The organism is Tsuneonella sp. HG094 (assembly GCF_053819285.1).
This window is the reverse complement of sequence record NZ_JBSORA010000001.1, coordinates 2,855,029-2,910,086: the sequence shown is the minus strand read 5'-3', so window position 1 is coordinate 2,910,086 and position 55,058 is coordinate 2,855,029. Positions and strand designations below refer to the sequence as shown.

Below are 55,058 nucleotides of genomic sequence, written 5' to 3'. Positions count from 1 at the left end.
CATGCCGGTCACGCGCCTGCGTCATCTGCAACGGACCGCGAGGCTGAGCTACCTCGATCCATCGATCATCCGGACGATCCTCGGCGGAACCCAGCCGAAGAGGATGCAGGCCCGCGAACTATGGCGGATGGCTGACCTTCCGCTGGACTGGGCAGAGCAGCGCCTGCAGCTTGGTATAGCCGCAGATTAGAGTCCGGTTGCCGGGGCCGTGCGATCCGGCCCCGACGCCGCGTGACTGGCACAGCACTGGACGCGCTACAACTCCGCATAAACAGCTACGCGGACGGCGTCCGCAGTGCACGCGGCGCCAAGCTTCATGAGCAGTGTCCTGCGGTAGGCGCCCACCGTTGCCTCGGCGATCCCGAGCCGCTCGGCGATCCCCCTGGGGCCTTCCCCGCCGACCAGCAGTTCCAGTATCCGCCGTTCGGCGGGCGCAAGCCCGGCGACCAGCTTACGGCAGCGCGATCGCTCCTGATCGAGACCGTGAAAGGGGGATGCTTCATCGGAAGGGATGTCTCGCACGTCGATCTCCCGTCAGTCCAGCAAAGGAGTCGCCCGAAGCGACAACTCCCTCGTCGGCCCGTTCGAGCCTGGTGCGATCACGGGTCTTCTACACCGGTTCAGAACGGAACTGTATCCCTCATTCGTAGAGAAAATTTGCACTGCGGTAAGCATATCGAGACACCATTTAGTGCCAGCGCTGTTGCGTGGCGGAACTGGCCGGGATACCCCTCGTTCGGGTCGCAACAACAGTGCTCCTCTCCGATAGCGCTGCGGCCCCGGACTTATCCCACTCCCGCTTCGGCGGGAGTTTTTTAATCTCATATCCGTCTGCCGTTCATCAATCTGGGGCGGCGATTGCGGACCAGTACGGTGCCGAGCGCAGCGATGACCACCACGATCCAGGCGATCAGGGCGCAGGCGATGACCAGGCGCGGCTCCATTTCCGGGACAAGCAACCGGCCCCTGCATCATTTCCTCGAGCCCGCAAGTACGGGTATTCGGCCCGCCTCCTGAAAGACGAGTGATCGTTGCCGCTAGATTATCGGCCATCGCGTGCCGTAATAAGGCGCGTAGTAACTACCCATGGCTTCGGTGAAAGCCGCGTAGCCGGGTCCGCCCAACGCACGAAGCTCCTCGGCGTCGTAGTGCGGAGCACCTTCCAGCACGGCTTTGTCGAGCGGGACAACATAGCCACCGCGCTTGGGGTCATAATCCAGGACGGTCCATGGGAGAGGGTGGAACCTCTTGCCGATCCCGAGAAAGCCCCCGAATGACATTATGGCCCAGACGACGGTGCCTTCCTGACGGTCGATGGAAAGATCGTCGATATGTCCGATGCGCTCGCCATTGTTGTTGAACACCGGAGTGTCCTCCACACGACTTGCCAGAATCAGCTGGTGCTCGGATGTGGTGCCGGTAGCTGAATTGTCCTGGGCCATGGCCTCTCTCCAGTTGGACCGCTGTATCAAGCGGATCCCCGTCCAAGAGCATGCGTCTGTATCTTCAACACCCGGCGCATGTGCCCGTTCCAGCCAATTCCAGAGCGGCCGCGCCCCGGAGTGAAAGGATGGGTTCAGGCGGCCAGGCTGGAACTGCTTTTCAATGTATGTTCCTTTGCGCCCCGTTCGACCGTTTCGTGCGGTGGGACCCCCATCCCTCTTTGCGCACGCAGCCAATTGAGAAGAAGACGCACGCCTCCTTTGCTTGGAGCAAAATGCCAACGCCTTTGGGAATGGAAAGGTCTCGGCCGGCGCGCAGATATGACTTGAAAGGGCGCGTGTGAGGAGCAGTGTGCTCCTGCCGGGTTCCCTGATCCCATGGTCAGGTTGCTGCCCGTCACATCATGCACCGTCGAGAATAGCGGCCAGTAGGTCGGTTTTTTGCCCAGAGAGAATCTCGGCCAAAATCCTCGCGATTGAGTAGGTCGCTGCGTCTCTGACAGGGGACACGGATCTACCACAGGTCGGCAAAGTCCCGGAAAGACGGGGACAATTCAGAGCATGATGCTTGAACATCTTATCGTTCCAGAACCACGGCTTCTGCGTGGTGAACCACGCAGTCTCGGCCTAACCCGTCTCGCCGCGGATCTTCCCTGATAAGCGGGGAATTACAGGGAGAAAGGTGAGAAAACCGGCTTCTTACCGATTTATTGGGCTCGGAAACCCGCAGAAAACCGAGCTTTAGCGGGCGAATTCCCTACGATCGATAACAGGGAAACATCTCTGGCAGTTCAGGGAGCCGACACCGCGTTAACAGGGAAACGCTGACGGTATCAGGGAATGCGCTCAGTCAGTGGCTTCAAGGCCCCAACCAGTTGCAGACAAAGGCGATCGAGGAGCTGCTTGGACCCAGGATCCGGGGAGAATGGTGACATGCGCCAGCGGCGATGCTGAAGAAATAGTGTGACCCAAAGGACAGCAGCCCCCCCTGACCAGCGACCGCTTTCCATCGCGCGGCGGAGTTGCAATTCCTCGAATGCGAACGGGTCTGTGATCCCGACCACCCTCGCGAACGCATAGCCATCGATGAGATGCGCAAGGTGGACCGAGCTCTGCCAGTCAAGATCGTCCGGAATGGCATGGAACTGTCCATTCGCGACCGCGTGGACCCAATAGGGTGAAGTGGGATCGGGCGCTTGGCAGATTGCCTCTTCGAGCAGGCCTATTTCCTCGCGCGGCAAGCGGCCGAACAGCAGGGCGGCAATCTGTTGGATCGTGTCTATTGTCACGAAACGCGACTTTGTCAGGACCCGGTGCGCCGGCCTGCCTTTCTTGGTGCCGGTCGCATCGGCCTTCGAATGCCGGGCGATCCTCTCCCCTAGATCAGGTAGCGGCAGACCCGGCGGATGGCCGAACCAGCGAAACGGACCGAGTTCGAGCGTGGCGGGATCGTAGTCGAACCAGATTACGCAGCCCGAAGGCTTGAATGAAAGTCGCCGGTTGACTGAGACGGACGATTTGCGACCACCCATCGCCATCGACTTGAGCTGCACGTGCCGCTGGATTCCGCGGGCCTCGACCACGATGTCATACCCGCTGTCGTCGACCTCCGATCGAAGCACCTCCAGGTCGCGGCAGCCTTCCAGCCACAGGGTGGTGGTGAGCGAGGCGACGAAGCGGTGCTCGAGGATTTTCTCTAGGCTCGAAGAGTGATGGTTTGCTGTGTTGGGCTCGGCCATTCCTGGACACGTTGCTTGTGGCCGCGCCAAAGTCGAGCACAATTGTGACTGATTGTCCGTAGACCGATTGGCCTAATCACGGCCCTGTCGGGCGATGGACGCCCGGAAGGTCTTCGGCACGAATGTGCGCCGGCTGCGGCTGGAGAAGGGCCTGTCTCAGGAGGAGTTCGGGTTCGCCGCGGGGATTGATCGTACATACGTATCGGGCGTCGAGCGCGGTATTCGCAATCCGTCGCTGTTGCTCGCAGACAAGTTCGCCAATGCTTTGGGCGTAGAGCTCAGCGAACTGCTGCGTCAGGCGGCACCATCCTGATGACGCGTAGTTCAGGGAACGGCTTCTACCACGAATGGTCGTCGGACAGTGTCGAATGGCTGCACCGCCGCGACAGAGCGAAAGAACAGGTCGTCAACGCCGATCTCGTCCGAATCCTGATCGTAAATCCCGACCTGATCGCTGATCCGATCCTGCGGAATTACCTGATTCTCGGGCTGGAAGGTCAGTTGAAAGGGCGACGGGGGAGGAAGCGCCTCGCATCAAAGCGATTGCGCGACCTTCACATCATGACAGCCTATGAGACGCTGTTGCCCTACTTGCAGCTTAGATTTGCACGCGAGCGGAAGGGCGCGAGGAAGGAGCGCGGTGCGAGCGGGCCAGCCGAGTATCTCTGCGAGATCATCGGCAAGCGATACGGCGTGGAACCGGAAGGCATACGCAACCTAGTGTCCTCACTTAAAAAGCGACGGAATTAGCGGGAGGGAACGGCCTATCGCTTGCTGACATGGGGGGCTTCCCATCAACCAGGGAAGCTCTTTGACATGAATGACATTTCGATAATCGCGCCAGACCGGCTCGAACACATCGCGTTGGTCGATCTTGTGCCCCATGATCGCAACCCGCGTACGCACTCGAAGAAACAGCTCAAGCAGATTGCCGACAGCATCCGCAAGTTCGGGTTCACCAACCCCGTTTTGATAGATGCAGCCAACTCGATTATCGCCGGCCATGGCCGGATCGAGGAAGCGCGCTTGCTGGGAATGAGCGAGGTTCCCGTGCTGCGGCTGGAACACATGAGCGAAGCCGAGAAGCGGGCCTACGTCATTGCCGACAACCGGCTGGCGGAGCTGGCCGGTTGGGATAACGACCTGCTCGCATTGGAGTTCGGGGCCATTGCCGAGCTGGACGACGCATTCGAGCTTGCGCTGACCGGATTCGACGCGGCCGAGATCGAGGCTTTGCTCAACGGACTCGATGAGACGCCCCCCACGGAAGAACCCGTCGAGGTCGATCTGTCGGCGTCGATCGTCACCCATGCGGAGAACATCTGGTTACTCGGCGATCACGCCATTGCATGCGGGGATGCGACCGATCCGGAAGTCTACGCTCGTCTTCTCGGTAATGAGAAGGCGCAGATGGTGTTCACCGATCCGCCCTACAATGTACCGGTCAATGGCCACATCTGCGGCCTCGGCAAGGTGAAGCACGACGAGTTTGTGATGGCTGCCGGCGAGATGAGCGAGGCTGAGTTCACGCGGTTCCTGACTTGCGTTACCGGCAACCTTGCCGCGTACAGCAGCGATGGCTCGATCCACTACGTCTGCATCGACTGGCGCCATATGACCGAACTGCTGGCGGCGGGGCGCGCTTCTTACACCGAGCTCAAGAACCTCGTTGTGTGGAACAAGGACAACGGGGGGATGGGCGCGTTCTATCGTTCGAAGCACGAGCTGGTGTTCGTTTTCAAGAATGGTACCGGCTCCCACATCAACAACTTCGGGCTCGGCGAGCACGGCCGTTACCGGACAAACGTTTGGGATTATGCCGGGATCAACTCGTTGAGGGCAGGCCGGGCAGAGGAGCTGGCGATGCACCCCACCGTCAAGCCGGTCGAGATGGTGGCTGATGCCATGCGCGACTGTTCGCTGAGGGGCGGGATCGTACTGGACGCGTTTTCGGGTTCTGGCACGACGATCATGGCCGCTGAACAGACTGGCCGGAGGGCGCGCGCCATTGAACTCGACCCGCGCTACGTCGATGTCGCGGTGAGGCGCTGGCAGAAGTCAACCGGACGCAAGGCAGTACTGGCCGGCTCAGACGCGACCTTTGATGAACTTGCGGATCTGGCCGCCGAACTCGAGGGCTGAGTGTTGGGCGAGCGGCGCGGGCGAGGCACGCGCCGCTCACATCAATTGTGCCGGAAATACCGGGAGTGATGGAACCCGCGCCGTGCGCCAAAGCCGGTCCGATCACTCGCGGAAGGCACAACTGATGGAAGATGATGACGAAGATTACACGGTGGGTTACGGCAAGCCGCCCAGGCATTCGCGATTCGCTAAAGGTCGGTCTGGAAACCCCGCGGGCCGGCCGCGCAAGGACAAGCCGCCCGCCGATTTGCGCTCGATGCTGGAGCGCGTTGCCAACGAAACCATTGAGATCGGCGGCGAAACCCTGACACTGCAGGAACTGGAGCTAAAAGCGATTCAGCGCAAGGCCGCCAAGGGTGACATTGCGGCCAGCAAGTACCTTGCAGCACTGAGGGAGAAAGCGGGCTTCAACCAGCCAGTACGGCAGGGCGGAGTTCTGGTCGTGCCAGGTATGGAGAGTCTTGAGAAGTGGTCGGCAGCGGCCGCCATCCAACAGGCGAAATACCGCTGCAGCATCACCGACGAAACTCATCAAGAAGACCAGCCTTGAATCGTTGAGGCGGGCAAGTGCCGGTTCTCATATTCGACAAGCTCGCCGCAAAGCTGACTCCGCCTGAATCCGAAGAGGACCGGGCAACCGCGCGCCGAAATGCCGAAGCGCTGACATCCCAGTGTCCCTTTATTGCCGACGTACTGGATCAGCACAGGCAGATCGAGGCATGTTTTGCTGACGCTCGGTCAGCGCACGACGCCAACTCGCGGACAAATGCGCCGAAGAAATTGGGCGCCTTGCTGACTGCGCATGCCAACGCCGAAGAGGCCGTGCTATACCCCGCGATGGCGGACAACGGAGAGAAGTCGCACGCAGCGATGGCCTATCAGGAACAGGCCATGACGAAGGTCGAAATGGCCCAGATCGAAATGCTGCCGCCGATGAGCCAGGAATGGCTCGACAAGCTTGACCATATCCAGGGCGCAGTCGCGCATCATATGTATGAAGAGGAAGGCACCTGGTTTCCCGAACTCGTGGAACGGATTCCAACTGCCCAGCATCGCCACGTGGTGGAGCGCTTTCGGGAGGAATTCGGACGCTACTCGAAAACCTCGGCTCCCAAACCGCAGGCTGCCGGGATCACTCAGCTCGCGTAAAAAGTGCGCTGATCTGGGCGCGGGAGCGAAACAACCGGGCTTCTTGATGCGTTGGCTTTCCGAAACCTCGTAGCAGGAGCGAACCCACATGACCGACAGTCAGGAACGGAATGCCGCTCAGCTCGGTATCATCGGGAAGTACGCCTACGCCTGGATCAAACTGGCGTTCTTCCTGATATCGCTTCTTCTGCACTGGTATTTCGGGTGGAAAGCGTACTTGGACGAGGCGGCCGAGCATGGTGCCACTCCGCAGATGATGGAATATCTCAACGAGATGGTCCGCGACACCTTCGAGAACTGGCAGTCCGAGTTTCTTCAACTCCTAAGGCAGGTCGTCGGCCTTGCCTATTTCCTCTATCTCGGTTCGCCATCGTCGAAGGAAAACGACGACCGGGTGGAAGCCAAGATCGATGCACTGCTGCGGTTGCAGGGCAAGGACGGCGAAGCGATCATCGCGGATCTCGACGACAAGTTCCTGCGGCACCACGGTCATGCCAAGCCGCACAATCACGGCCAATGAACGCTTCAGCATCCCTTGCGCTGCGTGAGAGCGACCGGGCGAGCGACATCGGCAAGCAGGTGGCGGCCGTTCGGCACGGCGAGATGTCACTCGATGTGCGGAGCTCTGAAGATGACTTGTGGATTTTCGTCAGGCGCGGAAAGGAAAGCGGTGGACTTGGCTGGCGCGTGCCGTTGTTCACCGCCGAAGCCGATATCAGGCAGGACAGCTCGACCTCACTTCTGACGCTCTCGGTCGAAAGCCAGCTCGGTCAGCATCGTATCGTCCTGGAAGCGGGCGAGAACGAGGTGTCGCTCTTTACGCTCACCGTGTCCTTCAAACCGACCGCCGACCTGCACATCCCCTTCTTGCCACGCGACTTGGTCGCCCTCGGGCCTTCGCGTCGTCCGGACAGACCCAAAGGGAGAATCGAAGCACGCCAGCGGCGGCTCAATACGGGCCTATGCTATTTCTCGCTCGAGGAACCCGACTTCGGCAAGGTTCTTTACGTTCAGGACTTGACCGCGCTCAATCCCTACTTCGAGGCGACCGGAACCAAGCCCGAAAACGCCGTCGGTGGCGAATGGCCCGAGGTCGGCTACCTGCCCCCCACGCAGCCGCAGGATGTCTCCAAGACGCTGCCCGGCGGCCGCGAGACGGTGCTCAGCCGCGCCCACCTCTTGATCCGCCGCTTTCCGCAAAACGAGGAGGGGGATTCTGCTTGGCAGTTTCTCGACATGCTCGGTGCAATCTACCGCCGGATTGAACGACCATCGTGTGATTACCGCGACTGGATTGCGCGATCGGAGCAAACGCTTGGCGACCTGGCGTCGAGCAGGAAGGCACGAACGCGCCATCAGGGTCACATCTATTTCCATCCCTACACTGCGTCCGAGAACCCGGATTCGATGGTGCAACTGTCGCTACTGTCGGCCGTTCACGACTGGAGTCATTGGACCACGAAGAAGCACCCGCTCGAGCGCGAGATTTCGGCGGGCCTGCGAGGATTCTACGACCCCAAACTTAAGACGCTTCGCCGCTATCTGCCCGACGTCTCGGCGGACAAGGACCCGGATGCAGTCGACAGCTGGTATCTTTACCACCCGATGGCGATGCTCGCGCATCTCGCGCAAGGGGGCGATGACGATGCCCGCGACCTCTTTTTCGACTGCGTAGACTACGGCATCGAGGCGGCGCGTCATTTCCTGTATGGCTGGCCGATCCAGTACAAGATCGACACATTCGAAATCATCACAGCTGTCGCTGCCGATGAACGCGGACAAACCGACGTCGGGGGCATGTACGCGTGGGTAATGCTCCAGGCATTTCAGCTCTCGGGCGAACAGCGCTTTCTCGAGGAAGCGCGCGCCGCGATCGACGCCGCCGAGGGCATGCGATTCGATCTGAACTACCAGGCCAACCTGACCGCGTGGGGCGCCGCCGCCTGCATCCTGTTGTGGCGCATCACGGGCGATCTCCACTATCTCAAGCAAAGCTACGTCTATCTCGCCAGCTTTTTCCACAACACGCAGATGTGGGAGAGCGAGATCGAGCACGCCGCGCATTACAGCAATTTCCTGGCGGCCACTTGCCTGGAGGACGCGCCCTACATGGCGATCTACGAATGCTTCGACAGCTTCGCGGCGTTCGAGCAGTACCTCGATCTGGGCGGACCGGACCTCATCCCCTCGGTGAAGCTGCTGGTCAGCGAATACTGCCGATACGCTCTCAGCCGGGCATGGTTCTACTATCCCGACGCGCTTCCGCCCGAGGCACTCGCCAAGGACGATATTCGAAACGGCCACATCGATCGTGCCCTCAGTTTTCCGGTCGAGGATCTGTATCCTGATGGCCAGCCCGCAGGCCAGGTCGGGCAGGAGATTTATGGCGCGGGTGCGGCGATGGTCTTCGCCACGCGCTCGTTCCACCGCATCGCCGCTGCGCCTTTCCTGATCCATTGCGATCACTTCGTTCGCGCTTTCACTCGTACTGACGAGCGAGCGGTGAGCTTCTCTTTGGATGGCTCGGCTGCATTGCCAGCCACTATTTCGATCATCCGCGATGGCCGGAGCAAGAGGCGCGTCTCTCCCGTGCTCCGCGGGAGTGACGGCGAGGTGATTCAACCATTGCCAGATCCGCAAGATGTCCTTGCCCGCTACAGCGTGCCGGCCGGGGGTATTTATGCACTGCGTTGGTGAGAACCTACTGGGCGAACGAACAAAGGTTACGTGTGATGAGCGACAATGAAAACAAGCGTATCGGCGACGGCGGGGCCAAGGAAAATCGCACCAGCCTCAAGCCGGGCGAGAACCCGGCATTGCAAAAGGAAAACCGTCAGGCGGTCAAAAACCAAAGCGTTGTCACGCCTGACGATTATCCCGATCGAGGCGAGACAGTCGCCAGGAAATGAGCAGTGACCGTATAAAGGGTCTGGTCCAAAATCTGGGAGCCATCCTCCTTCCCAACCAATGGCTGATCGCTTGCGCGGAAAGTTGCACAGGGGGAATGCTCGCGTCGAGGATCGTCGCTGATACTGAGGTCAGCAGCGCCCTCGATCGGGGGTTCGTCGTGTATTCCGTCGATGCGAAATGCGAACTGCTGGGTCTCGAGCGGAAGCGGGTCGAAGAGTGCAAGGGAGTAGCCGAGGATATTGCCCGAGCGATGGCACGCGCTGCCTTGAGAGACAGCCATGCCGACCTCGCGGTCGCCATAACGGGTTTTGCCGGCCCACCGGAAGGTGACGAGGAGGTAGGCCTCGTGCATCTCGCAACCGCTGCGTCGCACGGGACCGGCTACCGCGTGCTTCACCTGGGCGACATCGGACGGGAAGTGGTCTGCGAGAAAGCAGTCGAAGTGGCCTTAGAGATGCTGATCGAGGCTGCGACGAGCAAGGCAAGCTCGAACGGGTAGGCACAACCTTACGATTGGCCGGTCATTTCGAACCGCGTTTTCGGAATATGCGTGATGCGGCACGCGAGGTCCGCTTCGCCCGACGCGACCACGTAAACCTCACCATGTTCGGCGATGCCGGTGGTGAAGACGACGTCCCGAACGTACATCTTGTCTTCGAGCGGAGCGGTCAGTTCGGCCGATGCCTCCAGCACGGGGTGGTGATCGGTCCGCAGGGCGATCGAGGGATCGTTCCGATCGAGAATGGAAAAGTAGGTCCGATAAATCCCGACGATTTCGCGCGGCTCCACCCCGTGCCACAAGGTGAGCCAACCTTCATCGGTTCGGATTGGAGGGGTTCCCCCGCCCATGCGCGCGGTCGCGACGGTGTCGACATGGGGCCGGATACCTGGTCGAATATAGGGCTTCCAATGGTGCGCGTCCGGCGATGTCGCGAGATTGATCGACGGACCCGCGCGCCATTCGCTGCCGGGAGGGTAGGCGAAATAGAGATCGCCAAGTGGGCGAGTCTGTGCCCAGTACCGGTCCCCGATCAGACCCTCGAAGATCAGCATATCCTTGTTCTGGTGATCGAGGACGATATCCTCGAAAACGTAGTTCAGTCCATCGGTCGAACTATACAATGTCGTCGAATGGCGCTCCGGACTAACTGAGCAGGTCGTCATCAGCCAGCGGTCGCCTACTTTCGAAACACGCGCGTCCTCGATTCCATAGCACTGGAAGCTGGCCTGAGGTGCAATCGCCTTGGCGTAGTGTACCTCGACGACATCTCTACCGTCCGCCGTCAATTCGACGGGGAGAATCCATGAGAGCGAAGTCAACGCCATGACGCGCCATTTACCGCCGCGCACAAGGAATTTGCGCGGGTCGGCGGTGTCGCACAGTTCGACCGGCCACGCGTCGAGAACATACCGGCCATCATCCCAACGAATGGCATGAATCTTTCCGCCTTGGATGGGCTGTCGCAGCGCTTCCGCCACGCGAACGAACATCGCCAGATTGCCGTTAGGCAGGCGCGTCATGCCAGGATTGAAGGCACCCAAAACATAGGATTCTAGCTCAAAGTGCCCCGCAAGCGGCGACCGCGAAAGATCGACGTCGTCCGGACCGAAGATTATTCGGTCATGGGCAAATTCGCTCATTCGTCTTCAATCCGGGGTACGACGGTAACCTGCTGCACCACCGCCCGGCGGGGCTGGGTCAGCATGAACTGGACCGCAACCGCGATATCTTCCGCTCTCAGCATCTTTTCCTGATTGATCTGCTTTGCCTGCTCCTCGGCGGTAAATTCATCGTACTGGAAGTCGGCCCCGGTCTTGCCCGGCTCCACCAAACCGACTTTTATTCCTTTTCCGCTGAGCTCTTTGCGGAGGGCCTCGGCGAACCCGGCAATCCCGGCCTTCATACCTGCATAGACGCTCGAGCCGCCGCCAAGGCTGTGCGCGCTGGTCGACCCGACCAGAACGATGTCGCCGAAGTCCTTCATCACTGTTGCCGCCGCATCAGCCGTGGTGAGGTAGGCTGTGAAATCCACCGCCACCGCATATTGCAACTCGTTCGCGGTCATTTTCGTCACGCCTTCGGCCGGAATGGCCGCGTTGATGACGGCGATATCGAAGCGCCCGCTGAAATAGGCTTGGGCAGCATCGACGAAGCGCTCCACTCCGTCCCGTTCGCCGAGATCGACGGCGATTCCGTCGCCTGTGCCCACTTCACGGATACGTTGGAGTCCGTCGGCGAGATGCTGTTCGTTGCGTCCGCAGATGAAAACGTCGACGCCTTCGGAAGCCAAAAGTACCGCGACTGCGCGGCCAATACCCGTGGTTCCACCGCTCACGATGGCCTTGCGGCCGGATAAGCCAGGCATTTCGGTATGGGCGTCGGCCACGTCACGGCTCGTCGCGGCTCGTGAGTCGGACATATCAGTCTCCACATCAGGGTATTGAATGGACCAGCGAGCAGTGGCTTTGTTCCGGCCCTAGTCCGCTCGACGACCTTATTTGAACCCTGACTGACGTAGTCGTGCTGAGAAACGGAATCCGGTTCGGGCGGTTTCGATTGGCAAGGAGAGCGCGATGTCGGATCGTCCGAGCGAGAATATCGAAAGCAGTGGGGGACGGTCCTGTTCCTCGGCGCCGAAGCCAGCGATCGGAGAAGCCGCCGCGGAGGGCAGCGCTGCGCCCATATCCTTTTCGACCACGGCGCCAGACAGGTCCACTTCCGCTCGTCGATGGCCAAGCGTGCTCTGGGTCGTGCGCCACGGACAGAGTGCGGGTAACGTAGCGCGCGATGCAGCTGACGAAGCGGGTCATTCGCGCATCGAGCTGTCCCACCGCGATGTCGACATACCGCTATCGGAACTCGGCCGGAGCCAGGCAGCTTCCCTCGGCAGATGGTTTGCATCTAACCACGAGGATGGCCGGCCTCAGGTAATGCTAGCCTCTCCCTACTTGCGGGCGCTCGAGACGGCACAGATTTTTCGCGAACACTGCGGCTGCCGACCCGACGAGCGCATTTGCAGCGACGAGCGGTTGCGCGAAAAGGAATTCGGAATCCTGGATGGTCTGACGCGCAAAGGCATCATTGAATTTGAGCCGGAGCAAGCCGGGTTTCGCGACCTGTTGGGGAAATTCTACCATCGGCCGCCCGGCGGCGAGTCCTGGGTCGATGTGATATTCCGTCTGCGCGCGCTAATGGACACGGTCTCACTCCACTATGCCGGAAAAAGGGTGATGATCGTCGCCCACCAGGTCGTCGTTCTGTGCATGCGGTATGTGATCGAAAATCTCTCCGAGGCAGAGATCCTTGCCATCGACCGCGAAGGCGACGTCGCGAATTGTGCGATCACCGAATATCGGTTCGATCCGTCCGCTGGCCGGGACGGCAATCTCGTATTGGCCCGCTATAATGTCACTGCGCCCATGGAAGTGGAGGCTACTCCGATCACCAAGGCGCCCGACAAGATGGTTGCGGCTCGCGGATGAACGCTTTGGCGACCGCTCTCGACTCTCAATGGGTGCGCGCGCATCCGCTTCCCCAGCCAGACGATGGCGCCGACAAGAATGATCGCGGCCGGGTTCTTGCCATCGGAGGCAGTCGATCGGTACCGGGCGGCATCAGACTCACAGCCGAAGCGGCTTTGCGCGCAGGCGCAGGCAAAGTCCGTGTTGGGACCGTTGAAAGCGCGGCAATTGCCTTGGGTGTTGCGATGCCCGAAATCGGTGTCCTGGGCTTGCCCGAGGACGCCGGAGGCGAGATTGCGGACGGAGGGGGCCCTGCCATGGCATCTCTCTTGCCGCATAATGACGCTATCGTGGTGGGACCAGCAATTGCCGGTCGCGACGCAGCTGGGCGTTTGGTCGATCGTTTACTTAGCGAAGCTCCAAATGCTCCGATCGTACTTGATGCGGCCGCGCTTACCTGCCTTTTCCCCGATAGACTGGATCGGCTCCGACGCCACCGATCCCCGGTGCTGTTAACCCCCCATGTCGGCGAAATGGCAGGGCTGCTCGGCTGCGAGCTGTCCGCAGTCGAGCGTGATAGGCCCGGCGCCACCCTCGAAGCAGCGGAGAGAACAGGTGCGGTTTGTGTTCTCAAATCCGCGACCAGCTTCATCGCAGATCGAGCGGGGCATCTGTACACTTATGAGGGCGGCAGCGTAGGTTTGGCGACAGGCGGATCGGGAGATGTCCTCGCCGGAATCGCCTCTGGCCTGCTCGCGCGCGGCACTGACCCCCTTCAGGCAATGTTATGGGCGGTCTGGCTCCATGGCGGGGCCGGGCGTAATTGTGCCAGGGACATCGGCGAAGTTGGATTTCTTGCACGCGAACTGCTATCTCACATCCCCGGATTGATGAGTAAGATTTAAATATCAGTACACATCTCAACTGATGATAACATAAACGGATTTTGACGTCTGAATATATCTGATCTGGGATAATTTTCATTATATTGAATATTTCTAATACAAAACTGTGATAGTATTTCACTAAATCGCGAACGTGAGCATGTGCACGCGCCTAGTAATCGAAAGCGCTCCATGTTCACACTATGTGCGATGTAGGAAAGTGTTTCTCAGTGAAGCGAAGTTCGCTCGCGCAGTTTGTCGTAGCGCTCGGCGACCAAGCGCCACATGGCGATGCCCTCCGCGTCGCCTGACTCCGCCAGCCGCGTGACCTGGCTGACAATATGGTCGGCGCCCCGGTCACCATGGGTCTTCTCAAGCCACAGCGCCACTGCCCACAACTCCTGATCGCGGGTCACCGGAAGATGCCCACGACGAGTGGAACGAGGCCCAGCGCGTGAACGATGCCGATCACCCAAGCTTCGACCAGCAGCCGCGATCGCTGGCCGAACTTCAATGGCGTACGATCGCCCGCCGGTAACCAGCAGCCTGTGCCTGAGCTTCAGTGCAGAACCATTCCTCGGCACGTGTCGGATCGTAATAGGGCATGCCTGGAAGGTGGTAGATCCACTGCCCTTTACGGTTGCGATTGCCCTTGATGACGCAGCCCTGACTGGTTTGCGCCGGTCGCGGGGCTGCATATTGGCGGACTGGCGGATCGGCGGGCCGGGGAGCGCGGGCAGCTCGCCATTCAACCGGCATCGTGAATGTCGAATTCCAGATACCGAGCTTGCTCGCCTTGGCCCGCTCCTCGTCGGCGATGTAGGCCGCACTGTAGTTGCGGAAGGCCACCGCCCAACCTTGCTGGACCATGGTACGATTGAGTTCGAGCCCGGACGCTTGACACACCGCGATCGTGCGGCCGTAATCGTCGTTGCCGCGGCCCCGGCACACCACTTGCTGGCCGGCAATCAGCGATCCGAGCTGGCGGGCCGCTTCCTCCCCGCACGACCATGCCGCGCCATCCCGCGTACACGTCTGCTGTCCTTCCGGCGCATCGATGCCAAACAGACGGACCGACATTCCGCCGACCGTAAGAGAGTCGCCATCGATCGCTCTCGCTTGGCCGACCAGGGTCTGACCAGCTGCCGGCGTTGACATAAGGGCCAGGGCCGCCGTTACAGCGGCGAGAACGACGCGCGCGATTGGTGCGGAGCGTGAGCCTGAGCGGCTATGCGCCAGGCCCCCGCGGTCCATTACTTGAACATCTCTTCGGTGAACGTCTCCGGTGCAGGAGCCCGTTCGCCCGTCTTGCCGGCAGCAATCTCGGCGGCGGTCAGGAAGCGCACGGCGATGCCCAGCGCATTGGTCTTGCCCCAGCTGAGCGCGGTCATGTGGCTGTCCCCGTAGGTCGCATTGACCACCGCATCGGCCTCGAGCTTCTGCGCCTTTTCCCAGAGCTCGTTGTAGATCTTCTCCTGCGACGGCTCCTTGCTGAAGATCGTCGCCTTGCGGATGCCCTTCTTGATCGGCTGCACGATCACATAGGGCCTGTCGGTGATGTCATACGGATAGACCGGCACGCCTGCTTCGGCCGCTGCGGCCGTTGTGGTTGCGCTAGCGACGGTTTCGTCTTTTGCAACGGCGCCCGTGGCCCCGGCAAGCATCACGGCAATGACGGCGCCTACCGTAAGCATCTTATTCATTGGATAGTCCCCCAGTTCTTACCTTGATTCGACCCCGAATCAATGCACTAGGTACATCGCAGGCTCTGGTTGAGGAAGTGCATGGGGGTCACATCATGAGGAAATTTTCAGGGGCTGCGCTGCTGCTCGTAGCGACATTACCGGTCGTAAGCGTGGCGCAGGAAGAGCCGGCTTCCGTGGAGCAACCGGTAGTCACGGCGGCCATGCGGATCACAAAGCCCTCTTCGCTTATCCTTCCGGAGGACACACCCGTTCACCTGATGGTCCTCGACGAGGTGACCACAAAGGAGCACAGCGTCGGCCACCGCTTCAAGCTGCGGGTGCAGGAACCCGTCGTCATCGAGGGCGCAACCGTCATCCCTGTCGGCGCGATGGCCTGGGGCGAGGTCCTGAGTGCCGAACGCAGCGGTAACATCGGCAAGTCGGGCAAGGTATCTGCCCGTCTCCTCTACGTCGAAACCGGCAGAGTCCGCATTCCAGTCTCGGGTGAGACCAGCAGCAAGGGCAAATCGGGCACCGCAGAGACCGTCATGGGCGTGCTGGGGCTCGGGGTGTTCGGTCTGTTCGCCAAGGGCAACAATGCCAAGATCAAGGCTGGCGAGAAAATGATCGCATTCACGAGCGAGGCCACCGAGCTGCCGCGACCGAGCGCTCCGTGATCTTCGCGCTCGCTCTGGCTGCAGCCACTGTCCCGGTTGCCGTCGTCAATGCTGTGGCTCCGCCGTCAACTTCTACGCGGACCATCCAGATCGGGACCGAAGTGTCGCTCATCCTGCTCGATGACCTCTCCAGCAAGACCAGCCCGAAGGGCACCCCGTTCGACCTCGAGGTTGCCGAGGATGTAGTGAAAGACGGTCAGGTGCTCATCCCGGCGGGAACACGCGCCGTGGGCGAGGTGACGCGGTCCGATCCCAAGGGCGCCTTTGGCAAATCAGGCAAGCTCGAGGCCGCGATCATGTACATTGTCCTGGATGGAAAGCCCGTGCGCATGTCGGGCCGCCTCGGTGCGGCCGGCGAGGGCGGGACGACAGAGACGGTTCTCACTGCCGTGGCGGCGGGCTTGCTGGCGTTCGCGGTGACCGGCAAGAGCGCAACGATCCCCAAGGGCACGCGGCTCCGTGCCTTCCTCAATCGAACTGTCAGGATTGCCGATTAATCACTTGGGGGACCCCAACCTGGATGGCGTCCGGATCGCCGACTTACTTGAGGCGTGAATGCGAGGCTGAGAGGTCAATCGCAATGCAGCATCTCAATTTGCACTTCACCGTTTCGTTGGTGAGCCCATCGCAACCGTTGCTTTCGCAAGAGGTAAGGCGAGCGTAGCCACCATGAGCTGCGCCGCAACAAACGCCATCGCACCTCCGGCAAGAATGGTGACGACAAACTGCAAACGACGTGAGAACCGCTGCGAGCGCTCGAGGCTCAAGACTGGATCCGGACTGCGAGTGTCGGCCAAATTCGCCGGTCGCGGACGGCCACGCCTGTCGCTGACAGGCCCAGGGTTTGTACGCTGCTGACGATTCAAGGCGTCGAAGTCGATGTTCTCCAGCGACTGCAGTCCCAAGTGATCTCCCGAAATCCAGCGGATCCGGCCAACAATCGAAAGCGGTCCGCGGCACACTTCGACATAGGACCCGATCGGCGGCGGAGGGATATGGCGCACCATCATCCCGCGCGGCGAAACGTTGCAGATTCGCGAATCGCTCCAACCGATGTCGGATTTCACCCTGGCCTTGATAGCCACCAGTGTCCGGTGTTCGCGCACACGTTTGAATGACATTCTGCGGGACCCGTTGCAATCGGGCCTTCATGCAAGGTTGATATTGCGGAAATGAAACGTGATCACTGAGTAAATGTACTCAGAGTACCAATCGCTTTTGGTATTTGATGGGAAATTAGGACGGTGGCGTGCCCGGCAGTCACGAGGCTGGCGAGCTCGTGGCGTGCAAGATTGGCTTTTTTGCTGTTGAGTGTTACCACGCCACTCGAAGGTGCGCTGATCTTACGACCCAAGACCAGCGCACCTTCACGGTGCGACGCTGTTGCAAGATGCAAAATGGCGGGACGAACGCTAGATCATCCCTTCACCTGCCTGACCGCTTCCTCGAGCTTTTCGCGGCTGTTCCCGTGCTCAGCGATCAGTTGCTCGGCCTGTTTAATGCTGATGCCGTTCTGCTCGGCAAAGAACCGGACTTCGTGGTCCTGATCGCCGGAAACTCGTGTGCGGTCCGCGGTTCGTAGTGTCGTCTGCCATGGTGGTCTCTCCTTACACGGAGCAAACATGTCGCGATTGGTGCAGTTCCAGCAGGCTGCCCTCTCATTCGCTCCATTTATCGAGCGCGGCTTGATAGGCCTTGTGTGCGGCAGCTCTCCTTTGGCGCAGGCGTGAGAGGGCTTTGTCGGCTTGAGAGCAGAGGCGATCAAGGTTTCGCTCGGCCTGGTCTCGCAGGCGCTCCAGTTCGCCAATCTGGTGTGCGAAGTTTGATTTGGCGGCGCTCAACTCCTCTTCGGCTTCGTCGAGCTTTTGCCGGCTTGGAGGCGGTCGCTTCGGCTGTTGAACCCGCGCGCGTCCCTTCGCGGGCTTGTTGGTTGCGCGAGGGCGTTTCATTCCGTTCAGATGAGCGGCGAGGTCCCCGCGCGACACCATCACCACCTCGCCAGGCTTTGCGAGCGGCTCCCTGATCAAGGCGTCGTCCTTGACCTCTTCCGCCATTCCGCGAGCAAACAGATTTACGTCAGAGCCCCAAGCCGCCAGCGCAGACTTCTGGCTGGGCGCGGCAACGTAGGCGTCGTGAAATCCGGCGCTGGTGCGATACACCTTCAGCTTGCGGGGCATAGTGCGCAAGCGACGCAGGCGAACGTTTGTTCCAAGGCATAGCCAGCGAACTATATGCTCAACTGGCTGACGCATGATCAGACCGGCCTATCCGAATTGAAACATATGTTGTCGATGGGTTATCGGAACTCTCCTACGGGAGAGGTCGGACGGGTCTTGAAAGGGACCTATGATGGAGACGTGGATTATCGAGGCGGATATTACCGCCTGCGGAAGCAATTCAAGGACGCCCTCTGGCCCGAACAACGCGCGAAGCTGCTCGACTTGCTGCGCAACAAGGAACGGCTCCTCATGAGGTCTGACGTAACTGCACAAGCGCATTGAGCATTCCCAACACCGCCCCGGGTTTCTCAAGGCGCTTCGAAAACTTACAATCTCCGTCGCAAACGAGTGATTTTCGTGGGCGAGCTCGTGCCCTACAGGCTAAGTGCGAGCGAGTTAGGCGATTTCGCCAGTTAGGACACCGACATGAGCGGACAACGCGCCCGCGCGCAAAAAGAGTTTCGTGCAATGATGAAGTGGATCGTGCTTGCCGCGATTCTTATGGTTGTCGCAGGGTTGTACTATTCGAGTTGGTTCACGGAATTGACGCCGCATTTGGTCGTGGCGGTGGTCCTCGGTACATTCTTTTCCGTCGTGCTTGGTACCGGCCTCTTTGCGCTGGCATTTTTCAGCGACAAAAGCGGTCACGATAGCGACGTCTCCGATTCGACCAATCGGCACAATCGGCGCTAGAAGTGCACATGATCGGCACCTCGCGCGCAGGGCCCTGAAGCAGGACAAGAGCGCCGCTATCTGATCTTATGTGAACACAGTGGCACCGTCTCGCGAGGCGGTTGGCGGCTCTGTAGATTGGAGTGCTGCTAGCAGACTGGCAGCTATCGACCCCATTGCAGTCATGCGATTGCCGAGTGACAGATGGCTTCAGCTGCACAAGAGAGCGGAACCGTTTCTTGCGTAAACCGTTGGGCTGCACCACAGATTGACCTGACGAGCCAAGGTGGGCGATGCTCGGGGAGACACTCATGCAGCGCTTCTTCGCCGCCGTTGCTTCACGCAGCGCTTACCTCATGGGCCATCCGATGGCCTTCCTGCTTTCGACGCTCGCTTGCATTGCCTGGGCGGCTACGGGGCCGATCTTCAATTACTCGGATACATGGCAACTTGTGATCAACACTGGCACTACCGTCCTCACTTTTCTCGCAGTTTTCCTGATTCAGAACAGCCAGAACCGCGATGGCGCGGCAATACAGGCCAAGCTGGATGAGATCCTCCGCGCCGCGGCCGACGCTCGCAGCGGTTTCGTTGGCATCGAGCATCTGACTGAAGAAGAGATAGCCAAGGTGAAGGCCGCACTCGAGCGCGAGGTTTTGCAAGTGAGCGGCGGCGAACCCGACGAAACGCCGACCGTCGACGAACTGCTCGAGCATTGCCGTGATAGCAGTCTCGATGCGCCGGCGAAGGTAACCATCCACAGCTAGGCTGCAGACGCCGCTCATTCCGCGTAAATTAGGTGCGGCGGTTCCGACTCGCACACAATACGGGTGTTAGTTGGAAAACTGCACAATTGCCGCCGGTTTACAGACGCAATCGCCCTTCATCCGCCGGTGCATCAACGCCGACCGCCACGAACGTAAAAAGCAGATGCCCTTCCTCGTCCGTTATTTCCACGCGAAATTCCTCGCCCAGCCAGACCAACTCGGGGCGCTAGTTCAAATGCTCGTTGGCGAATCGGACAGCCCGAATGCGAGCATCGGACATGTTGGGGATTTCGACTCCCTTATCATCAGGATGTTGAATGGCTCCCGCGACGTTGAAAAAGTATCGCATATTCCCCCACGCGATCTAATCGTCGCGCTAGGTCCGATGGTTGGGTCCCGATAGCGCCGCCAGCTTCCTACGCTCTTTCAGTCACATGCGATAGGTGAGCAAGGAAGCTGACGACTAACCCAACTAATTTTGCCCTGGCGAGCCACGTTGAGCGGCGCGAAAGAAGATCAATAGAATGAGGGCAACCGCGCCGGCCGGCAAAGGTCATTGCGATCACCATCTCGGTTGGCATGGCCTTTATCCGACGATGGAGGATCACCGTACGAAACTGATGATCTCAGATTGTGACTCTGGCCTGGCTAATAGCCACCCGATCGCATTCAATGGTGGTGCGAAATTAGCTGGGGTGAAAATGCGTCGACCGCTCATCATATGCCGATACCTGCGCCGCCTGCGGATCACGCGGATGCCGAGGACCACGACCGCGAGGAGGACGAGCGCGATAAGTGCGTAGGCAACGATAAGACGTAACTCAATGCGACCTTAAGTCGCGCCGGGATAAGTTCGTTCCAAAGAAATTTGATGGGCTCATCAGAGCGGGTCGCAGTGATCTGGCGAGCAAAGTGCTTTGTGGCGCGACTTCAACGGCAAAGTTAGGCGGGATCGTTTTGATCCAATCCCAAGCCGTCAGCCAAACGGCGCCCCCATCCGTTCCAGACCTCACCTCATCAAATCGCCCGTGTGGATTTATGTGGCGACGGCAGTTAACGTTGCAGCGGGCAAACCCTCGCCCTTGGCCTGTGCCATCAACTGCTCCTTGCGTGCAGACATTTGATCACGCAACTCGACGAGATCGACGTCAGCTCGGCGTGCCTGTGCGAACATTCCTTCGCTAGGTTTTTCTTCCTCTTCGACATGATGCTCGATCTCTTCGCTGAGAACTTTGACTTTCGCGTCGTAGAACTCCTCGTCGGGGCCGCCGGCGCTGATGTCATTGATGAGGACTTTCGCGCCATCGTGCTCGACATACGCTTCGTCTAAAAGGTCGTCTTCAATCTTGCCCCGGAGCGCAGGATAGAACAGTTCCTCTTCGATCATCGAATGGATTTTGAGCTCGGTACAAATCTGCTCGGCGATCGCCTGCTTGCGATCCTTACCGGAAGCGCTTTCGAACTTCGCAAATAATTCCTCAACCTTGCGATGGTCAGCCTTGAGCAACGCGATTGCATCGGTAAACTTATCAGGCATGGAAGGTCTCCTCTAAGAAACCCAAGTCGCGCCTGCCCATAGAGTTCCTCGCTTGGCCGAAATTGGTTTCGAGCGTGTCGCCTTTCCACCCCAGTGGCAGAAATTCGCCGCCGGTCGAGCTGAGCCTGAAAGCGGACCTTAAGCGCCGAGTTACCGGTCAGCGTTGGCGACTGATCTTATGTAAAATGAGGCCAGCAGCGTCGACTGGGCGGCGTAGGGCGCATCGTAGCTAACCGGTACCGCTCACGCAGCGTATCGGCCGTCCTCCAGCTTGCGCACGCGGCCCATGCTGGCAAGCGCGTCGAGCACCGGCGTCACCGTTGCGGCGCGCTTGCCCCTGAACGCGCGCGCCACATCGTTTGCCGCTACGGGCCTGCAGGACCGCGCCACCACCGAGGCGACCGCGACGACTTGCTCGGGCAGCGCGCCCGGCCATTCGAGCACCTCGGCGCTCGGCCGTTCGGCTTCGGGCAGCGCTAGCTTTGCCTGCTCGGCCGGCGCGACATAGTCAGGCGCCTGGAACTCGGGCCGCAGCCAGCGCATCTGGCCCTTGGCTTCCTCCGCCGCCCGCTCCTTGTTCAGCGCAACCAGCCGTTCGAGGATTTCCTCGTCGCTCAGTTCGACCGGCCAGCCGTAGGCCTCGGCCACGGCGGCATCGATTTCGTCATGATACTGCCGGATCACCGAGACGCAGCCGCGCTCTGCCACGTCACGCTCCTTGTCCTCCAAAACCGTTCCCGCCGCCTCAGCCGCGCGCAGCGCTTCGAGCGTGTTGTAGAGCTTGGTCAGCGTCAGATCTTTGTGACAGGCGAGCACCTCCTTGCGCAGGGCGTCGAGCTTCTCGGCGGCGTCGCGGATGCGGGACTTGAGGGGTTCGTCCGGTTCTTCGCAGAAGGGGAATGGGTCAAAGCATTCTCCGACATTATAATTGAGGTCGTTGCCTACGCCTTGACGCGCACCCCAAGCGATCGCCCATACCGCATGAACTCGACTGGAAAGGATACCCAGCCAGAATGCGTCTTCTAATGCAATTGCGACGATTCTTGCTTCTGGAAGCGTCTCCGCCGGGACGAAAATGAAGGTCCGGTGCTTGGCGGTCCTGACCGTCGCGATGAAGCGTTCGAGTCCTCGGAGCGCCTTGCGGATTTCCGGTCGAGGCTCCGCGTGAATCCACCACTTATCTCGATAGCTTTGGCGCTTGTTTTCCAATCGGGTGGGTCGGACCGTGGTATGCAACCTGTCGTAAACGCGCGGAAGCTGTTCCCGTAGGTTCGCCTCGGCCCACTCAAAAGTGTCTAGAACGAACCGTCCCCTATCCCCACCCGCGACGTCGCGCCCACTAAGATAAGGGCGGAGGACCGACCGGGCGGCTGGCTCATGGGCTAAGAGGTCACTTGCCTCCCCGGGCTCAAGCAAGAAGCCTTGTCCGACCAGTGTCGCACCAAGCGATGCCAGGCGACGGTTGCTCTTGAGCGGCGTTGTCTCAGTGAGCGGCGGCCCGACGCTCAGGTTCGCGGCAATTACGCCGTGAGCTCCTTGAAACTCCTCTGACCCGACAAGCCAAGTTCCGGGAAGCACCTTGAGCAACCGGCCCGCTTCCGATCCTGCTCGGCCGACTGTCAGGGCTACTCGAACGGCCGCGGAGCCTTTTTCATCGACCCAAGGATGATCAGGGATTGCGAAGGAAAGCGACAGTGGATCGCTCGCATTCAAATGGGTGGTTAGGATTTGTCGATTGAAGGTCTGATGCAGGGAACTGGTTGTGATGAGACCAAATGCTCTGGTTCGGTGCTTGCGGACACTATGAGCGGCCTTGTCCCACCAATACATAACGAAGTCTGCGGACTCTGGGATAGACGAGACCCGAAACAGCGCGTCTAAATACCCGTCACCCAAGCGGTCTCGCATCCGCTTGTTTCCGATGAACGGTGGATTTCCCACAATGTAATCCGCATTCGGCCACTTCGCAGCCTTCGGGTTGACGTAGCGCCACACCTCCACCCGCGCCGTGTCGTCGGGCACACCTTTGCCGGTCACAGGATGCATCTTCGTCGTCTCACCGTCCCAACGCGTCACCGGCAGGCCATGGTCGTCGCGCACCAGCTCGCGCTTGTCCCATTCGATCAAAGCATCCCGGCACTCGATCGTCTTCACGTCGCGTAGCACAGGCGGTTCGGGCATCCGCTTTTCCCCGTTCACCCGGAAGTGCCACTGCAGATAGCCGATCCAAAGTACCAGCTGGGCGATCTCCGCTGCGCGCGGGTTTATCTCGATGCCGAGGAAGTTTTCCGGGGTGATCGTATGGCCAGACAACTCGGCGAGGTAACGCTCGTCGCCAAGTTCCTCGAGCAGCTCGAGCACTTCGCCTTCGAGCTCCTTCATCCGCGCCATCGCCACGTAGAGGAAGTTGCCAGTCCCGCACGCGGGATCGAGCACCCTGGTTTGCGCCAGCTTGCCGTGGAACGTCTCGATCAGAAACCGCGCCTTCTCGCGGTCACCCGCCTCGGCTGCTTCCATCGCCGCGGTGCGCGCCCCGAGCCAGTCCTCGCGCAGCGGCTCCATGATGGTAGGTCCGACCAGCCGCTCGACATAGGCTCGTGGGGTGTAGTGCGCGCCGAGCTTAGCCCGCTCTTTCGGATTGAGCGCACGTTCCAGCAGGGTGCCGAAGATCGCCGGCTCGACCTGGCGCCAGTCGGCCTTGGCGGCCTCGACCAGCACGTCGATCTCGCCGGTAGTCAGCGCGATCGCGGTGGTGTCCTTGAACAGGTAGCCGTTGAACCGCCGCACCGTCTCTCCCGCTTCGCCGAGCGCGCCGGTAAAGCGCCCCTTGTCCATGGCCTTCCAGAGATCGGTCAGCTGGGGCGGCAGGTTCTCCGGCCGGTCGCGCACTTTAGTCAGCAGAGCGCTGAAGCTCTTCTTCGGGATGAGGCCCGTGTCCTCGGCGAACATCGTGAACAGCAAACGCATGAGGAAGGCGGCGACCCGGTCGGGGTTCTGCTCGCGCGCCTCGATATCCTTCGCCAGCAAGGCGAGGTGGTCCGCCACTTCGCGGGTGACGCGCGCCGCTTCGGCCGAAGGGTCGAGCGACATCGGAGTGGTCCAAATGGCCGCCAGCCGCTTGCGCACCTCTTCGTCGCGTAGGTCCTCCAGCGTGATGCGGAACCGGCGCCGGTCCGGGAAGGGGGCGTAGGGCCGGCCATCACGGGCGAAGTTGGCATAGACGTCGATGCAGTAGCCGATGTCGCTGACCAAAAGGAACGGCGGCCAGCCGTGCCCTTCGGGCAGGGCGCGGGCATAACCGTCGGCCTGCCCGGCGGCCCGCAGCATCGCCCCGGTCCATTGCTCGGTGCCGCGCTTGGCCATGCCGCGTTTGAAGCGTTCCGCGGCGGTCTGGCCGAACAAGTCGCGCAAGCTGTTGCCTTGTCCGCCCTCGACGGCGGCAATGTCGGCGGCGCTACCCTGCTTGGCTTCTAGGATGAAGCAATCGCGCTTGTAGAGGTCGATCCAGCCGTTTGAGGTCGCGCCGTCGATTTCCGCCTTCACCACGTGGCGCTCGAACACGTAATCGTTCTGGGCCATCTCGCTTTGCGTCGGCTGAGGCTGATCTACGTCGAGCAGTCGGCACAGATCGGTGATGAACAGTTGTGTATTGGCGCGCTCATTGCCGCCCGAGGCCCGCCACTTCGCAATGAATTCGTCAGCGTTCACGTGCCCTCCATGAGCACATTGCGGCAAGCATTGGAAAAGAAAAGGCCGTCGCGACGCTACTGGGCGCAGGACCTCGTGGCTGGAACTGGGCCGTAAGCGGACTGTCAGCTTTTGGACGGTTCAGGGAGCAAATCAGCCTTTCGGCCAGTCGCTAGGGTGGAGATACGTTCGGCTCCTTACCCGGTCATGATTTCCGTTAACTGCTGCAAGCTCAGCGGCTTGCGGAGGACGGGTATGTCCTTTCTGATAGTAAGACGCGGATCGTCGGCATTTCCTGTCATCAGAACTCGCCGAGCGTTGGGAATGAGTTCGCCGATCTTTTGCAATGTCTTGATCCCGTCGAGGCCGGGCATCGCGAAGTCGCTGAGCACGAAATCGACAGATTCCCGATCCCGCTCAACGCCGGCAATCGCCGCATTGCCGCTGGCGAAATCGCGCACGGTTCCCCCCGCATCGCGTAACTGCTCGCCGAGCACGACCCGGACCGCATCGTCGTCATCGATCAGGAGGAATGCCTTCCCCTTGATCCAGTCGAAGTCTTCGTCAGAGACACGAACCGGGTTTCCTTCGCTTGCTTCGGACCGCGTCGCCGGCAGGGTGAGCTCGATCCGAGTGCCTTTGCCGACCTTGCTGTCTATGCGAATGTCTCCGCCGGACTGGTGCGCGAAGCCCGACACCATCGATAATCCGAGACCAGTGCCCTTGCCCGCCTCCTTGGTGGTGAAAAACGGCTCGATGACCTTGGCAAGGATGTCGTCTGGGATGCCCGACCCGGTGTCCGCGACGACGATGCTCAGCATCGGTTTGTCGGGATCAGTAGACTTTCTCTCGGAAATCGAGACGTGGATCGTGCCGCCATCGGGCATCGCATCGCGCGCATTGATGATGAGGTTCATCACCGCCAGTTCCAGTTGTCCGCGATCGACAAACAGGTTGTGCCCCGCGTCGGGGCAGTCCCATACAACCTCGACCTTGCCGCCTAGTGTATGATTCACGAGCCCGGCCACCGAATCGCACAGGCTCGCCGGGTCGATACTGCTGGGGGTCAATTCCTGTTGGCGGGCGAAGGCCATCATTCGCCGGACCAGCTCGGTTCCTTGCGTTGCCGCGTGCCGCATCTGGTCGACCACGAGTTGCTCGCGTTCACCCAGTTCCAGTCTTCGTTCGAGGATGCTGATCCCGCCGATCATGGCGGCGAGGAGGTTGTTGAAATCGTGGGCGACGCCGCCGGTGAGCTGGCCCAGCGCGTCGAGCTTTCCGGCGTGGACCAGCCGGGCCTCCAACTCCTTGCGCTCGGTGATGTCGAGCAGCGACCCAGCCCAACCGCTCGCAGCGCCGCTGCCGGTTCGAACTCGCTGGTCGAGGATATGGTGGCGTGATCCTTGAGGGCCGATCCAGCGATATTCGACTACAACACTATCGCTCCCGCGCTCGGCATCCTGTGAAAGACGCAGGCGGTCGTCCGGGTGGACCCATTCCTGCCACTCGCGGTCGCCTCTGAGCACAGACTCCGCTTCATCGCCGAGAAAATGGGCCAAGTCGCCACCGCGAAACTGGCGGAACATTTCACCGTTGCGGTCGGTGATCTCGTAAATCGCCATGGGCAGCGCACGCAGGATTGAGGCTTGCCGCTTCTCGCTGGTCTCGAGCTGGCGCCGGGTGCGAAACAAGTCGACGAACACCGCGACCTTCGATTTAATGACAACCGGGTCGACGGGTTTGAACACATAATCGACCGCGCCCATTTCGTAGCCGCGCATCAGGTGCTCGGTTTCCTTGTTGACGGCGGACAAGAAGATAATCGGCGTGCCCGCCGTCTGCTCTCGCTGGCGGATCAGCGCGGCGGTCTCATACCCGTCGAGATCGGGCATGAAGACGTCCAGAAGGATGACGGCGAATTCTTCGCGCAGCAATTGCCGTAGTGCGTCGCGGCCGGAGCTTGTGCATACGACTTCGGCAATCGGCGCGAGGACTTCGGAGAGGGCAAGCAAGTTTCGATCGTCATCGTCGACGATCAGGATTTTGGCAGGGCTGTCGCTGATCACGGCCTGGTTCACGCAGCCGCCTTTTTCTTTGCGCGGCGACCATCTGGTCGATCAAGCGCGGCCCTTTCGAACGTCACCCGCAACAGAGCCATCAGCACGTCGACATCGACCGGCTTGGCGACATAGTCGTCGGCCCCGGCATCGAGGCATTTCTGACGATCTCCGATCATGGCCTTGGCTGTGACCGCGACCAACGGTATTTCGGCGATGCGCGGCTTAGCCCGGATACGACGCATCGTTTCGTAGCCGTCCATTTCGGGCATCATGATGTCGACCAATGCGACGTCAATGCTTGGATGGCTTTCGAGCAGGTCAATCGCCTCCTGACCGCGCTCCGCATGCATGACGCTCGCACCTCGCGCTTCGAGCACGCTGGTCAGCGAATAGATGTTGCGAATGTCGTCATCCACGATGAGGATTTGCTTGCCGGCAAGCTCATTGGCCGGGGCTGCGGTCTTCTTGCGGTTCTTGGACGAAACAGCCTTGCGCGGTTTGCGCTGTGCCACGCCCTTGAAGAGCTCGGTCAGCCGCTCGCGTTCGACAGGCTTTTCGATCACGTCGGTCGCGCCCAGGCTGCGCGCGTCCTCGGCGAGTTCGCCGCCAGAAATGACGTAGATTGGGATCGCCGCGGTTTCGGCATCGCCACGGAGCAAGTCGAGAAGAACGAAGCCGTCCATGTCGCTGAGGCCTAGGTCGAGCGTGATGGCGGCGGGCTTGATCTTGCGGGCGAGCGCGGTCGTTCCGCTGCCGGTGGGCGAAATCACGCCCTTGAGACCTTCCTCGTGGACCATGTCGAGGAGGATCGACGCGAAGGTTGGGTCGTCCTCCACGATGAGCACGACGGCGTCCTTACCGAGGTTGCCGCGGTCGTCGGTCGGTTCCGCCGCCGGAAGGATCGGCGCGGCATCGCTCGCCACTGGATGCGAAAGGGCGGGCGCACTGGCGGCGCGAAGGGGCAGGAAGAGTGTGAACGTAGACCCTTCACCGGGTGTCGAGCGGACCTGGAGTTCGCCGCCCAGCAGGCCGGCGATCTCGCGACTGATCGACAGACCAAGTCCGGTGCCGCCATACTTGCGGCTGGTGGTTCCGTCGGCCTGCTGAAAGGCCTCGAAGATCAGCTTTTGCTTGTCGGATGGAATACCAATTCCGGTGTCACTCACGGAAATCGCCAGCGCTTCGGTGACGTCTCGAAGGACGGGGTGGGTAGTGTTCCATCCGGACGCGGCGATCCCGACATCGAGTTCGACCTTTCCGTGCGCAGTGAATTTGAACGCATTTGACAGGAGGTTGAGCACGACCTGCTGCAGCCGCTTTTCATCGGTGTGGATTGACTGCGGCAGTTCGGCCGAGAAGTTGACATCGAAGGCCAAGCCCTTTTCCGAAGCCAACTGGCGGAAAGTACGCTCCATGTGCTGCTGCAGAGCCGCGAGCGGCATGTCGCCGAGTTCGATCGACACCGTGCCGGACTCGATCTTCGACAGATCGAGAATGTCGTTGATGAGGTTGAGCAGATCTGTCCCAGCGCCGTGGATCGTGCGCGCGAATTCGGTTTGTTTCTCGTTGAGGTTTCCGCCCTGGTTGTCGGCGAGCAGCTTCGACAGGATGAGCAGCGAATTGAGCGGCGTGCGTAATTCGTGGCTCATGTTGGCGAGAAATTCGCTCTTGTACTTGGAAGTCAGCGCAAGTTGCTCGGCCTTTTCCTCGACCGCGCGGCGTGCCATATCGATTTCGAAGTTCTTCGCTTCGACCTGCTTCTTCTCGTTCTCGAGCAGCTGCGCCTTTTCCTGCAACTCCTCGTTGGTGTTGTGCAGTTCTTCCTGCTTGATCGTCAGTTCCGATTGGCGCGTCTGTAATTCGGTCGTAAGCAGCTGCGATTCCTTGAGCAACTCCTCTGTCCGCATGGTCGCCGCAATCGTGTTCAGCACGATGCCGACGGTCTCCATGAGCTGGGTCAAGAAGCTGTGGTGGGTCTCGTTGAACTCCTCGAAAGACGCGAGTTCGATGACGGCCTTTACCTCATCCTCAAACAGGGCAGGGAGGATATTGACGTGTGCCGGGCGGCCCTCGCCAAGGCCGGAGCCGATGCGGATATAGTCGCCGGGTACGTTGTCGAGCCGCATCGGCCGCTTGTCCGCTGCAGCCTGACCGATCAGGCCTTCGCGCAAGGAAAAGCGCGGCTTCATCTTGTCCGGATCGCCGGCGCCGTAACTGGCCACAAGGTCGAGCGACCCGCTCGGCCCATCGGTGTCGTTGGCGACGTAGAAAACTCCGTATTGTGCATTCACGAGCGGCGCGAGCTCGCTCATGATCAGATTTGAGATTGTTGCCAGATCGCGCTCGCCCTGCAGCATGCGGCTGAACCGGGCGAGGTTGGTCTTTAGCCAGTCCTGCTCGGCGTTCTTGAGAGTCTGATCTTTCAGGTTCACGATCATCTCGTTGATCGTATCCTTGAGTGAGGCCATCTCGCCCGATGCCTCTACCGAGATGGACCGTGTAAGGTCGCCCTTGGTCACGGCAGTCGCCACCTCGGCGATCGAGCGGACCTGATTGGTGAGGTTCGCTGCCAGCTGGTTCACGTTGTCCGTGAGGTCGCGCCAGAGGCCGGCAGCACCCGGCACGCGCGCCTGTCCGCCAAGCCGGCCCTCGACGCCCACCTCGCGCGCCATGTTGGTGACCTGATCACCGAAGGTGGACAAAGTCTCGATCATGCCGTTGATCGTCTCGGCGAGTGCAGCGATCTCGCCCTTCGCGTCTACGGTCAGCTTCCGCTTGAGGTTGCCTTGCGCCACCGCGGTCACGACGTCGGCGATGCCGCGCACCTGGTTGGTCAGATTGGTCGCCATCAGGTTCACATTGTCCGTGAGATCCTTCCAGGTTCCACCGACGCCCGGCACTTCCGCCTGACCGCCCAGCTTGCCTTCGGTCCCGACCTCGCGTGCCACGCGGGTCACTTCGGACGCGAACGAGTTGAGCTGGTCGACCATCACGTTGACGGTGTTCTTGAGTTCGAGAATCTCGCCTTTCACGTCCACGGTGATCTTCTTGGACAAGTCGCCGCGCGCCACAGCGGTCGTCACTTCGGCGATATTGCGTACCTGGCCGGTCAAATTGTCGGCCATCAGGTTCACGTTCTCGGTTAGGTCCTTCCATGTCCCGCCGACGCCTGGCACGGCCGCCTGGCCGCCGAGCTTACCCTCGGTGCCCACTTCGCGGGCGACACGCGTCACTTCGGAGGCAAACGAGTTGAGCTGGTCGACCATCGTGTTGATGGTGCCCTTGAGCTCGAGAATCTCGCCCTTTACATCGACGGTTATCTTCTTGGAAAGATCGCCCCGCGCCACCGCGGTGGTCACTTCGGCGATGTTGCGCACTTGCCCGGTCAGGTTTGCGGCAAGCTCGTTCACATTGTTCGTGAGATCCGCCCAGGTGCCCGCGACGCCGGGCACTTCGGCCTGTCCGCCCAGCTTGCCCTCGGAACCCACTTCACGCGCCACGCGGGTCACTTCGGAGGCGAACGAGTTGAGCTGGTCCACCATGGTATTGATGGTGTTCTTGAGCTCCGCGATCTCGCCCTTCACATCGACAGTGATCTTCTTGGAGAGGTCGCCCAGCGCCACCGCCGTGGTCACTTCAGCGATGTTGCGCACTTGGCCGGTCAGGTTCGCGGCCAACTCGTTCACGTTGTCAGTCAAGTCCTTCCACGTGCCGCCCACGCCTTCCACGCGCGCTTGCCCGCCGAGGCGGCCTTCGGTGCCGACTTCGCGCGCCACGCGGGTCACTTCGGAAGCGAACGAATTGAGCTGGTCGACCATCGTGTTGATAGTGTTCTTCAGCTCGGCGATTTCACCGCGCACTTCCACGGTGATCTTCTTCGACAAGTCGCCGCGCGCCACGGCAGTGGTCACCTCTGCGATATTGCGCACCTGGCCAGTCAAGTTGGCTGCCATGAGGTTCACGTTGTCGGTCAGATCGGCCCAAGTGCCCGCAACGCCGGGCACTTCCGCCTGACCACCCAGCTTGCCCTCGGTGCCCACTTCACGAGCAACGCGTGTAACTTCGCTCGCAAAGGCATTAAGCTGATCGACCATCGTGTTGACGGTTACCTTCAGCTCAAGGATTTCGCCTTTCACATCGACAGTGATTTTCTTGGACAGGTCTCCGCGAGCCACGGCAGTCGTCACTTCGGCGATGTTGCGGACCTGGCCTGTAAGATTCTCGGCCATCAGGTTCACGTTCTCTGTAAGGTCGCGCCAAGTACCGGCGACGCCCTTCACCCGCGCCTGTCCGCCGAGTTTTCCCTCGGTACCGACCTCGCGCGCCACGCGCGTAACTTCGGAGGCAAACGAACCGAGCTGGTCGACCATGGTGTTCACCACCTTGCCGATGCGAAGGAATTCGCCCTTGAGGCCGCGGCCGTCGATCTCGACCGACATGTGCTGCGACAAGTCGCCTTCGGCCACCGCGCCAATGACACGGGCAACCTCGGTGGTCGGCTGGACCATGTCGTCGACGAGTTCGTTCACCGCATCGAGCTTCATCTGCCAGCCCCCCGCCGCGCCCTTTACCGTGGCACGCTGGGTGATCTCGCCTTCCTTGCCGACGACTTTCGCAACGCGATTGAATTCGTCGGTGATGGTCTCGTTCAGACCGACGACCTGATTGAACAGGACGGCAATTTCTGCATCCCGCGCGTCGGCTGAATCGAGTTCGAGGCGCACGGTGAAATCGCCTTCACGCAAGCGCGTGAGCGCGGCGATTAGGCTTTCGCGCAGATGCGCACAGTTATCGGTTTCCTGCGCTGACCCCACGTCCCAATCTCCCTGGAGTGATCGGCCGCTCCATTCGGCGAGAGTCTGTTGCGAACTGAAGTGCCTGCCATTCTTGCAAGCACATAGCCCCGAGGGACAAATCCGTTCCTCACCGAAAAGTTCCGTGGCCAGGCAATTTGCCAACGGCGCGCGAGACCCCTAGGCCGGGCCATCAGAACAAGACGGGGAGTGCAGGCGGCGGCATGGCAACCGACCGGGATATCGAAAACTTCATTCGCGACTGCTTCGCCTCGATCTGGGACCTGGAGCTGCTTCGCGAGTTGCTGGGGGACCCTTCAGGCTCGATCACGGCGAAAAATCTGGTCGAGAGGATGCGCGCGAGCGAGCTTGTGGTCTTGCAGGGCTCCTCGGCGCTCAGCGCGGCAGGGATCGCGGTGATCGAAGATGGAGGTCGCATCCGGTTCCAGCCGAGCAGTGAAGCGATCGGCGATCTCGCCCGCGCGGCGTGCGATTTCTACGGGCGCTTTCCGGGACGGACCCGGCGATTGATTGTTTCGCGGCAGAACCCGGCACTCGACGCCTTTGCCGATGCATTCCGCTTGAGAAAGGACTGAGCATGGCCCTCACCCTGCCCGATCTCGTCTACCTGCTGTGTTTCCTGACGAGTGCACTTTGCGCGGTTCTGCTGGTGCGCCGATACGCAGCGTCGCGGACCCCGGTCCTACTTTGGAGCTCCGTGTGCTTCGTGTTCCTGGCCCTTTCGAACCTGATCGTAGTAATCGATCAGTTGGTCCTGACCGAGGTGTCGTTCCGCACCCCGCGCCTGCTCCTGACGCTTGTCGCGGTCGCGGTTCTTTTGTTCGGCTTCATCTGGGAAGCGGAGCGCGAACGGTGATGCTCGACCAGTTCCTGTCCGGCGCGATCGTGATGGGATTCGCCGTCGCCGCGCTGCTTTTCCTGTCCTACTGGCGGCGCACAGGGCAGAGCTTGTTCCTGACCTTTTCAGCAAGTTTTTTTCTGCTCGCGGTCAATTACACGTGGCTGGCACTGACGAATATTCCCGTCGAGGAGCGCAGCTCCCTGTTTTTGATCCGATTGCTGGCATTCAGTTTGATCATCGTGGCGATCGTCCAGTCGAACACGAAACGAGGGCGCTATCTTCCCATGCCGTTTGCGTGTGCGAATGCTGTCACGAACCCGTTCGGCGATCAGCTCGCGCTCGAATTGGGAGAACGTCAGGAGGACGTTGAGGATCATTCGGCCCATGCTATCGGACGTATCGAACGCCTGAGAGATGGATACGAGCGCGATACCTCGACGATCGAAGATCTCCACGAGGCGCACAAAATCGAGCAGGCTCCGGGTCAGCCGGTCGACCTTGTAAACGATGACAGCATCGATCCGTCCGCCCTCGATGTCCTGCATGAGCTGGGCCAAAGCTGGCCGCTCCAGACCGCTTCCCGAGTGCCCTCCATCGTCATAGGCTTGAGGGACCTGCACCCAGCCGCGATACTGCTGGCTGCTGATATACGCTGAGCAAATCTCCCGCTGGGTGGTGAGAGAGTTGATGTCGCGCTCGAGATGGTGGTTGGTACTCTTGCGGGTGTAGATGGCGCAACGCTTGAGCGAAGTGAGGCGATCTTCATCCATGGCCAGTCTCCTTGGAGACGTCACCATACCGCACTAAGCCAGCGGACGCGTATGAGCCCTGTCGCCATCCTTATTGGTGATTTCATTTTCCTACACGCAACCAATATGGTTTACGCAATTAATGCGCAGACCCAGCAGTGTCGAACTTGAGTTCGTTTTCCTGATCTTCCTTCTGGTCGTTCCGATGGGCTACTGGATGCTGCGAACCATCCTGGCGTTTGTGGGCTTGTGAGCCTCAGCCTGGTGCTGTCAGTGGCGCACCCATTTGACTTCCTGTCGGTTTGGAGCAGTATGGAAACGGCGCAAGCGAGCGTCCAGCCGTCACTCCCGATCTGGTTCATCTGCCGCAGAAAGTGGTCGAAATCGGACGCCGCCGCACTCAAGCCGACTTCAGCATAGCAAAAGCCGCAACCTCATTCGTAGGACGCTTTTTCAGACTCAGAGAATCAGCGCAGATTCCCGCAAATTCAATAGGCCAAATCGTCTCTGAATCAGCGCCTTGTGCGGCCATGGTCGTGCAAAGTCCCGGAAAGTCCGAGGTAATTTCCGGCAACCTCGCAGAACAAAAATCGTTCAATATCAATGACTTAAGTAGTGGTGAGCCCTGCTGGGTTCGAACCAGCGACCTACTGATTAAAAGTCAGTTGCTCTACCGACTGAGCTAAGGGCCCGACCACGGGTGGCCCTAGGCGAGTGGTTGCGGGCGGGTCAAGCGGGTCGCGAGTTGGCGGATCGTCAGGCCGGTGATCGGATCGCGCCATTTGGGGGCGACTTCGCTTGCGGGCGCGAGGACGAAGGCGCGGGTTCTGAACGCAGGGTGGGGGATGGTGAGCGATGGATCGCTCCAGCAGCCGCCTGTCCACAGGACGATATCGAGGTCGAGCACGCGGCCGCGCCAGCGCTGTCCGCTCTGCCGTCTGCCAAAGACTGCCTCGATATCCTTAAGCACGTCGAGCAGATCCGGTGGCGTCAGTCCGGTCGCGATCACCGCCGCGGCGTTGGCGTAGCGGCGGTTCGACGGGCCGACCGGGTTGGTCGTGAAGGTGCGGCTCGCACGCTCGACGGTGATACCGGCTTCGCCAAGTTTCTCGAGTGCCGCCCCGACGACGAGCGTCGGCCGTCCCCAATGGGCGTGGGGCACGTTCGAACCCAAAGCGATGAGGTATCGCTGGCTCACCCCTACGCGCCCCTCAGATATCCTCGGCGATGCGTCCGTAGAGCTGCGGGCGGCGATCGCGGAAAAAGCCCATCCCCGCGCGGTGGCGCGCGGCGCGATCGAGATCAATCGTGGCGCAAAGGACCCCGCTCTCTGCCGCACCGAATTCCGCGAGGAAGTCGCCCCATTCGTCGGTGATGAAGCTGTGGCCATAGAAGCGCTGGCCATCCTCGGTGCCGATACGGTTGGCGGCGATCACCGGCATGCAGTTCGATACCGCATGGCCCAGCATCGCGCGGCGCCACATGCGGCTCGTATCGAGCTCGGCGTCATAGGGCTCGGACCCGATGGCGGTGGGATATAACAGCAGCTCGGCGCCCATCAGCGCCATCACCCGCGCGGTTTCAGGATACCATTGGTCCCAGCAAACCCCGACGCCGATACGCGTGCCGGCCACATCCCACACCTTGAACCCGTCGTTGCCGGGGCGGAAATAGTACTTTTCCTCGTAGCCCGGGCCATCGGGAATGTGGCTCTTGCGATAGGTGCCGAGGATTTCGCCGCCCGCATCGATCATGGCGAGCGTATTGTAATAATGATGCCCATCGCGTTCGAAGAAACTGGTCGGGATCGCGACATTCAGCCTCGCGGCGAGCGCCTGCATGGCCCTCACCGAGGGATGCTCTGCGGTCGGGCGGGCAAGCGCGAACAGCGCCTCGTCCTCGACCTTGCAGAAGTAGGGGCCGGAGAACAGCTCGGGCGGCAGCACGATTTGCGCGCCTTTGCCGACTGCCTCTTCGACGAGCGCGGAGACGGCGGCGATGTTGGCCTGCTCGTCGTTCGACGACAGGTCTAGCTGGAGCGCGGCGACGGTGACTTCTGCCATGCAGCGCGGACTATTTCTCCCGCAGCGCGAAGTCCACCTGAATGAACACGTCGGACGCCGTAGTGCCGAGCATGACGCGCGGCGGTGCCGCATTGACCGGCGGCGGGGGTGCGACCGGCGGCGGCGCGGAAGCCGCCTGTTCGGTCACGGCCATCGCATCGGCCCCGCGCAGGTATGTCTGGCCCTGCTGTCCGCCTGCATCGCGGATGTAGATCACGCGCGAAATCTCCATGTCGGCCGCTTTCGCATAGGCCTCGGCACGAGCGCGTGCGGCCTTGTAGGCATCGGCATAGGCGAGGTTGGCGACCTTTTCCGGATCGGTCATCGACAGGTTCGGCCCCGAGACGACGTTTGCACCCGCTTCGGTCACGGCGGTGACTGCCTCGCTTACGCGGTCCGCCTTGCGTAACGTGACGCTGACGATGTTCGACGCCTGGAACTGGCCCTTGCGCGGACCGTAATCGACGCGCGAAACGCTGACCGCGCGGGTCTGGATGTCCTTTTCCTCCACCCCGCTCGCCTGCAGCGCCTTCACGATCTCGGCGATCTTGCGCGCATTCGCCGCGCTCGCCTCGCGCGCGGACCCGGCCCAGGTCTCGATCCCAGCCTGGAATTCGGCCTTGTCGGGGCGGCTTTCCGCATGGCCCGAAGCGCTGACCGAAAGGAGCGTCTCGCTACGATCGATTCCGCGCGGATCCGCGGGATGCGATCCGCACGCTGCCACCACGAAGGGCATGGCGGCGGCGGTCAGCAGGCGAATGCGGTTCATGGCAGCTCTCCCAAACGGAAGAGCCGCGCCCTTCCATCGAAGCTGCCTTATTTTCGCCACGTAATGAACCGGGAGTGAATGATACAAAGTTACATCTGCGAGACCATCATGAACCGAAGGATCATGCCCGCTTGCGAAACAACAGGGTCATGCGGTCGCTTTCGCCGAGTCCCTTCAGCTCCTCGCGCTTGGTGGCGAGGCTCGGGGGCAGTTCCCACACGCCCTGCGCGTGGTTGGCGGGGTCGTTCGGGTTCGCGTTGTAATCGGCGCTGCCGACATAGGTGAACCCGTTCACTTCCATGAACTTGATCACGTCGGCTTCGCGCAAGTAGCCCTTGCTTCCGTCGGTGTAGGCAAACGGGGCGTCGGGCTTTGCGCGGTGCTGCTCGATGCCGAGCAGGCCGTCGGGCTTGAGCAGGCCCCGCATCGCCTTGATTTCGCGGTCGGCGATGTTCCAGCGGAACAGGTTGTGCATCATGCGGGGCACGATGATGCGGTCGAAGGTGCCGAGCTCAGCCTCGGGCACGGTTTCCAGCGTCATTGCCGCAAAGCGATCAGCCGGAAGCCCCGAAGCCGCCGCGACGTCTGCGGGATACTTGGACGCCCCGGCCCGGATGCCTTCCTGCGTCTTCTCGTTGAATGCGCCCGAGGTGGGATCGAAATAGAGCCCGACGAGCTTGCCCTTCGGGCCGAGATAGAGACCCAGCAGGCGCGAATACCACTCGCCGCCCGGCGCATATTCGCCGACTTTCATGCCCGGCCCGACCTGGAAGAACGACAGGGTCTCTGCAGGCTTGCGCCACTGGTCGCGTGGGCGATCGGCGTCGCGCTTCGGATCGGCGACTGCGGCGGCGAGCGCAGGATCGATCGCGATGGCCGCTTGGGCGGATGGTGCCTGCGCCGCTGCGGCGGACCCCGAGGCGGTTGCAGCCAGAGCGATGAAGGAAGCGGCGCAGAGCGCGAGCGGTCGCATGAGATTCTCCCGGGAATTGTCCAATCCCACCAGCCTAGAGACTGGCCCCGCCGTGACAAGTGTCGATGCCGTTCCTATCTTCCGGCGCTAAGGAGATTTCGATGAGCGAACAGGCAATTGTCGCGGGTGGGTGCTTCTGGTGCACCGAGGCGGTGTTCCGCGATGTCGTGGGCGTGAGCGAAGTCGAGAGCGGCTATATCGGCGGCCATGTCGCCAACCCGAACTACAAGGACGTCTGTTCGGGCAGCACCGGCCATGCCGAGGGCATCCGGGTGACCTACGATCCGGCGATCATCTCGCTACCGGAAATCTACGACGTGTTCCTCGGCACGCACGATCCGACCCAGTTGAACCGCCAGGGGAACGATGTCGGCACGCAGTACCGCTCGGCGATCTTCCCGCTCGACGATGCCCAACGTGCCGAAGCCGAAGCCGCGATCGGCCGCTGGAATGCCGACCACGCAGGGCAGCAGGCCGTCACCACTATCGAAGGCCCCGCCGAGTGGTATCCGGCCGAGGACTACCATCAAGAATACTGGGAAGGGGAAGGCCAGCGGAACCCCTATTGCCTCGCCGTCATCCCGCCCAAGTTGTTGAAGCTGCGCAAGAGCTTCGCGAACAAGGTGAAGTCCGAAAGCGCCTGAACGGGTCGCGACCGAGCTCAGCCTTCGCCGAGCCAGTCCGCCACCAGTTCCGCTCCGTGCTCGCCGATCGACGGCGGTGCGCGGCGGAATTGCGCGGGGGTGCGCGAGAGCTTCGCCGGGAACGCGACACTGGGGATCTCGGTCCCGTCGGTCTCCACGAAGCGATGCACCATGCCGCGCGCGGCAACGCCCGGGTCGGCGAAGACCTGCGAGACGCTGTTGACCGGTCCGGCGGGCACGCCGACCGCGAGGAGGCGCTCGATCAGCTTGGCGCCGGTCTCCCGCGCGACGAGGCCCTGCACCAGCGCCTCGATCGCATCGCGATTGACCGCGCGATCGCGGTTGCGCGCGAAGCGGGGATCGTCGGCCAGCTCGGGGCGCCCAAGCTCGGCGCAGAGGAGGCGAAACTGCCGGTCGTTGCCAACCGCAATCACGATCGGTCCGTCGCTTGCCGCGAAGGTCTTGTACGGCACCACGGTGGGATGGCGATTACCCATGCGCGTCGGCTCGACCCCGCCTACCAGCCATGACATCGCCTGGTTGGCGAGCGTGGCGACCTGGGTGTCAAACAGCGCGGCATCGACGTGCTGCCCCTCGCCCGTGGCATCGGCATGGCGCAGTGCCATCATGATGCCGATTGCGGCGTAGAGCCCTGTGGTGAGGTCGCACATCGCCACCCCGCTCTTGAGCGGCTCGCCGCCCTCCTCGCCGGTCAGGCTCATGATGCCGCCCATCCCTTGCGCGACGAAATCGTAGCCCGGCCGATCGGCGTAGGGGCCCGACTGGCCGAACCCGGTGATCGAGCAATAGACAAGGCGCGGGTTGATCGCGCTCAACGTATCATAATCGAGGCCGTAGCGGCGCAGTCCGCCGACCTTGAAATTCTCCACCACGATATCGGCCTTCTCCGCCAGTCGCCGCACCAGCGCCGCGCCATTCGGATCGGCAAGGTCGATGGCGATCGACCGCTTGTTGCGGTTGCACGCGAGATAGTAGGCGCTCTCGTCCGGCCGCTCGGTACCCTCGGCATCGCGCAGGAAAGGCGGCCCCCAGGCTCGCGTGTCGTCGCCCCGGCCCGGTGCCTCGACCTTCAGGACGTCGGCGCCGAAATCGCCGAGGATCTGGGTGCACCACGGGCCCGCCAGCACGCGCGAGAGATCGAGCACGCGCACGCCGGTCAGCGGCTGGGAAGCGGCACTCATGCAATCATCTCCAATTTCACGCCGCGCGTTTCGATGTTTGCGCTGCACGGGTCAAGGATTGCGCGGTGCGCACTTGACTTGACGTCCCAACGACCTGACCGCCGACTTGTGATTCCGTACACTCCAGAACACTCGCCACAATGACCGCAGCGCACAGCGATCAGCGGCCGATGCTGGCGCTGGCGATCCGGCTCGGAGCAGCTGTCGTGCTGACGCTGATGCTGGTGTTTGTGAAACTCGTGACGGAGTCGGGCGTAACCCTGACCGAGGCGCTGTTCTGGCGGCAGTTGCCCACCGTCCCGGTCATAATTCTGTGGCTGGCGGCGCAGGGCAAGGTGGCGACCTTGCGCAGCGAGCGGCTCGGCGCGCACTTCCGCCGGGGGATGCTGGGCCTGGCGGGCATGTTCCTGAACTTCGGCGCGGTGACCCTGCTGCCGCTGGCCGAGGCGACGACACTCAACTTCAGTTCGGCGATCTGGGCGGTCATCCTGTCGGCGCTGATCCTGCGCGAGCGGGTGGGTTGGTGGCGCTGGTCGGCGGTCCTGCTTGGCTTCACCGGCGTGGTCGTGATCGCCAATCCCGGTCACGGCGCGATTCCGCCTGCAGGAGCTGCCGTCGCCCTAGGCGCCGCTTTCGCGATCGCGCTGATCTCGATCCAGATCCGCGACCTCTCGCGAACCGAGCATCCATTGACGATCGTGTTCTGGTTCTCCGCCTTCACGGCTCCGCTGCTTGCGCTGGCGATGCCGTTCGTAATGACCGAGCACACCACGTACCAATGGTCGCTGCTGCTGGGCCTCGGCTTTTTCGGATTGCTTGGACAACTCCTGCTGACCGCGGCGTTGCGCTATGGTGCCGTGGCGAGCGTGATCGTGATGGATTACTCCTCGATCGTGTGGGCGACATTGTTCGGCTGGCTGGCGTTCGACCGCTTGCCGACCGCCACGACCTGGCTCGGTGCACCGCTCATCATTTCCGCGGGCCTCATCATCGCTTGGCGCGAACACCGGCTCGCGATTACGCGGGCAAGGGCGATGCTCGGGGAATAGGGAACCGCCTGCCCACGGAGTCGTTTCCGCTTTCGACCACTCTTGAATTCCGAGCCGAAAAAGGGACCCACAATGGCTAAGAAGATCATCATCGCCCTCGGCGTTGCTGCGATCACTTTCACCGCGACCGCCTGCAACACCGTCAAGGGCCTCGGCCGTGACGTCCAGTCGGTCGGCGAAGCCGGCAGCGACGCGATCGACTGAACCCGACAAGCCACCGGGCCGACAAGAGCCCTTCGTGGTCGCAAGAAACGCCCGTCGGTTCAGCCGGCGGGCGTTTTTCCTGTACGCGATACCGAGCGGGTCCAGCCGCCTGCCCGCGCCCGTCGCTCGCGCGCGATGAGCCAGCCGAGCAGGCCCAGCGGCCCGGCAAGGAATGTCGCCGCAAGAAACGGAGCCTGGAACAACCGCGAGAACCCTTTCGCGTCGGCATCTCGCGCAATCCACAGTCCTGTGAAAAGGTCGAATGCGAGATAATGCGTCCAGCCGAGCACCACTGCTCCGTCCGAGCGGAACAGGCTCTTGATCCCCGCCACCGAATAGTCGGTCAGATCAGCCACTCCCGCACCCGCATCGCGGACCGGATCGGCGATCCCGCCCACCAGCAGCACGAACACCGCCGCATAGGCGAGGCACAGCAGCGCCACCCCGCCATAGAGCACCAGTGACAACGGGATCGGCCGCCGCGGCGCGAGAAGCAGCAATGCCCACCCGGCAAGGGCAATCGCGTTGGTCAGCCCGAACAGCGTCTGCCACATGGCCGGATCAGCTTCCGCCCTGCTCGCTCAGCGTCGGGGTGCCTGCCGGCACCTTCGGTTCGCTCCAGGTGAGGATTGGCTTTCGCGCAGCCAGCGTCTCGTCGAGACGGCGGCGCGGCGCATGGATCGGCGCGTTCTTGAGACTCTCGTCCCCGGCTCGTGCGCGCTCGGCTAGCGAACGCAAGGCGAGGATCAACTGGTCGAGACCGGCCTTACTCTCGGTTTCGGTCGGTTCGACCAGCATCGCGCCGTGGACGACGAGCGGGAAATACATCGTCATCGGGTGGAAGCCCTCGTCGATCATCCCCTTGGCGAGGTCGAGCGTCGAAAGCCCTCCGGCAAAGCCTTTGTCGCTGAACAGCGCCTCGTGCATGCACGGCCCGCTCGCTCCGAACGGGGCATCGAGCAGGTCCTCGCAGGCGCGCAGGATGTAGTTCGCGTTAAGCACCGCATCACCCGATGCCTGCCGCAATCCGTCCGCCCCGTGGCTGAGGATGTACGTCAACGCGCGCGTGAACATGCCCATCTGGCCGTGGAACGCAGACATGCGCCCGAAACTCCGCATCGTGCCGCCGAAGTGCTCGTTCGAGAAGGCCTCGGCCTGCTCCTCTTCGACCAAATGGACAACGCCATCCTTCGTGCGGGCGGTATAGGGCAGCGGCCCAAACGGAGCGAGCGCCTCGGACAGCACGACCGGACCCGAACCCGGCCCGCCGCCGCCGTGCGGGGTGGAGAAGGTCTTGTGCAGGTTGATGTGCATCGCATCGACGCCAAGGTCGCCCGGGCGCACCCGGCCGACGATCGCGTTGAAGTTCGCCCCGTCGCAATAGACGTAGCCGCCCGCCGCGTGGACCGCGTCGGAGATTGCCTTCATGTCGCGCTCGAACAGCCCGCAGGTGTTGGGGTTGGTGATCATCACCCCCGCGACGTCCGGCCCGAGCCGGGCCTTGAGTGCCTCGAGATCGACACGGCCCTCGGCAGTCGCCGGGATGTTCTCCACCCGGTAGCCTGCGAAGACCGCAGTGGCGGGATTGGTGCCGTGCGCGCTTTCCGGCACCAAGATCACCTCGCGCGCATCGCCCTTCGCCTCGAGCGCGGCGCGGATGCATAGAATGCCGCACAGCTCGCCGTGGGCGCCGGCCTTTGGCGTCATGGCAACGCCGTGCATGCCGGTGAGCTCGATCAGCCAGAACGCCAACTCGTTGATCACCTCCAGCGCGCCGCGCACGGTATCGACCGGCTGCAGCGGGTGGACATCGAGGAAGCCCGGCATTCGCGCGACCTTTTCGTTGAGGCGCGGGTTGTGCTTCATCGTGCAGCTTCCCAACGGGAAGAGGCCGAGGTCGATCGCGTAGTTCTGGCGGCTGAGGCGGGTGTAATGGCGCACCGTCTCGGGCTCGGACAGGCCGGGGAGGCCAAAGCTGTCGGTGCGGGCCATGCCGCCGAGGCGACCACAGCCTCCAGCAGGCTCAGGCAGGTCGACGCCGGTCGTGTCGGTCGTACCGATCTCGAAGATCAGCGGCTCTTCCAGCATGAGCGCGCGGTTGCCGGTTGCGGTGCCTTCGCCTTCGCGGCGGTCGAGGGTCATGGCCGGGCGCCAGCCGCTCTTGTTCGGGGCGTTCATGGCAGCACCTCCTCGAGCGCGGCGGCAAGGGTTTCGATGTCCTGCTCCGAAGCGGTTTCGGTGACCGCGACGACAAGACCCTTCTCGAGCGCCTCGACGCCCGGGAACAGCCGCCCGAGCGACACGCCCGCGAGCACCTTCTTGGTCGCCAGGTCGCGCACGACGGGCCGCGCGTCGACCGGCAGGACAATCGTGAACTCGTTGAAGAATGCGTCGTTGAGCACGGTCACGCCCGGCACCTTGGCCAGCCGGTCGGCGGCGAGGCAGGCGAGGCGGTGATTTTCTGCCGCCAGCTGCCGCAGCCCCTTCTCGCCCAGCAGCGTCAGATGGATCGTGAATGCCAGCGCGCACAGGCCGGAGTTGGTGCAGATGTTGCTCGTCGCCTTTTCGCGGCGGATGTGCTGCTCTCGGGTGGAGAGGGTCAGCACGAAACCGCGCTTGCCCTCGGCATCGACCGTTTCGCCGCACAGGCGGCCGGGCATCTGGCGCACGTGCTTGGTGTCGCGCACCGCGAAGAGGCCAAGGTACGGCCCGCCGAACTGCAGGCCGACGCCGAGCGACTGCCCTTCGCCGACGACGATGTCCGCGCCCATCTCTCCGGGGGACTTCACCGCGCCGAGCGCGACCGGCTCGGTATTGACCGCAATCAGCAGCGCGCCCTTCGCGTGTGCCGCTTCGGCGATGGGAGCCATGTCGTAGACCCGGCCGAGGATGTCGGGATACTGGACCACGACGCAGCTCGTCGTCTCGTCGATCCGCGCGATCAGCCCGTCGATGTCGGGCGCGCCCTGGATCGACGGCAGCGCGTCGGCAATCTCGTCAGACGTGAACTTCGCCATCGTCCGCACCGTTTCGGCGTAGTGCGGGTGCAGCGCGCCCGACAGAACCACGCGGTCCCGCTTGGTCACGCGCCCAGCCATCGCGATCGCTTCCCAGCACGCGGTGGAACCGTCGTACATCGAAGCATTCGCCACCGCGCAGCCATAGAGCCGGGCGACCTGGCTCTGGAACTCGAACAACATCTGCAGCGTGCCCTGCGCGATCTCGGGCTGGTACGGCGTGTAGGCGGTCAGGAACTCGCCACGCTGGATCAGGTGGTCGACGCTTGCCGGAACATGATGGCGATAGGCCCCCGCCCCGCAAAAGAACGCTGCATCGGCGGCCGCGAGGTTTTTCTTCGACAGCGCCCGCATGTGCCGCTCGACCGCCATCTCGCTGGCATGAAGCGGCAGACCCGCGATCGGTCCTGCACGGTGCAGTCCGTCCGGCACATCGACAAACAGCGCATCGACGCTGGGCGCACCGACGACGTGCAGCATCTCGGTCCGGTCGGTGTCGGTCAGGGGTAGGTAGCGCATGAAAGTTCCCGTCAGAGAGTGTCGCAAAACGCCTTATAGGCGGCTTCGTCCATCAGCCCGTCGAGCTCGCCCGCGTCGGCGATGGTGAGCTTGAAGAACCAGCCTTCGCCCTCGGGCGCGGTGTTGACGAGCGCGGGGTCTTCCTCGAGCGCGCCATTGCCTTCGGTCACGGTGCCGCTGACGGGGGAATAGACGTCGCTCGCGGCCTTCACGCTCTCGACCACCGCGGCTTCGCCGCCCTTGGCCAGGCCCGCGCCGGTGTCGGGGACCTCGACGAACACGATGTCGCCGAGCTGACCCTGGGCGTAGTCGGTGATGCCCACGGTCGCGGTGTCGCCGTCGACTTCGATCCATTCATGATCTTCGGTGAAATAGCGGGTCACTTGGCGGCTCCTTTACGGTGATAGCGGTGGGGAACGAACGGCATGCCGGAAACGGTCAGAGGTACGCGCTTGCCGCGCACTTCGGCTTCGAGCGCGGTGCCCGGCGCGGTGTGCGCGGCGGCGACATAGCCCATCGCGATCGGCGCGCCGACGGTGGGCGCGAACCCGCCCGAGGTCACACGACCGACCTCATCACTGCCGGAGAATATCGGCGCCCCTTCGCGCACGGGCATCCGGCCTCCGACGGTAAAGCCGACGAGTTTCTTTGCCGGACCGTTCGCCAGCGCTGCGAGAATGCGTGTCGCGCCGTGGAAGCCGCCTTCCTCACGGCGCTTCTTGGAGATCGCGAAGGCGGCGTTGCCCTCGACGGGGTCGACGCTCTCGTCGAGGTCGTGGCCGTAGAGCGGCAGCCCCGCCTCGAGCCGCAGCGAATCGCGCGCGCCGAGGCCGATCGGGCGCACCCGATCATCGGCAACCAGCGCATCGGCGAGTTCGGCGAGCTTGCCAGCGGGGTACGACAGCTCGAACCCGTCTTCGCCGGTGTAGCCGCCGCGTCCGATGCCGAGCGCCTCGCCGTTCCACGTCCGGCTGGTGCCCTGCATGAACGACAGTTCGTCGGCGACGCCGGGCACGAGGCGGTCGAGCACCGCGGCAGCCTCGGGCCCTTGGAGTGCCAGCAGGCCGCGCTCGTCGAGGTGCTGGAGGGTAATCTCGTCGGGAAGGAATTCGCGCAGGAATCCGATGTCGTCCCACTTGGTCGCGCCGTTGACGACAACGTAGTAGCGCGGGGTCGCGCCATCGCTTTCGGTGACGTTGGTGACCATCAGGTCGTCGAGGATGCCCCCGTCCTCGGTCAGCAGCAGCGAGTAGCGAATGCGACCGGGCTTCAACGCCGAGATATCGCCGGGCAGGAGCGCCTCGAGCGCCTCGGCCGCGCCTTCGCCCTCGACGATCAGCTGGCCCATGTGGCTCACGTCGAACAGGCCGGCGTGCTCGCGCACCCACTGGTGCTCGGCCATGATCCCCTCATACTGGATCGGCATCTCGTAGCCCGCGAACGGCACCATGCGCGCGCCGCGCGCACGATGCCAGTCGCCCAGCGGCAGGGCTTCGGTCTCGATGGGGTCTTCGGTATCGCTCACGTGACTGTCCCGACAGCGCGGCCGATGCCCGGACCGGACACCTTGCAACCGCTGCCCCCTCTGTCGGGAAACCTGAGAGTTTGGCCATGCGTTGAAGCAGGCTTACACCGTCGGTGGCCCCGTCTACGCGACGGGACGCTTTCCAGAGTATCGCACGGCCCGCCACGGTCCTTTGGCCTGAGAGTTTCCGGGGCGGTTGCTCCTTCGGCGGCAGGCCCGAAGCCTGCGCTCTCCCATGGCGGACGTCGGAATCGCTTCCGGCGACAGCCCCGCCCTGCGCGAGCGGAAGGATTCGGTCAATCCAGATTGGGGCGCAACCAGCGTTCGGCGGTGGCGATATCCACGTCCCTGCGCCGGGCGTAGTCCTGCACCTGGTCGCGCCCGATGCGGGCGACGCCGAAGTATTCGCTCTCGGGGTGGCCGAAGTAGAACCCGCTGACCGCTGCCGTGGGCAGCATTGCGAAGCTTTCGGTCAGCGTGATCCCGGTGTGATCGCCCGCCTTGAGGAGGTCGAACAGGACCGGCTTCAGGCTGTGATCGGGGCATGCGGGATAGCCGGGCGCGGGTCGGATGCCGCGATATTCCTCGCGGATCAGCGCTTGGTTGGTCAGCTGCTCGCCCGGCGCATAGGCCCACAGGTCGGTGCGGACGTGGCGGTGCAGGCTTTCGGCAAAGGCTTCCGCCAGCCGGTCGGCGAGCGCCTTCAGCAGGATGTCGGAGTAATCATCCTTGTCCGCCAGGAACCGCTGCGAATGCGGCTCGATCCCGTGGATGCCGACCGCGAATCCGCCGATCCAGTCGCCCTTGGGGTCGATGAAGTCCGCAAGGCACATGTTCGCCCGGTCGCGGCTTTTCTTCACCTGCTGGCGGAGGAACGGGAGCAGGACGTGCCGCTCCTCGTCGACGAGGTGGACGGTCACGTCGTCGCCGTCGCGCGCGCAGGGCCACAGGCCAGCGACGCCTTTCGCCGTCAGCCACTTCTCGCCAATGATCCGGTCGAGCATCGCGTCGGCGTCGGCTTTGAGCGCACGGGCCGTTTCGCCGACCACTTCATCGTCGAGGATCGCGGGATAGTTGCCGTGCAGTTCCCACGCGCGGAAGAACGGGGTCCAGTCGATCAGCTCGCGCAGGTCGGTGAGCGACCAGTCGGGGAACGGATGGAGCCCGGGCTGCGCCGGAGGCATCGGCTTGTCGGCGTAGTTGGGATCGTAGAAGTTCGCCCGCGCCTCGTCGAGCGTCAGAAGCACCGACTGCGCCTTGCCCTCGCGCGCCTCGCGCACCTTGCGATATTCCGCCGCAGTATCCTCGACGAACCGGTCGCGCTGGGTATCGCTGAGCAGCCGGCTGGCGACGCCCACCGCGCGGCTCGCGTCGAGCACGTGGACCACGGGGCCAGAGTACTTCGGTTCGATCCGCAGCGCGGTGTGGACTTTGCTGGTGGTCGCGCCGCCGATCAGCAGCGGCATCGTCATGCCGGCGCGCGCCATTTCCTCGGCCACCGTCACCATCTCGTCGAGCGAGGGGGTGATCAGGCCGGAAAGGCCGATCATGTCGGCGTTGTTGTCGTTCGCGGTCTCGAGAATTCTTGCCCACGGCACCATCACGCCGAGGTCGATCACCTCGTATCCGTTGCACTGGAGAACGACGCCCACGATGTTCTTGCCGATGTCGTGAACGTCGCCCTTCACGGTCGCCATCACGATCCGGCCCTTCGACTGGTTCGCGAGGCCCGAAGCCTGCTTCTCGGCCTCGATGAAAGGGATGAGGTGCGCGACCGCCTTTTTCATCACGCGCGCGGACTTGACCACCTGCGGCAGGAACATCTTGCCGCTTCCGAACAGGTCGCCGACGACATTCATGCCGTCCATCAGCGGGCCTTCGATTACCTCGATCGGCCGATCCTTGAGCTGCCGCGCCTCTTCGGTATCTTCGACGACGTACGCGTCGATGCCCTTGACGAGGGCATGCTCCAGCCGCCGTTCGACCGGCCAACCGCGCCATTCCTCTGCGGCCTTTTCGTCGGCGGCGGACTTGCCCTTGAAACTTTCGGCAAGCTCGATGAGGCGCTCGGTCGCATCGGGACGGCGCATGAGGATGACGTCCTCGCACGCCTCGCGCAGCACCGGGTCGATCTGGTCGTAGATGTCGAGCTGGCCTGCATTGACGATCGCCATGTCGAGCCCGGCGGGGATTGCGTGGTAGAGGAACACCGAGTGCATCGCGCGGCGCACGGTCTCGTTGCCGCGGAAGCTGAAGCTGAGGTTGGACAATCCGCCTGAGTAGTGGGCGTGCGGGCACAGTTGGCGCAGTTCGGCCACGGCCTCGATGAAATCGAGCGCGTAGCGATCGTGCTCCTCGATTCCCGTCGCCACCGCGAACACGTTGGGGTCGAAGATGATGTCCTCGGGCGGGAAGCCGATGCCGGTGAGGAGGTCGTAGGCGCGCTTGCAGATCTCGACCTTGCGTTGCTTGGTATCAGCCTGGCCGGTCTCGTCGAACGCCATCACGACCGCGGCGGCGCCGTAGTCCATGCACTTGCGCGCATGGTCGAGGAAAGCGGCCTCGCCTTCCTTCATGCTGATCGAATTGACGATCGGCTTGCCCGACACGCACTTGAGGCCCGCCTCGATCACTTCCCATTTCGAGCTGTCGATCATCACCGGCACGCGGGCGATGTCGGGCTCGGCGGCGATCAGCTTCAAGAACGTGGTCATGGCGTGGACCGCATCGAGCAGCCCTTCGTCCATGTTGACGTCGATCACTTGCGCGCCGTTCTCGACCTGCTGCCGCGCGACCTCGACCGCCGCGGGATAGTCGCCCGCCATGATAAGCTTCTTGAACGCCGCCGAGCCGGTGACGTTGGTGCGCTCGCCGACGTTGACGAAACGCGAGGATGCAGGGGTATTCAACGCAGGTTCCAGTCGATCAGGCAGCGAGGGTGAACGGCTCGAGACCGGCGAGACGGGTCACCACCGGCGGCGTCGGCAACACACGCGGAGCGACGCCGCGCACACTGTCGGCGATGGACTTGATATGCGCCGGGGTCGAGCCGCAGCAGCCGCCGAGGACGTTGACCTGCCCCGCTGCCGCCCATTCGTGGACGAAGCCGGCGGTCTGGTCGGGCCGCTCGTCGTAGGCGCCCAGCTCGTTGGGCAGGCCCGCGTTGGGATAGACCATGATCGGCGCGTCGGCGATCTCGGCGAGCGTCTTGACGTGTGGCCGGAGCTGGGTCGCGCCGAACGAGCAGTTGAGGCCGATCGTCAGCGGCTTCGCGTGCCGCACCGCATGCCAGAACGCCTCGACCGTGTGGCCCGACAGATTGCGGCCGCTGAGGTCGGTCAGCGTCATCGACAGCATGATCGGAACATGTCGATGAAGCGCTTGTTCGACGTGCTTTACAGCCATGATACCGGCTTTTGCATTCAATGTGTCAAAGACCGTCTCGATCAGGATGAAGTCCGCCCCGCCCTCGACCAGCGCCTCGGCCTGCTCGCGGTAGACGTCGACGAGGGTGTCCCAGTCGATTTCGCGGTAACCGGGATCCTCGACATCGGGCGACAGCGAGAGCGTCTTGTTGGTCGGCCCGATCGCGCCCGCCACGAAGCGGGGACGGCCATCCTTGCCCTCGAACTCATCCGCGAGCGCCCGCGCGAGTTTCGCGCTTTCGACGTTGATCTCGCGCACGAGGGCTTCCGCGCCATAGTCGGCCTGGCTGATGCGGTTGGCGGAAAACGTGTTGGTTTCGGCGATATCGGCTCCTGCCTCGAAATAGGCGCGGTGAATCGCTTCGGGCACGTGCCGCGCAGTCAGCGCAAGAATGTCGTTGTTGCCCTTCTGGTCATGGCCGAGACCGAGCGACCCGGCATAATCGGCTTCGGCGAGCTTCCAGTTCTGGATCTCGGTACCGAAGGCACCATCGGTGATGAGGATGCGCTTGGCGCACTCGGCGAGGAACTGGTCGCGCTTGCTCATGACGGATCCTTCGGGCGGACGCCGAGCAGGTGGCAGATCGCGTAGCTCAGCTCGGCGCGGTTGAGTGTGTAGAAATGGAAATTGCGGACGTCGCCCGCGTAGAGTCGGCGGCACAGCTCGGCCGCCACGGTCGCCGAGACGAGCTGGCGCGCCGCCGGACGATCGTCGAGCCCGTCGAACAGCGTCTCCATCCAGTGCGGGATCGCGGTGCCGCACAGCCCGCTCATACGCTGGACCGAGGCGAAGCTCATCACCGGCATGATGCCCGGCACGATCTCGGCATCGATGCCCGCCGCCGCTGCCTTGTCGCGGAAGCGGAAGAAGCATTCGGGTTCGAAGAAGAACTGAGTGATCGCGCGGGTCGCCCCGGCGTCGATCTTGCGCTTGAGATTGTCGAGATCGGCAGCCTCGTCGGCGCTGTCGGGGTGCAGTTCGGGATAGGCGCCGACCGAAATCTCGAACGGCGCGATCCGCCTGAGGCCCGCGACGAGGTCGGCGGCATTCTCGTAGCCGTCGGGATGCGGAGCGTAGCGCGCGCCCGGTTCGGCCACGTCACCGCGCAGCGCGACGATATGGCGCACGCCGATGTCCCAGTAATCGCGGGCGATCGCATCGATCTCGGCTTTCGTCGCGTCGACACAGGTGAGGTGCGCCGCCGCCGGGATGCCGGTTTCGCGGATGATCCGCTCGACCGCGGCGTGCGTCCGCTCGCGCGTCGAGCCGCCCGCGCCGTAAGTGACCGAAACGAAGTTTGGCTCGAGCGGGGCGAGCGTCTGGACGCTCTGCCACAGCGTTTCGGCCATCTTCTCGGTCTTGGGCGGAAAGAATTCGAAGCTGACGCCGATGTCGCCGGGCAGCGAGGCGTAGAGCGGCTGCGCGTGAGCGATCTCGGCGTTCATCGGCTGGCTGCCTTGCGTTGCGCCGCGCCGGTCGCCGCGGAGCGACCGATGCGCGGCAGCGCGGCCTCGCCACGACGCGCGGTCCACACCTTTACCGCGAGTTCCCCGCCGTCGACCGTGGCCGGCGTGTCGGCGACGAAACCGTGGCGCGCCAGCATCGCCTCCATCTGATCGTCGGCGAAGCCGAGACGCGCGTGGGCATGGGTCCGGCGCATTTCCTCGCGGTCGTGCGCGGCGAGATCGACGATCGCGATCCGTCCACCCGCGCGGCAAACGCGCGCTGCCTCGGCGAGCGCATATTCGGGCTGGTGCGCATAGTGGAGCACCTGGTGGAAGATCACCGTGTCGAAGCTCTCGGGCGCGAACGGCAGCGCGGCGAAATCGCCCTGCACCAGTTCGACCCGGCCTGTCGGCAAGTGCTGGAGCCGGGCCCGCGCGAAGCGGAGCATTTCGGGGCTCTTGTCGAGACCCGTGACCTGCTCGGCGGCGGGTTCCAGCACTTCGGCGATCCGGCCGGTGCCGGTGCCGATGTCGAGGACCTGGCCCAGCCCGGCGCCGCCGAGCGCCGTCACCAGCGCTTGCTCGACCGCCTCGGCCGGGGCGAGCAGCATGCGCAACCGGTCCCATTCGCCGGCGTGGCGGGCGAAGAACTCGCCCGCGCTCTTCTCGCGGGTCTCGCGGATCGCGGCGAGGTGGCGGCGATCGTCGGCGCAGGTATCGGCGAAAGCGGCATCCTCGTCCTCGGCCGCGGCGAGCAGGCGGGCGATGGCGCGCGAAACCTGCTCTCCCGCAAGCGTGGACTGGCGCAGGAACACCCAGCTCCCCTCGCGCCGCCGCTCGGCAAGGCCCGCATCGGCAAGGATCGCGACATGACGCGAAACGCGCGGCTGGCTCTGCCCCAACACATGCGCCAGTTCGCCGACGGCAAGCTCCATCGTGCCGATCAGCCGCATGATCCGCAGCCGGGTGGAGTCGCCAAGAGCTCGCATGACCGTCTCTATTGTCATGCGACATATAAAGGTATCTTTATATCCGAAAGTCAAGCCGCGAGCGCGACCCGACCGGATAGTTTTTCTGCGCGCCGCGAAGGGCCCGCAGCGACGCTAGTCGAGCGGCTCGACCGCGATCAGAACCTGTCGTTCGGGGCTTTCGTCGAGCGCGGCCAGCGATTCAGCAGGCGTGAAGGCGTCACCGATTGCCACGTCGCTCAGTCCTGACAGATTGAAAGTCCCCAACTCTGGATCGCTATCGATCCGGCGGTTCTTGTGCGGATTGAACGCGCTGAGGAACAGCGCGCCGTTGCGCACGAACACGTTGTAGGGTTCGAGGTCGAGCGTGGCACCGTTGTAGGTGGCGCGGATGGCCCGGCGTTCGCGGATCGCTTCGCCGATCAGGTCGACCGGGCGGGGAGCTTCGAGAGTTTGTTGCTGCATTGCAGCACAAATACACAATTCGGTTTCGGTTCCGATACTGTTCTAAAGTTTTTTTGCCTCGCGCGTCAGGTCCGGCGCCAGCGGGCAGCGAAAAACCCGTCGAGCCCCCCTAAGTCAGCGAGCATCCCGGGGTCCGTGCGGAGCCAACCCTCGCTGGTGGGAGCGATCCCGGCGGGCAAGTCGCCAGCCGCAATCGGTCGAGGCTCGAGCGCGACGGCGCCAACCTGCGCCTCGCCCTCCTCGGGTTCGAGCGAGCAGGTGGCGTAGACCAGCGTGCCCCCAGCCGTGAGCCAGCGCTGTGCCCGGTTCAGGATTGCGGCCTGCAGCTCCGCCATCTCCGCGATCTGGCGCGGGCCGATGCGGTGGAGCACGTCGGGGTGGCGGCGGCAGGTGCCGGTCGCGGTGCACGGCGCATCGAGCAGGATCGCGTCGAACTGGCGGCCCGGCTCCCACTTCAGCGCATCGGCGGCGACGACTTCGGCGGCATGGCCGGTCCGCTCGAGGTTCTCGACCAGCCGGTCGAGCCGTTTGGCGCTCTTGTCGACGCTCGTCACCCGCCACCCCGCGGCGGCAAGCTGGAGCGTCTTGCCCCCCGGCGCGGCGCAGAGATCGAGTACGCTGTGCCCTTCGCCCGGCCCGAGCAGGCGGGCGGGGAGCGATGCGGCGAGGTCCTGCACCCACCAGGCGCCTTCCTCGAACCCCGCCAGCCGTTCGACCACGCTGCCGCGTGGCAGGCGCACATGGCCGGGGGCGAGCGAGATGCCGCCGAGTTCGCCGGCCCAGTGTTCGGTCTCCGACCAGTCCTTGAGCGCAAGATCGAGCGGGGGAAGATCGGCGAGCGCGGCGGCGATCGGACCGGCGCGCGCACCCCACCGCTCGGCGACTTCGGCCGGCAATGTCGGCACGGCGGGCAGCGCCACCTCCTGCTTGACCAGCGTCGAGAACACTCCGTGCGCGAGCCGGCGCGGCCCGCCGTCGAGCAGTTCGAGCCCGGTCGCGATCGCGGCATGCGGGGGCGTGTCGAGCCGCAACCACTGGGCGAGCATCATCCTGAGCACCGTGCGCGGCTTGGCATCGTCCGGCAGGCGCTGCTTCGTCGCGCTGTCGATCATGGTGTCGAGATCGACCAGCCAGCGCAGCGCTTCCGAGGATATCGCACGGGCGAGGCCGCGGTCGCTCGGCGTCAGGCCCTTGGCGGTCGCGCGCTCGGCCATCTCGAGCGTCTCACCCCGGCGCAGCACCGCGTCGAGCATCCGCAATGCCGCCGCGCGCGCGGCCAGTCCCTGAACCTTTGCCATCGCCCGCCCCTATCGGCGATTGCGCCCGGGCGCCAGCGCGCCCATCTTGGCGTCATGACCAACCGTGCCACCCAGCGTCCCGAACCGTTCGCCAAGCCCGCGCACTGGACCAGCGAACCGCCGCCCCCACCCGCCCCGGCGAAGGACGACGAGGAATTGTCCCCCACCCGCTACGGCGACTGGGTCCGCGACGGCATCGCCGTCGATTTTTGAGTCAGCAACGGTCCGCGACTAGCGGACCGCAAGGCCGAACGGCCGCCCGCAGGCGCCCTGGAGCGTAGCGGAAGGAACAGCGCCGAGGACGACCGCGCGGAGGCGCGGTCGCAATCAGAGACTCACCAACCTCACCTTCAGCCCGTCCCTCGGCTTGGGGATCGGCCAAGGCTGCCACTCGGGTGCGTAGCCATCCGCCACTTCGATCCGGTAGCGCTGGAGCAGCTGCGCCATCAGGATCTTCACCTGCATGTACGCGAAGTGGAGGCCGAGGCACATGTGCGCCCCGCCGCCGAAGGGTATCCACGCGTACTTGTGCCGCGCCTTCACCTTGTCGGGCGTGAAGCGCATGGGATCGAACGCCTTGACATCGTCGCCCCAGTGCTCGGGCAGGCGGTGGGTGAGATAGACGCTGAAGCCGACTTCCGAGCCGACCGGGATGCGGAAACCCTTGAATTCGAAGCTGCGCATGGCCCTGCGCGGCAGGCTGGGGACCGGGGGGATGAGCCGTAGGGCTTCCTTGAACGCCATCTCGGTCAGCTCGACCTTGCCGAGGTCGTCGTAAGTCAGCCCTCGCGGCTGTCCGTCGGCGCCCGGCCCGCCGGTGATCGCGACGATCTCCTCGCGCAGGCGCTCCTGCCACGCGGGGTTCTTCGCGAGCAGCCAGACGAGGCTGGTGGCGGACGAGGTGATCGTGTCGTGCGCGGCCATCATCAGGAAGTTCATGTGGTCCGCCACCGCGTCGACCGGCAGCAGGCTGCCGTCCTCGCGCGTGGCGGTGGCGAACTGGCTGAACATGTCCTGCCCCATGCCCTCGCCCGCGCGGCGGCGGAGCGTCTCGCGGGTGAACAGGCCGACGAGATAGCGCCGTCCATCAACGCCCTTCTTCATCTGGGTGAACGGCAAGGGACGCCGGATGGGAGTGACGGAGGCCTGCACCATGTCGACGAAGGCCTGGTTGATCTTCGGCGACTCCGGGCCAAGCCCGCCGCCGAGGAAGCTTTCCGCCGCAAGGTCGAGCGTCAGCTGCTTGATCGCGGGGTAGAACCGCATCTCTCCGCCCCAGCCGGCCACCTCCTCCGCGATGCCTCGGTCGAGGGCACCCGCGTAATGCCGCATCGGCTCGGGCTTGAAGGCGATCGACAGCGCGCGCCGGTCGATCCGGTGATGGTCGAAATCCATCAGCATCAGCCCGCGCGGAAACAGCTTGTCGAGCGTCGGCCCCCAGCCCTGCTCGGAACTGAAGATCTTGTCGCGATCCATCAGGATCAGCTCGTTGGCCTCGGCCCCGACCAGCGCGATGTGCCAGCCGCCGAACGCGTGATTCTTGTAGACCGGGCCATAAGTCCGATACATCCGGTATCCGAAGGCAATCGGATCGGCGAGCAGGCGGAATGTGTTGCCGACCAGCGGCAGCCCGCGCTCGCCGGGGATATGCGCCAGGTCGGCGTCGCTGGGATAGCCGGTGTAGGCGTGCGCCGGCGGCGTTTCGTGCGCTGAATTGGCTTGCAGGACGGGTTCGGCGATCGAGGCCATCAGCGGCTCCTTGCTACTGACATCCTTGTAAGCGCGTCAAATCCAGCCCGCAAGTTCGCGCCGCACCAGCGTCTCCAGCATCGCCATGCCCGGCCCGCCCGCGTTGAGGCAGGCGAGCGTGGCGTAGTCGGTCCCGCCCACGGCCACGAATTGCTCGCGCCCCCGTATCGCCAATTCCTCGAGCGTCTCGAGGCAGTCGGCGGAGAACCCCGGCGCGGCGACCGCGAGACGGCGGGTGCCGCTGCGCGCTTCGTCCACGAGCACGGCGTCGGTCGCGGGCTCGAGCCACTTGGCCCGACCGAACCG

Annotated in this window: 58 protein-coding genes, 1 tRNA gene, 2 pseudogenes and 1 riboswitch (2 of these 62 only partly in view); of the genes and pseudogenes, 24 read left to right on the top strand and 37 right to left on the bottom strand. The window is 62.9% G+C overall.

Annotated features, from left to right (window positions below; all coding sequences use genetic code 11):
* On the top strand, positions 1-190 hold the end of the coding sequence (locus tag ACWPMX_RS14470; RefSeq protein ID WP_455700696.1) for a recombinase family protein. The gene continues 1,475 nt to the left of window position 1, outside the view; the window shows 190 of its 1,665 coding nt (coding positions 1,476-1,665); the start codon falls outside the window, past its left edge; the stop codon is at positions 188-190.
* A gap of 65 nt (positions 191-255) precedes the next feature.
* On the opposite strand, the gene ACWPMX_RS14465 is transcribed toward ACWPMX_RS14470, so the two are convergent.
* From ACWPMX_RS14465 to ACWPMX_RS14450, 4 genes are all read right to left on the bottom strand, one after another.
* Positions 256-522: a helix-turn-helix domain-containing protein gene (locus ACWPMX_RS14465; RefSeq protein ID WP_455700695.1), complete on the bottom strand. Its 267-nt coding sequence runs from the start codon at positions 520-522 to the stop codon at positions 256-258.
* Between the two features lie 299 nt (positions 523-821).
* Positions 822-959: a hypothetical protein gene (locus ACWPMX_RS14460; RefSeq protein WP_455700694.1), complete on the bottom strand. Its 138-nt coding sequence runs from the start codon at positions 957-959 to the stop codon at positions 822-824.
* A gap of 78 nt (positions 960-1,037) precedes the next feature.
* On the bottom strand, positions 1,038-1,442 hold the full coding sequence (locus tag ACWPMX_RS14455; RefSeq protein WP_455700693.1) for a PRC-barrel domain-containing protein: 405 nt from the start codon (positions 1,440-1,442) through the stop codon (positions 1,038-1,040).
* A gap of 833 nt (positions 1,443-2,275) precedes the next feature.
* A complete protein-coding gene (locus ACWPMX_RS14450) occupies positions 2,276-3,181 on the bottom strand; it encodes a hypothetical protein (RefSeq protein ID WP_455700692.1) in 906 nt (301 codons plus the stop codon).
* 94 nt (positions 3,182-3,275) lie between these two features.
* On the opposite strand from ACWPMX_RS14450, the gene ACWPMX_RS14445 reads away from it, so the two are divergent.
* From ACWPMX_RS14445 to ACWPMX_RS14405, 9 genes are all read left to right on the top strand, one after another.
* Entirely contained in the window at positions 3,276-3,494 is a 219-nt protein-coding gene (locus ACWPMX_RS14445) for a helix-turn-helix domain-containing protein (RefSeq protein ID WP_455700691.1), read from the top strand.
* Positions 3,494-3,931 carry a hypothetical protein gene (locus tag ACWPMX_RS14440; protein WP_455700690.1) on the top strand — a complete coding sequence of 146 codons (438 nt, stop codon included), beginning with the start codon at positions 3,494-3,496 and terminating at the stop codon, positions 3,929-3,931. The genes ACWPMX_RS14445 and ACWPMX_RS14440 overlap by 1 nt, the downstream gene beginning before the upstream one ends.
* A gap of 21 nt (positions 3,932-3,952) precedes the next feature.
* On the top strand, positions 3,953-5,323 hold the full coding sequence (locus ACWPMX_RS14435) for a site-specific DNA-methyltransferase (protein WP_455700689.1): 1,371 nt from the start codon (positions 3,953-3,955) through the stop codon (positions 5,321-5,323).
* Between the two features lie 124 nt (positions 5,324-5,447).
* Entirely contained in the window at positions 5,448-5,873 is a 426-nt protein-coding gene (locus tag ACWPMX_RS14430; RefSeq protein ID WP_455700688.1) for a DUF5681 domain-containing protein, read from the top strand.
* A 17-nt stretch (positions 5,874-5,890) separates the two neighbouring features.
* Positions 5,891-6,472: a hemerythrin domain-containing protein gene (locus ACWPMX_RS14425; protein ID WP_455700687.1), complete on the top strand. Its 582-nt coding sequence runs from the start codon at positions 5,891-5,893 to the stop codon at positions 6,470-6,472.
* An 88-nt stretch (positions 6,473-6,560) separates the two neighbouring features.
* On the top strand, positions 6,561-6,992 hold the full coding sequence (locus ACWPMX_RS14420) for a DUF6766 family protein (protein ID WP_455700686.1): 432 nt from the start codon (positions 6,561-6,563) through the stop codon (positions 6,990-6,992).
* Positions 6,989-9,169, top strand: coding sequence for a hypothetical protein (locus tag ACWPMX_RS14415; protein ID WP_455700685.1), 2,181 nt, complete (start codon positions 6,989-6,991; stop codon positions 9,167-9,169). Before ACWPMX_RS14420 ends, ACWPMX_RS14415 begins: the two co-directional genes overlap by 4 nt.
* Positions 9,170-9,204: 35 nt before the next feature.
* Positions 9,205-9,381: a hypothetical protein gene (locus tag ACWPMX_RS14410; RefSeq protein ID WP_455700684.1), complete on the top strand. Its 177-nt coding sequence runs from the start codon at positions 9,205-9,207 to the stop codon at positions 9,379-9,381.
* Positions 9,378-9,881: a CinA family protein gene (locus tag ACWPMX_RS14405; protein WP_455700683.1), complete on the top strand. Its 504-nt coding sequence runs from the start codon at positions 9,378-9,380 to the stop codon at positions 9,879-9,881. The genes ACWPMX_RS14410 and ACWPMX_RS14405 overlap by 4 nt, the downstream gene beginning before the upstream one ends.
* An 8-nt stretch (positions 9,882-9,889) precedes the next feature.
* Here ACWPMX_RS14405 and ACWPMX_RS14400 read toward each other — a convergent pair whose 3' ends face one another.
* Positions 9,890-11,023, bottom strand: coding sequence for a glycoside hydrolase family 130 protein (locus ACWPMX_RS14400; RefSeq protein WP_455700682.1), 1,134 nt, complete (start codon positions 11,021-11,023; stop codon positions 9,890-9,892).
* The gene (locus tag ACWPMX_RS14395) at positions 11,020-11,769 is read right to left on the bottom strand and encodes an SDR family oxidoreductase (RefSeq protein WP_455700681.1); all 750 of its coding nucleotides are present in this window, start codon (positions 11,767-11,769) and stop codon (positions 11,020-11,022) included. Before ACWPMX_RS14395 ends, ACWPMX_RS14400 begins: the two co-directional genes overlap by 4 nt.
* Before the next feature lie 187 nt (positions 11,770-11,956).
* Here ACWPMX_RS14395 and ACWPMX_RS14390 point away from each other — a divergent pair, with 187 nt between their 5' ends.
* Together ACWPMX_RS14390 and ACWPMX_RS14385 are read left to right on the top strand one after the other, a co-directional pair.
* Positions 11,957-12,865, top strand: a complete 909-nt coding sequence (locus ACWPMX_RS14390; protein WP_455700680.1) for a histidine phosphatase family protein — start codon at positions 11,957-11,959, stop codon at positions 12,863-12,865.
* Complete coding sequence (locus tag ACWPMX_RS14385) at positions 12,862-13,749, top strand: NAD(P)H-hydrate dehydratase (RefSeq protein ID WP_455700679.1); 888 nt, start codon at positions 12,862-12,864, stop codon at positions 13,747-13,749. The genes ACWPMX_RS14390 and ACWPMX_RS14385 overlap by 4 nt, the downstream gene beginning before the upstream one ends.
* A gap of 206 nt (positions 13,750-13,955) precedes the next feature.
* Here the strand turns inward: ACWPMX_RS14385 and ACWPMX_RS14380 are convergent, their stop codons facing one another.
* The 3 genes from ACWPMX_RS14380 to ACWPMX_RS14370 all read right to left on the bottom strand — a co-directional run bounded on the left by ACWPMX_RS14380 (position 13,956) and on the right by ACWPMX_RS14370 (position 15,431).
* Positions 13,956-14,144, bottom strand: coding sequence for a DUF6961 family protein (locus tag ACWPMX_RS14380; RefSeq protein ID WP_455700678.1), 189 nt, complete (start codon positions 14,142-14,144; stop codon positions 13,956-13,958).
* Between the two features lie 94 nt (positions 14,145-14,238).
* Entirely contained in the window at positions 14,239-14,808 is a 570-nt protein-coding gene (locus tag ACWPMX_RS14375) for a thermonuclease family protein (RefSeq protein WP_455700677.1), read from the bottom strand.
* Positions 14,809-14,981: 173 nt separating this feature from the next.
* The gene (locus ACWPMX_RS14370) at positions 14,982-15,431 is read right to left on the bottom strand and encodes a hypothetical protein (protein WP_455700676.1); all 450 of its coding nucleotides are present in this window, start codon (positions 15,429-15,431) and stop codon (positions 14,982-14,984) included.
* Between the two features lie 95 nt (positions 15,432-15,526).
* On the opposite strand from ACWPMX_RS14370, the gene ACWPMX_RS14365 reads away from it, so the two are divergent.
* Together ACWPMX_RS14365 and ACWPMX_RS14360 are read left to right on the top strand one after the other, a co-directional pair.
* Complete coding sequence (locus ACWPMX_RS14365; RefSeq protein ID WP_455700675.1) at positions 15,527-16,090, top strand: hypothetical protein; 564 nt, start codon at positions 15,527-15,529, stop codon at positions 16,088-16,090.
* Positions 16,087-16,587 (top strand): hypothetical protein, encoded by a 501-nt coding sequence (locus ACWPMX_RS14360; RefSeq protein ID WP_455700674.1) that lies wholly within the window; start codon positions 16,087-16,089, stop codon positions 16,585-16,587. Before ACWPMX_RS14365 ends, ACWPMX_RS14360 begins: the two co-directional genes overlap by 4 nt.
* 105 nt (positions 16,588-16,692) lie before the next feature.
* Here ACWPMX_RS14360 and ACWPMX_RS14355 read toward each other — a convergent pair whose 3' ends face one another.
* The 3 genes from ACWPMX_RS14355 to ACWPMX_RS14345 all read right to left on the bottom strand — a co-directional run bounded on the left by ACWPMX_RS14355 (position 16,693) and on the right by ACWPMX_RS14345 (position 18,267).
* Positions 16,693-17,211: a PilZ domain-containing protein gene (locus ACWPMX_RS14355; protein WP_455700673.1), complete on the bottom strand. Its 519-nt coding sequence runs from the start codon at positions 17,209-17,211 to the stop codon at positions 16,693-16,695.
* Positions 17,212-17,507: 296 nt separating this feature from the next.
* On the bottom strand, positions 17,508-17,714 hold the full coding sequence (locus tag ACWPMX_RS14350) for a DUF3606 domain-containing protein (RefSeq protein WP_455700672.1): 207 nt from the start codon (positions 17,712-17,714) through the stop codon (positions 17,508-17,510).
* Positions 17,715-17,748: 34 nt separating this feature from the next.
* On the bottom strand, positions 17,749-18,267 hold the full coding sequence (locus tag ACWPMX_RS14345; protein WP_455700671.1) for a hypothetical protein: 519 nt from the start codon (positions 18,265-18,267) through the stop codon (positions 17,749-17,751).
* A 54-nt stretch (positions 18,268-18,321) separates the two neighbouring features.
* On the opposite strand from ACWPMX_RS14345, the gene ACWPMX_RS14340 reads away from it, so the two are divergent.
* The 3 genes from ACWPMX_RS14340 to ACWPMX_RS14330 all read left to right on the top strand — a co-directional run bounded on the left by ACWPMX_RS14340 (position 18,322) and on the right by ACWPMX_RS14330 (position 19,748).
* The gene (locus tag ACWPMX_RS14340; RefSeq protein WP_455700670.1) at positions 18,322-18,591 is read left to right on the top strand and encodes a hypothetical protein; all 270 of its coding nucleotides are present in this window, start codon (positions 18,322-18,324) and stop codon (positions 18,589-18,591) included.
* Positions 18,592-18,735: 144 nt separating this feature from the next.
* Positions 18,736-19,002, top strand: a complete 267-nt coding sequence (locus tag ACWPMX_RS14335; RefSeq protein WP_455700669.1) for a hypothetical protein — start codon at positions 18,736-18,738, stop codon at positions 19,000-19,002.
* 290 nt (positions 19,003-19,292) lie between these two features.
* Complete coding sequence (locus ACWPMX_RS14330) at positions 19,293-19,748, top strand: low affinity iron permease family protein (protein ID WP_455700668.1); 456 nt, start codon at positions 19,293-19,295, stop codon at positions 19,746-19,748.
* Positions 19,749-19,974: 226 nt separating this feature from the next.
* On the opposite strand, the gene ACWPMX_RS14325 is transcribed toward ACWPMX_RS14330, so the two are convergent.
* From ACWPMX_RS14325 to ACWPMX_RS14305, 5 genes are all read right to left on the bottom strand, one after another.
* Entirely contained in the window at positions 19,975-20,097 is a 123-nt protein-coding gene (locus ACWPMX_RS14325; RefSeq protein WP_455700667.1) for a DUF6894 family protein, read from the bottom strand.
* A gap of 687 nt (positions 20,098-20,784) precedes the next feature.
* Positions 20,785-21,285, bottom strand: a complete 501-nt coding sequence (locus tag ACWPMX_RS14320) for a hemerythrin domain-containing protein (RefSeq protein ID WP_455700666.1) — start codon at positions 21,283-21,285, stop codon at positions 20,785-20,787.
* Between the two features lie 243 nt (positions 21,286-21,528).
* On the bottom strand, positions 21,529-24,993 hold the full coding sequence (locus ACWPMX_RS14315; protein WP_455700665.1) for a class I SAM-dependent DNA methyltransferase: 3,465 nt from the start codon (positions 24,991-24,993) through the stop codon (positions 21,529-21,531).
* 176 nt (positions 24,994-25,169) lie between these two features.
* On the bottom strand, positions 25,170-27,050 hold the full coding sequence (locus ACWPMX_RS14310; protein WP_455700664.1) for a response regulator: 1,881 nt from the start codon (positions 27,048-27,050) through the stop codon (positions 25,170-25,172).
* Complete coding sequence (locus tag ACWPMX_RS14305; RefSeq protein WP_455700663.1) at positions 27,047-31,846, bottom strand: HAMP domain-containing protein; 4,800 nt, start codon at positions 31,844-31,846, stop codon at positions 27,047-27,049. The genes ACWPMX_RS14310 and ACWPMX_RS14305 overlap by 4 nt, the downstream gene beginning before the upstream one ends.
* Before the next feature lie 203 nt (positions 31,847-32,049).
* Here ACWPMX_RS14305 and ACWPMX_RS14300 point away from each other — a divergent pair, with 203 nt between their 5' ends.
* The 3 genes and pseudogenes from ACWPMX_RS14300 to ACWPMX_RS14290 all read left to right on the top strand — a co-directional run.
* On the top strand, positions 32,050-32,421 hold the full coding sequence (locus ACWPMX_RS14300; protein ID WP_455700662.1) for a hypothetical protein: 372 nt from the start codon (positions 32,050-32,052) through the stop codon (positions 32,419-32,421).
* 2 nt (positions 32,422-32,423) lie between these two features.
* On the top strand, positions 32,424-32,702 hold the full coding sequence (locus ACWPMX_RS14295; protein ID WP_455700661.1) for a DUF5985 family protein: 279 nt from the start codon (positions 32,424-32,426) through the stop codon (positions 32,700-32,702).
* A pseudogene (locus ACWPMX_RS14290) lies at positions 32,702-32,926 on the top strand (DUF5985 family protein); the annotation flags it as partial. The gene ACWPMX_RS14295 and the pseudogene ACWPMX_RS14290, both read left to right, overlap by 1 nt.
* A 99-nt stretch (positions 32,927-33,025) precedes the next feature.
* Here ACWPMX_RS14290 and ACWPMX_RS14285 read toward each other — a convergent pair.
* The 6 genes and pseudogenes from ACWPMX_RS14285 to ACWPMX_RS14260 all read right to left on the bottom strand — a co-directional run.
* Positions 33,026-33,457: pseudogene (locus tag ACWPMX_RS14285) on the bottom strand (recombinase family protein); the annotation flags it as partial.
* Between the two features lie 595 nt (positions 33,458-34,052).
* Positions 34,053-34,128 (bottom strand) — tRNA-Lys (locus ACWPMX_RS14280).
* A 14-nt stretch (positions 34,129-34,142) separates the two neighbouring features.
* Complete coding sequence (gene folK, locus ACWPMX_RS14275; RefSeq protein ID WP_455700660.1) at positions 34,143-34,634, bottom strand: 2-amino-4-hydroxy-6-hydroxymethyldihydropteridine diphosphokinase; 492 nt, start codon at positions 34,632-34,634, stop codon at positions 34,143-34,145.
* Positions 34,635-34,647: 13 nt separating this feature from the next.
* Positions 34,648-35,499: an N-carbamoylputrescine amidase gene (aguB, locus tag ACWPMX_RS14270; RefSeq protein ID WP_455700659.1), complete on the bottom strand. Its 852-nt coding sequence runs from the start codon at positions 35,497-35,499 to the stop codon at positions 34,648-34,650.
* A 10-nt stretch (positions 35,500-35,509) separates the two neighbouring features.
* Positions 35,510-36,268, bottom strand: coding sequence for an SIMPL domain-containing protein (locus tag ACWPMX_RS14265; protein WP_455700658.1), 759 nt, complete (start codon positions 36,266-36,268; stop codon positions 35,510-35,512).
* Positions 36,269-36,389: 121 nt separating this feature from the next.
* Positions 36,390-37,241 (bottom strand): class I SAM-dependent methyltransferase, encoded by an 852-nt coding sequence (locus tag ACWPMX_RS14260; RefSeq protein ID WP_455700657.1) that lies wholly within the window; start codon positions 37,239-37,241, stop codon positions 36,390-36,392.
* A gap of 101 nt (positions 37,242-37,342) precedes the next feature.
* Here ACWPMX_RS14260 and msrA point away from each other — a divergent pair, with 101 nt between their 5' ends.
* Entirely contained in the window at positions 37,343-37,885 is a 543-nt protein-coding gene (msrA, locus tag ACWPMX_RS14255; RefSeq protein ID WP_455700656.1) for a peptide-methionine (S)-S-oxide reductase MsrA, read from the top strand.
* Positions 37,886-37,902: 17 nt separating this feature from the next.
* Here msrA and ACWPMX_RS14250 read toward each other — a convergent pair whose 3' ends face one another.
* Positions 37,903-39,087: a CaiB/BaiF CoA transferase family protein gene (locus ACWPMX_RS14250; protein ID WP_455700655.1), complete on the bottom strand. Its 1,185-nt coding sequence runs from the start codon at positions 39,085-39,087 to the stop codon at positions 37,903-37,905.
* 140 nt (positions 39,088-39,227) lie between these two features.
* On the opposite strand from ACWPMX_RS14250, the gene ACWPMX_RS14245 reads away from it, so the two are divergent.
* Both ACWPMX_RS14245 and ACWPMX_RS14240 read left to right on the top strand, forming a co-directional pair.
* Positions 39,228-40,136, top strand: a complete 909-nt coding sequence (locus ACWPMX_RS14245) for a DMT family transporter (RefSeq protein ID WP_455700654.1) — start codon at positions 39,228-39,230, stop codon at positions 40,134-40,136.
* Positions 40,137-40,208: 72 nt separating this feature from the next.
* The gene (locus ACWPMX_RS14240) at positions 40,209-40,340 is read left to right on the top strand and encodes an entericidin A/B family lipoprotein (protein WP_455700653.1); all 132 of its coding nucleotides are present in this window, start codon (positions 40,209-40,211) and stop codon (positions 40,338-40,340) included.
* A gap of 59 nt (positions 40,341-40,399) precedes the next feature.
* Here the strand turns inward: ACWPMX_RS14240 and ACWPMX_RS14235 are convergent, their stop codons facing one another.
* The 11 genes from ACWPMX_RS14235 to ACWPMX_RS14185 form a co-directional block, all read right to left on the bottom strand.
* Positions 40,400-40,894: an ABA4-like family protein gene (locus ACWPMX_RS14235; RefSeq protein ID WP_455700652.1), complete on the bottom strand. Its 495-nt coding sequence runs from the start codon at positions 40,892-40,894 to the stop codon at positions 40,400-40,402.
* Between the two features lie 7 nt (positions 40,895-40,901).
* On the bottom strand, positions 40,902-42,518 hold the full coding sequence (gene gcvPB, locus ACWPMX_RS14230) for an aminomethyl-transferring glycine dehydrogenase subunit GcvPB (protein ID WP_455700651.1): 1,617 nt from the start codon (positions 42,516-42,518) through the stop codon (positions 40,902-40,904).
* Positions 42,515-43,876, bottom strand: a complete 1,362-nt coding sequence (gene gcvPA, locus ACWPMX_RS14225) for an aminomethyl-transferring glycine dehydrogenase subunit GcvPA (protein ID WP_455700650.1) — start codon at positions 43,874-43,876, stop codon at positions 42,515-42,517. The genes gcvPB and gcvPA overlap by 4 nt, the downstream gene beginning before the upstream one ends.
* Before the next feature lie 11 nt (positions 43,877-43,887).
* On the bottom strand, positions 43,888-44,259 hold the full coding sequence (gene gcvH / locus ACWPMX_RS14220) for a glycine cleavage system protein GcvH (protein WP_455700649.1): 372 nt from the start codon (positions 44,257-44,259) through the stop codon (positions 43,888-43,890).
* A complete protein-coding gene (gcvT, locus tag ACWPMX_RS14215; protein WP_455700648.1) occupies positions 44,256-45,401 on the bottom strand; it encodes a glycine cleavage system aminomethyltransferase GcvT in 1,146 nt (381 codons plus the stop codon). The genes gcvH and gcvT overlap by 4 nt, the downstream gene beginning before the upstream one ends.
* A gap of 155 nt (positions 45,402-45,556) precedes the next feature.
* A riboswitch (glycine riboswitch) is annotated at positions 45,557-45,647 on the bottom strand.
* A gap of 50 nt (positions 45,648-45,697) precedes the next feature.
* Positions 45,698-48,310: a methionine synthase gene (metH, locus tag ACWPMX_RS14210; RefSeq protein WP_455700647.1), complete on the bottom strand. Its 2,613-nt coding sequence runs from the start codon at positions 48,308-48,310 to the stop codon at positions 45,698-45,700.
* A 16-nt stretch (positions 48,311-48,326) separates the two neighbouring features.
* Positions 48,327-49,373 (bottom strand): homocysteine S-methyltransferase family protein, encoded by a 1,047-nt coding sequence (locus tag ACWPMX_RS14205; RefSeq protein WP_455700646.1) that lies wholly within the window; start codon positions 49,371-49,373, stop codon positions 48,327-48,329.
* Complete coding sequence (gene metF, locus ACWPMX_RS14200; RefSeq protein WP_455700645.1) at positions 49,370-50,272, bottom strand: methylenetetrahydrofolate reductase [NAD(P)H]; 903 nt, start codon at positions 50,270-50,272, stop codon at positions 49,370-49,372. The genes ACWPMX_RS14205 and metF overlap by 4 nt, the downstream gene beginning before the upstream one ends.
* Entirely contained in the window at positions 50,269-51,279 is a 1,011-nt protein-coding gene (locus tag ACWPMX_RS14195; RefSeq protein ID WP_455700644.1) for an ArsR/SmtB family transcription factor, read from the bottom strand. The genes metF and ACWPMX_RS14195 overlap by 4 nt, the downstream gene beginning before the upstream one ends.
* 96 nt (positions 51,280-51,375) lie before the next feature.
* Complete coding sequence (locus ACWPMX_RS14190) at positions 51,376-51,705, bottom strand: WYL domain-containing protein (RefSeq protein WP_455700643.1); 330 nt, start codon at positions 51,703-51,705, stop codon at positions 51,376-51,378.
* Between the two features lie 65 nt (positions 51,706-51,770).
* Entirely contained in the window at positions 51,771-53,003 is a 1,233-nt protein-coding gene (locus ACWPMX_RS14185; protein WP_455700642.1) for an RsmB/NOP family class I SAM-dependent RNA methyltransferase, read from the bottom strand.
* 54 nt (positions 53,004-53,057) lie between these two features.
* Between ACWPMX_RS14185 and ACWPMX_RS14180 the strand changes: the two genes are divergently transcribed.
* On the top strand, positions 53,058-53,216 hold the full coding sequence (locus ACWPMX_RS14180; protein ID WP_455700641.1) for a DUF1674 domain-containing protein: 159 nt from the start codon (positions 53,058-53,060) through the stop codon (positions 53,214-53,216).
* Positions 53,217-53,330: 114 nt separating this feature from the next.
* On the opposite strand, the gene ACWPMX_RS14175 is transcribed toward ACWPMX_RS14180, so the two are convergent.
* Positions 53,331-54,752 carry a cytochrome P450 gene (locus tag ACWPMX_RS14175; RefSeq protein WP_455700640.1) on the bottom strand — a complete coding sequence of 474 codons (1,422 nt, stop codon included), beginning with the start codon at positions 54,750-54,752 and terminating at the stop codon, positions 53,331-53,333.
* A 36-nt stretch (positions 54,753-54,788) separates the two neighbouring features.
* Positions 54,789-55,058, bottom strand: the end of a protein-coding gene (gene hemH / locus ACWPMX_RS14170; protein ID WP_455700639.1) for a ferrochelatase. 753 nt of this gene lie beyond the right edge of the window; 270 of the gene's 1,023 nt are visible here — the last part of the coding sequence; its start codon lies off the right edge, out of view; its stop codon occupies positions 54,789-54,791.

Excerpts from the sequence above, each read along its gene's own strand:
- ACWPMX_RS14260 (WP_455700657.1), bottom strand. The coding sequence starts at position 37,241 with ATGCGACCGCTCGCGCTCTGCGCCGCTTCCTTCATCGCTCTGGCTGCA.
- ACWPMX_RS14455 (WP_455700693.1), bottom strand. The coding sequence starts at position 1,442 with ATGGCCCAGGACAATTCAGCTACCGGCACCACATCCGAGCACCAGCTG.
- gcvPA (WP_455700650.1), bottom strand. The coding sequence starts at position 43,876 with ATGCGCTACCTACCCCTGACCGACACCGACCGGACCGAGATGCTGCAC.
- ACWPMX_RS14175 (WP_455700640.1), bottom strand. The coding sequence starts at position 54,752 with ATGGCCTCGATCGCCGAACCCGTCCTGCAAGCCAATTCAGCGCACGAA.
- aguB (WP_455700659.1), bottom strand. The coding sequence starts at position 35,499 with ATGGCAGAAGTCACCGTCGCCGCGCTCCAGCTAGACCTGTCGTCGAAC.
- ACWPMX_RS14385 (WP_455700679.1), top strand. The coding sequence starts at position 12,862 with ATGAACGCTTTGGCGACCGCTCTCGACTCTCAATGGGTGCGCGCGCAT.
- ACWPMX_RS14420 (WP_455700686.1), top strand. The coding sequence starts at position 6,561 with ATGACCGACAGTCAGGAACGGAATGCCGCTCAGCTCGGTATCATCGGG.
- metF (WP_455700645.1), bottom strand. The coding sequence starts at position 50,272 with ATGAACGCCGAGATCGCTCACGCGCAGCCGCTCTACGCCTCGCTGCCC.
- ACWPMX_RS14205 (WP_455700646.1), bottom strand. The coding sequence starts at position 49,373 with ATGAGCAAGCGCGACCAGTTCCTCGCCGAGTGCGCCAAGCGCATCCTC.
- ACWPMX_RS14370 (WP_455700676.1), bottom strand. The coding sequence starts at position 15,431 with ATGAATAAGATGCTTACGGTAGGCGCCGTCATTGCCGTGATGCTTGCC.
- ACWPMX_RS14300 (WP_455700662.1), top strand. The coding sequence starts at position 32,050 with ATGGCAACCGACCGGGATATCGAAAACTTCATTCGCGACTGCTTCGCC.
- ACWPMX_RS14450 (WP_455700692.1), bottom strand. The coding sequence starts at position 3,181 with ATGGCCGAGCCCAACACAGCAAACCATCACTCTTCGAGCCTAGAGAAA.
- ACWPMX_RS14445 (WP_455700691.1), top strand. The coding sequence starts at position 3,276 with ATGGACGCCCGGAAGGTCTTCGGCACGAATGTGCGCCGGCTGCGGCTG.
- ACWPMX_RS14430 (WP_455700688.1), top strand. The coding sequence starts at position 5,448 with ATGGAAGATGATGACGAAGATTACACGGTGGGTTACGGCAAGCCGCCC.
- ACWPMX_RS14375 (WP_455700677.1), bottom strand. The coding sequence starts at position 14,808 with ATGTCGGTCCGTCTGTTTGGCATCGATGCGCCGGAAGGACAGCAGACG.
- ACWPMX_RS14325 (WP_455700667.1), bottom strand. The coding sequence starts at position 20,097 with ATGCGATACTTTTTCAACGTCGCGGGAGCCATTCAACATCCTGATGAT.
- ACWPMX_RS14180 (WP_455700641.1), top strand. The coding sequence starts at position 53,058 with ATGACCAACCGTGCCACCCAGCGTCCCGAACCGTTCGCCAAGCCCGCG.
- ACWPMX_RS14185 (WP_455700642.1), bottom strand. The coding sequence starts at position 53,003 with ATGGCAAAGGTTCAGGGACTGGCCGCGCGCGCGGCGGCATTGCGGATG.
- ACWPMX_RS14295 (WP_455700661.1), top strand. The coding sequence starts at position 32,424 with ATGGCCCTCACCCTGCCCGATCTCGTCTACCTGCTGTGTTTCCTGACG.
- ACWPMX_RS14195 (WP_455700644.1), bottom strand. The coding sequence starts at position 51,279 with ATGACAATAGAGACGGTCATGCGAGCTCTTGGCGACTCCACCCGGCTG.
- ACWPMX_RS14355 (WP_455700673.1), bottom strand. The coding sequence starts at position 17,211 with ATGTCATTCAAACGTGTGCGCGAACACCGGACACTGGTGGCTATCAAG.
- ACWPMX_RS14365 (WP_455700675.1), top strand. The coding sequence starts at position 15,527 with ATGAGGAAATTTTCAGGGGCTGCGCTGCTGCTCGTAGCGACATTACCG.
- ACWPMX_RS14350 (WP_455700672.1), bottom strand. The coding sequence starts at position 17,714 with ATGTTTGCTCCGTGTAAGGAGAGACCACCATGGCAGACGACACTACGA.
- ACWPMX_RS14335 (WP_455700669.1), top strand. The coding sequence starts at position 18,736 with ATGAGCGGACAACGCGCCCGCGCGCAAAAAGAGTTTCGTGCAATGATG.
- ACWPMX_RS14390 (WP_455700680.1), top strand. The coding sequence starts at position 11,957 with ATGTCGGATCGTCCGAGCGAGAATATCGAAAGCAGTGGGGGACGGTCC.
- ACWPMX_RS14235 (WP_455700652.1), bottom strand. The coding sequence starts at position 40,894 with ATGTGGCAGACGCTGTTCGGGCTGACCAACGCGATTGCCCTTGCCGGG.
- ACWPMX_RS14250 (WP_455700655.1), bottom strand. The coding sequence starts at position 39,087 with ATGAGTGCCGCTTCCCAGCCGCTGACCGGCGTGCGCGTGCTCGATCTC.
- ACWPMX_RS14400 (WP_455700682.1), bottom strand. The coding sequence starts at position 11,023 with ATGAGCGAATTTGCCCATGACCGAATAATCTTCGGTCCGGACGACGTC.
- ACWPMX_RS14340 (WP_455700670.1), top strand. The coding sequence starts at position 18,322 with ATGCTCAACTGGCTGACGCATGATCAGACCGGCCTATCCGAATTGAAA.
- gcvPB (WP_455700651.1), bottom strand. The coding sequence starts at position 42,518 with ATGAACGCCCCGAACAAGAGCGGCTGGCGCCCGGCCATGACCCTCGAC.
- ACWPMX_RS14245 (WP_455700654.1), top strand. The coding sequence starts at position 39,228 with ATGACCGCAGCGCACAGCGATCAGCGGCCGATGCTGGCGCTGGCGATC.
- ACWPMX_RS14415 (WP_455700685.1), top strand. The coding sequence starts at position 6,989 with ATGAACGCTTCAGCATCCCTTGCGCTGCGTGAGAGCGACCGGGCGAGC.
- ACWPMX_RS14320 (WP_455700666.1), bottom strand. The coding sequence starts at position 21,285 with ATGCCTGATAAGTTTACCGATGCAATCGCGTTGCTCAAGGCTGACCAT.
- ACWPMX_RS14345 (WP_455700671.1), bottom strand. The coding sequence starts at position 18,267 with ATGCCCCGCAAGCTGAAGGTGTATCGCACCAGCGCCGGATTTCACGAC.
- ACWPMX_RS14405 (WP_455700683.1), top strand. The coding sequence starts at position 9,378 with ATGAGCAGTGACCGTATAAAGGGTCTGGTCCAAAATCTGGGAGCCATC.
- ACWPMX_RS14265 (WP_455700658.1), bottom strand. The coding sequence starts at position 36,268 with ATGAACCGCATTCGCCTGCTGACCGCCGCCGCCATGCCCTTCGTGGTG.
- ACWPMX_RS14190 (WP_455700643.1), bottom strand. The coding sequence starts at position 51,705 with ATGCAGCAACAAACTCTCGAAGCTCCCCGCCCGGTCGACCTGATCGGC.
- ACWPMX_RS14440 (WP_455700690.1), top strand. The coding sequence starts at position 3,494 with ATGACGCGTAGTTCAGGGAACGGCTTCTACCACGAATGGTCGTCGGAC.
- ACWPMX_RS14410 (WP_455700684.1), top strand. The coding sequence starts at position 9,205 with ATGAGCGACAATGAAAACAAGCGTATCGGCGACGGCGGGGCCAAGGAA.
- ACWPMX_RS14330 (WP_455700668.1), top strand. The coding sequence starts at position 19,293 with ATGCAGCGCTTCTTCGCCGCCGTTGCTTCACGCAGCGCTTACCTCATG.
- msrA (WP_455700656.1), top strand. The coding sequence starts at position 37,343 with ATGAGCGAACAGGCAATTGTCGCGGGTGGGTGCTTCTGGTGCACCGAG.
- ACWPMX_RS14240 (WP_455700653.1), top strand. The coding sequence starts at position 40,209 with ATGGCTAAGAAGATCATCATCGCCCTCGGCGTTGCTGCGATCACTTTC.